Origin of the sequence: Natronomonas sp. (assembly GCF_036625485.1) — an archaeon.
Classification (GTDB): domain Archaea; phylum Halobacteriota; class Halobacteria; order Halobacteriales; family Haloarculaceae; genus Natronomonas.
In genome coordinates this window covers 1-44,619 of record NZ_JAZKTR010000004.1, presented here as the reverse complement: position 1 = coordinate 44,619, position 44,619 = coordinate 1, and the positions used below count along the sequence as shown (strand labels likewise).

Annotated in this window: 49 protein-coding genes; 29 read left to right on the top strand and 20 right to left on the bottom strand. The window is 66.3% G+C overall.

Annotation, left to right across the window (positions count from 1 at the left end; translation table 11 throughout):
* The 3 genes from V5A53_RS01145 to V5A53_RS01135 form a co-directional block, all read left to right on the top strand.
* The coding region (locus tag V5A53_RS01145; protein ID WP_332311720.1) for an enoyl-CoA hydratase-related protein at nucleotides 1–1,148 on the top strand (1,148 nt) is incomplete at its 5' end.
* A 6-nt stretch (nucleotides 1,149–1,154) separates the two neighbouring features.
* Complete coding sequence (locus V5A53_RS01140; RefSeq protein ID WP_332311719.1) at nucleotides 1,155–1,595, top strand: PaaI family thioesterase; 441 nt, start codon at nucleotides 1,155–1,157, stop codon at nucleotides 1,593–1,595.
* Complete coding sequence (locus V5A53_RS01135; protein WP_332311718.1) at nucleotides 1,592–2,056, top strand: MaoC family dehydratase; 465 nt, start codon at nucleotides 1,592–1,594, stop codon at nucleotides 2,054–2,056. Before V5A53_RS01140 ends, V5A53_RS01135 begins: the two co-directional genes overlap by 4 nt.
* A 15-nt stretch (nucleotides 2,057–2,071) precedes the next feature.
* On the opposite strand, the gene V5A53_RS01130 is transcribed toward V5A53_RS01135, so the two are convergent.
* Nucleotides 2,072–3,001: a ribokinase gene (locus tag V5A53_RS01130; RefSeq protein ID WP_332311717.1), complete on the bottom strand. Its 930-nt coding sequence runs from the start codon at nucleotides 2,999–3,001 to the stop codon at nucleotides 2,072–2,074.
* Nucleotides 3,002–3,300: 299 nt separating this feature from the next.
* Nucleotides 3,301–3,888 (bottom strand): sulfite oxidase-like oxidoreductase, encoded by a 588-nt coding sequence (locus tag V5A53_RS01125; RefSeq protein WP_332311716.1) that lies wholly within the window; start codon nucleotides 3,886–3,888, stop codon nucleotides 3,301–3,303.
* A 180-nt stretch (nucleotides 3,889–4,068) separates the two neighbouring features.
* On the opposite strand from V5A53_RS01125, the gene V5A53_RS01120 reads away from it, so the two are divergent.
* The 7 genes from V5A53_RS01120 (at nucleotide 4,069) to V5A53_RS01090 (ending at nucleotide 11,478) form a co-directional block, all read left to right on the top strand.
* Nucleotides 4,069–4,281 (top strand): ribbon-helix-helix domain-containing protein, encoded by a 213-nt coding sequence (locus V5A53_RS01120; RefSeq protein WP_332311715.1) that lies wholly within the window; start codon nucleotides 4,069–4,071, stop codon nucleotides 4,279–4,281.
* 128 nt (nucleotides 4,282–4,409) lie between these two features.
* Entirely contained in the window at nucleotides 4,410–4,688 is a 279-nt protein-coding gene (locus V5A53_RS01115; protein ID WP_332311714.1) for a UPF0058 family protein, read from the top strand.
* Between the two features lie 68 nt (nucleotides 4,689–4,756).
* On the top strand, nucleotides 4,757–6,094 hold the full coding sequence (locus V5A53_RS01110) for an isochorismate synthase (protein ID WP_332311713.1): 1,338 nt from the start codon (nucleotides 4,757–4,759) through the stop codon (nucleotides 6,092–6,094).
* A 1-nt stretch (nucleotide 6,095) separates the two neighbouring features.
* On the top strand, nucleotides 6,096–7,859 hold the full coding sequence (gene menD, locus V5A53_RS01105) for a 2-succinyl-5-enolpyruvyl-6-hydroxy-3-cyclohexene-1-carboxylic-acid synthase (protein WP_332311712.1): 1,764 nt from the start codon (nucleotides 6,096–6,098) through the stop codon (nucleotides 7,857–7,859).
* Between the two features lie 51 nt (nucleotides 7,860–7,910).
* On the top strand, nucleotides 7,911–8,804 hold the full coding sequence (locus tag V5A53_RS01100) for a 1,4-dihydroxy-2-naphthoyl-CoA synthase (RefSeq protein WP_332311711.1): 894 nt from the start codon (nucleotides 7,911–7,913) through the stop codon (nucleotides 8,802–8,804).
* Between the two features lie 542 nt (nucleotides 8,805–9,346).
* Entirely contained in the window at nucleotides 9,347–10,042 is a 696-nt protein-coding gene (locus tag V5A53_RS01095) for a hypothetical protein (RefSeq protein WP_332311710.1), read from the top strand.
* 104 nt (nucleotides 10,043–10,146) lie between these two features.
* A complete protein-coding gene (locus V5A53_RS01090) occupies nucleotides 10,147–11,478 on the top strand; it encodes an erythromycin esterase family protein (RefSeq protein WP_332311709.1) in 1,332 nt (443 codons plus the stop codon).
* Nucleotides 11,479–11,481: 3 nt separating this feature from the next.
* On the opposite strand, the gene V5A53_RS01085 is transcribed toward V5A53_RS01090, so the two are convergent.
* Nucleotides 11,482–12,102, bottom strand: coding sequence for a phosphoribosyltransferase (locus tag V5A53_RS01085; protein WP_332311708.1), 621 nt, complete (start codon nucleotides 12,100–12,102; stop codon nucleotides 11,482–11,484).
* 83 nt (nucleotides 12,103–12,185) lie between these two features.
* On the opposite strand from V5A53_RS01085, the gene V5A53_RS01080 reads away from it, so the two are divergent.
* The 5 genes from V5A53_RS01080 to V5A53_RS01060 are packed head-to-tail and all read left to right on the top strand — an operon-like array spanning nucleotide 12,186 to nucleotide 16,814.
* Nucleotides 12,186–13,127, top strand: coding sequence for a 1,4-dihydroxy-2-naphthoate polyprenyltransferase (locus V5A53_RS01080; protein ID WP_332311707.1), 942 nt, complete (start codon nucleotides 12,186–12,188; stop codon nucleotides 13,125–13,127).
* Nucleotides 13,124–14,128, top strand: a complete 1,005-nt coding sequence (locus V5A53_RS01075; RefSeq protein WP_332311706.1) for a mandelate racemase/muconate lactonizing enzyme family protein — start codon at nucleotides 13,124–13,126, stop codon at nucleotides 14,126–14,128. The genes V5A53_RS01080 and V5A53_RS01075 overlap by 4 nt, the downstream gene beginning before the upstream one ends.
* 16 nt (nucleotides 14,129–14,144) lie before the next feature.
* Complete coding sequence (menE, locus tag V5A53_RS01070) at nucleotides 14,145–15,665, top strand: o-succinylbenzoate--CoA ligase (protein WP_332311705.1); 1,521 nt, start codon at nucleotides 14,145–14,147, stop codon at nucleotides 15,663–15,665.
* A 25-nt stretch (nucleotides 15,666–15,690) separates the two neighbouring features.
* A complete protein-coding gene (locus V5A53_RS01065) occupies nucleotides 15,691–16,437 on the top strand; it encodes an NRDE family protein (RefSeq protein WP_332311704.1) in 747 nt (248 codons plus the stop codon).
* 26 nt (nucleotides 16,438–16,463) lie between these two features.
* Entirely contained in the window at nucleotides 16,464–16,814 is a 351-nt protein-coding gene (locus tag V5A53_RS01060) for a helix-turn-helix transcriptional regulator (RefSeq protein WP_442928658.1), read from the top strand.
* Nucleotides 16,815–16,979: 165 nt separating this feature from the next.
* Here the strand turns inward: V5A53_RS01060 and V5A53_RS01055 are convergent, their stop codons facing one another.
* Nucleotides 16,980–17,417 (bottom strand): universal stress protein, encoded by a 438-nt coding sequence (locus V5A53_RS01055; RefSeq protein WP_332311703.1) that lies wholly within the window; start codon nucleotides 17,415–17,417, stop codon nucleotides 16,980–16,982.
* Nucleotides 17,418–17,613: 196 nt separating this feature from the next.
* On the opposite strand from V5A53_RS01055, the gene V5A53_RS01050 reads away from it, so the two are divergent.
* Nucleotides 17,614–19,863: a DUF7527 domain-containing protein gene (locus V5A53_RS01050; RefSeq protein WP_332311702.1), complete on the top strand. Its 2,250-nt coding sequence runs from the start codon at nucleotides 17,614–17,616 to the stop codon at nucleotides 19,861–19,863.
* 67 nt (nucleotides 19,864–19,930) lie between these two features.
* Here the strand turns inward: V5A53_RS01050 and V5A53_RS01045 are convergent, their stop codons facing one another.
* The gene (locus tag V5A53_RS01045; RefSeq protein ID WP_332311701.1) at nucleotides 19,931–20,236 is read right to left on the bottom strand and encodes a hypothetical protein; all 306 of its coding nucleotides are present in this window, start codon (nucleotides 20,234–20,236) and stop codon (nucleotides 19,931–19,933) included.
* A 257-nt stretch (nucleotides 20,237–20,493) separates the two neighbouring features.
* Here V5A53_RS01045 and V5A53_RS01040 point away from each other — a divergent pair, with 257 nt between their 5' ends.
* Nucleotides 20,494–21,870, top strand: coding sequence for an adenylosuccinate synthase (locus tag V5A53_RS01040; RefSeq protein ID WP_332311700.1), 1,377 nt, complete (start codon nucleotides 20,494–20,496; stop codon nucleotides 21,868–21,870).
* A gap of 1 nt (nucleotide 21,871) precedes the next feature.
* Here the strand turns inward: V5A53_RS01040 and V5A53_RS01035 are convergent, their stop codons facing one another.
* The 6 genes from V5A53_RS01035 to V5A53_RS01010 all read right to left on the bottom strand — a co-directional run bounded on the left by V5A53_RS01035 (nucleotide 21,872) and on the right by V5A53_RS01010 (nucleotide 27,574).
* Nucleotides 21,872–22,321 (bottom strand): SRPBCC domain-containing protein, encoded by a 450-nt coding sequence (locus tag V5A53_RS01035; RefSeq protein ID WP_332311699.1) that lies wholly within the window; start codon nucleotides 22,319–22,321, stop codon nucleotides 21,872–21,874.
* Between the two features lie 41 nt (nucleotides 22,322–22,362).
* Nucleotides 22,363–23,949 (bottom strand): succinic semialdehyde dehydrogenase, encoded by a 1,587-nt coding sequence (locus V5A53_RS01030; protein ID WP_332311698.1) that lies wholly within the window; start codon nucleotides 23,947–23,949, stop codon nucleotides 22,363–22,365.
* Between the two features lie 128 nt (nucleotides 23,950–24,077).
* Nucleotides 24,078–25,034 (bottom strand): transcription initiation factor IIB, encoded by a 957-nt coding sequence (locus V5A53_RS01025; protein WP_332311697.1) that lies wholly within the window; start codon nucleotides 25,032–25,034, stop codon nucleotides 24,078–24,080.
* 274 nt (nucleotides 25,035–25,308) lie between these two features.
* Nucleotides 25,309–25,473 carry a hypothetical protein gene (locus V5A53_RS01020; RefSeq protein ID WP_332311696.1) on the bottom strand — a complete coding sequence of 55 codons (165 nt, stop codon included), beginning with the start codon at nucleotides 25,471–25,473 and terminating at the stop codon, nucleotides 25,309–25,311.
* 106 nt (nucleotides 25,474–25,579) lie between these two features.
* Nucleotides 25,580–25,843, bottom strand: coding sequence for a hypothetical protein (locus V5A53_RS01015; RefSeq protein ID WP_332311695.1), 264 nt, complete (start codon nucleotides 25,841–25,843; stop codon nucleotides 25,580–25,582).
* A 537-nt stretch (nucleotides 25,844–26,380) separates the two neighbouring features.
* A complete protein-coding gene (locus V5A53_RS01010) occupies nucleotides 26,381–27,574 on the bottom strand; it encodes an alpha-hydroxy-acid oxidizing protein (protein WP_332311694.1) in 1,194 nt (397 codons plus the stop codon).
* Between the two features lie 128 nt (nucleotides 27,575–27,702).
* Here V5A53_RS01010 and V5A53_RS01005 point away from each other — a divergent pair, with 128 nt between their 5' ends.
* Nucleotides 27,703–28,587 (top strand): 3-hydroxyacyl-CoA dehydrogenase family protein, encoded by an 885-nt coding sequence (locus V5A53_RS01005; protein WP_332311693.1) that lies wholly within the window; start codon nucleotides 27,703–27,705, stop codon nucleotides 28,585–28,587.
* Nucleotides 28,588–28,593: 6 nt separating this feature from the next.
* Here the strand turns inward: V5A53_RS01005 and V5A53_RS01000 are convergent, their stop codons facing one another.
* Nucleotides 28,594–28,986, bottom strand: a complete 393-nt coding sequence (locus tag V5A53_RS01000) for an NUDIX hydrolase (RefSeq protein ID WP_332311692.1) — start codon at nucleotides 28,984–28,986, stop codon at nucleotides 28,594–28,596.
* Nucleotides 28,987–29,101: 115 nt separating this feature from the next.
* Here V5A53_RS01000 and V5A53_RS00995 point away from each other — a divergent pair, with 115 nt between their 5' ends.
* Nucleotides 29,102–29,569 carry a pyruvoyl-dependent arginine decarboxylase gene (locus tag V5A53_RS00995; RefSeq protein WP_332311691.1) on the top strand — a complete coding sequence of 156 codons (468 nt, stop codon included), beginning with the start codon at nucleotides 29,102–29,104 and terminating at the stop codon, nucleotides 29,567–29,569.
* Between the two features lie 6 nt (nucleotides 29,570–29,575).
* Here V5A53_RS00995 and V5A53_RS00990 read toward each other — a convergent pair whose 3' ends face one another.
* Nucleotides 29,576–30,367: a creatininase family protein gene (locus V5A53_RS00990; RefSeq protein WP_332311690.1), complete on the bottom strand. Its 792-nt coding sequence runs from the start codon at nucleotides 30,365–30,367 to the stop codon at nucleotides 29,576–29,578.
* A gap of 60 nt (nucleotides 30,368–30,427) precedes the next feature.
* The gene (locus tag V5A53_RS00985; RefSeq protein WP_332311689.1) at nucleotides 30,428–31,981 is read right to left on the bottom strand and encodes an ABC1 kinase family protein; all 1,554 of its coding nucleotides are present in this window, start codon (nucleotides 31,979–31,981) and stop codon (nucleotides 30,428–30,430) included.
* Nucleotides 31,982–32,176: 195 nt separating this feature from the next.
* Here V5A53_RS00985 and V5A53_RS00980 point away from each other — a divergent pair, with 195 nt between their 5' ends.
* Entirely contained in the window at nucleotides 32,177–32,341 is a 165-nt protein-coding gene (locus tag V5A53_RS00980) for a DUF7550 family protein (protein WP_332311688.1), read from the top strand.
* 6 nt (nucleotides 32,342–32,347) lie between these two features.
* Here V5A53_RS00980 and V5A53_RS00975 read toward each other — a convergent pair whose 3' ends face one another.
* Both V5A53_RS00975 and V5A53_RS00970 read right to left on the bottom strand, forming a co-directional pair.
* A complete protein-coding gene (locus V5A53_RS00975) occupies nucleotides 32,348–33,241 on the bottom strand; it encodes an SDR family NAD(P)-dependent oxidoreductase (RefSeq protein WP_332311687.1) in 894 nt (297 codons plus the stop codon).
* 100 nt (nucleotides 33,242–33,341) lie between these two features.
* Complete coding sequence (locus tag V5A53_RS00970; RefSeq protein ID WP_332311686.1) at nucleotides 33,342–34,202, bottom strand: DMT family transporter; 861 nt, start codon at nucleotides 34,200–34,202, stop codon at nucleotides 33,342–33,344.
* 33 nt (nucleotides 34,203–34,235) lie between these two features.
* Between V5A53_RS00970 and V5A53_RS00965 the strand changes: the two genes are divergently transcribed.
* Entirely contained in the window at nucleotides 34,236–35,201 is a 966-nt protein-coding gene (locus tag V5A53_RS00965) for a DMT family transporter (RefSeq protein WP_332311685.1), read from the top strand.
* Between the two features lie 22 nt (nucleotides 35,202–35,223).
* Here V5A53_RS00965 and V5A53_RS00960 read toward each other — a convergent pair whose 3' ends face one another.
* On the bottom strand, nucleotides 35,224–35,640 hold the full coding sequence (locus V5A53_RS00960) for a GIY-YIG nuclease family protein (protein ID WP_332311684.1): 417 nt from the start codon (nucleotides 35,638–35,640) through the stop codon (nucleotides 35,224–35,226).
* An 87-nt stretch (nucleotides 35,641–35,727) separates the two neighbouring features.
* On the opposite strand from V5A53_RS00960, the gene V5A53_RS00955 reads away from it, so the two are divergent.
* Both V5A53_RS00955 and V5A53_RS00950 read left to right on the top strand, forming a co-directional pair.
* Nucleotides 35,728–35,922 carry a methytransferase partner Trm112 gene (locus V5A53_RS00955; protein WP_332311683.1) on the top strand — a complete coding sequence of 65 codons (195 nt, stop codon included), beginning with the start codon at nucleotides 35,728–35,730 and terminating at the stop codon, nucleotides 35,920–35,922.
* Between the two features lie 77 nt (nucleotides 35,923–35,999).
* Entirely contained in the window at nucleotides 36,000–36,563 is a 564-nt protein-coding gene (locus V5A53_RS00950; RefSeq protein WP_332311682.1) for a DUF7524 family protein, read from the top strand.
* Nucleotides 36,564–36,571: 8 nt separating this feature from the next.
* On the opposite strand, the gene V5A53_RS00945 is transcribed toward V5A53_RS00950, so the two are convergent.
* Both V5A53_RS00945 and V5A53_RS00940 read right to left on the bottom strand, forming a co-directional pair.
* Complete coding sequence (locus tag V5A53_RS00945) at nucleotides 36,572–37,657, bottom strand: DR2241 family protein (protein ID WP_332311681.1); 1,086 nt, start codon at nucleotides 37,655–37,657, stop codon at nucleotides 36,572–36,574.
* Between the two features lie 2 nt (nucleotides 37,658–37,659).
* Nucleotides 37,660–38,556, bottom strand: a complete 897-nt coding sequence (locus tag V5A53_RS00940) for a CbiX/SirB N-terminal domain-containing protein (protein ID WP_332311680.1) — start codon at nucleotides 38,554–38,556, stop codon at nucleotides 37,660–37,662.
* 160 nt (nucleotides 38,557–38,716) lie between these two features.
* Between V5A53_RS00940 and V5A53_RS00935 the strand changes: the two genes are divergently transcribed.
* The 6 genes from V5A53_RS00935 (at nucleotide 38,717) to V5A53_RS00910 (ending at nucleotide 43,301) form a co-directional block, all read left to right on the top strand.
* Entirely contained in the window at nucleotides 38,717–39,208 is a 492-nt protein-coding gene (locus V5A53_RS00935; RefSeq protein WP_332311679.1) for a 50S ribosomal protein L11, read from the top strand.
* A 138-nt stretch (nucleotides 39,209–39,346) separates the two neighbouring features.
* Nucleotides 39,347–39,799 carry a thiol-disulfide oxidoreductase DCC family protein gene (locus V5A53_RS00930; protein WP_332311678.1) on the top strand — a complete coding sequence of 151 codons (453 nt, stop codon included), beginning with the start codon at nucleotides 39,347–39,349 and terminating at the stop codon, nucleotides 39,797–39,799.
* Nucleotides 39,800–39,924: 125 nt separating this feature from the next.
* Nucleotides 39,925–40,563: a 50S ribosomal protein L1 gene (locus V5A53_RS00925; protein ID WP_332311677.1), complete on the top strand. Its 639-nt coding sequence runs from the start codon at nucleotides 39,925–39,927 to the stop codon at nucleotides 40,561–40,563.
* A complete protein-coding gene (locus V5A53_RS00920; RefSeq protein ID WP_332311676.1) occupies nucleotides 40,560–41,618 on the top strand; it encodes a 50S ribosomal protein L10 in 1,059 nt (352 codons plus the stop codon). The genes V5A53_RS00925 and V5A53_RS00920 overlap by 4 nt, the downstream gene beginning before the upstream one ends.
* A 6-nt stretch (nucleotides 41,619–41,624) precedes the next feature.
* Nucleotides 41,625–41,969: a 50S ribosomal protein P1 gene (gene rpl12p, locus V5A53_RS00915; protein WP_332311675.1), complete on the top strand. Its 345-nt coding sequence runs from the start codon at nucleotides 41,625–41,627 to the stop codon at nucleotides 41,967–41,969.
* 108 nt (nucleotides 41,970–42,077) lie between these two features.
* The gene (locus V5A53_RS00910) at nucleotides 42,078–43,301 is read left to right on the top strand and encodes a tripartite tricarboxylate transporter permease (protein ID WP_332311674.1); all 1,224 of its coding nucleotides are present in this window, start codon (nucleotides 42,078–42,080) and stop codon (nucleotides 43,299–43,301) included.
* Here V5A53_RS00910 and V5A53_RS00905 read toward each other — a convergent pair.
* Nucleotides 43,298–43,924 (bottom strand): DUF6517 family protein, encoded by a 627-nt coding sequence (locus tag V5A53_RS00905; RefSeq protein ID WP_332311673.1) that lies wholly within the window; start codon nucleotides 43,922–43,924, stop codon nucleotides 43,298–43,300. The genes V5A53_RS00910 and V5A53_RS00905 overlap by 4 nt on opposite strands.
* Nucleotides 43,925–44,619: the final 695 nt, after the last annotated feature.

Here is a 44,619-nt window from a genome sequence, read left to right as displayed (position 1 = left end):
AGAAGACCGGCAAGGGCTACTACGACTACGAGGACGGCGACGGCGCCGACTACGGTCCCGACGACGTCTCCGAGGACTTCGATTGGCTCCGCATCGAGGCTCGCATCATCAACGAGGCCGCCAAACTCATCGGCAACGACGTCGCGACGCCCGACGCCATCGACACCGGCCTCCGTCTCGGTGCCGGCTTCCCCGAAGGCCCCTGCCGCCGCGCCGACAAGATCGGCCTCGACGAGGTGCTGGACAAACTCGAGACCCTCTACGAGGAGACGGGCGCCGACCGCTACGAACCCGCCGACTACCTCGAAGAACTCGTCGCCGACGGCAGGACCGGCGAGGATGCCGGTGCCGGCTTCTACGAGTACGGCGAGGACAGCGAACGCGATTACACGACCATCAACGTCGACCTGAACGACGACGGCCTGCTCGAGGTCGAACTCGACCGACAGGCCCGCATGAACGCGCTGAACCAGGACATGATGGACGAGATCGTCCACGTCCTCGACACCGCCGACCTCGACGAGGTCCGGGCGGTCACCTTCGAGGGCGCGGGCGACCGCGCGTTCTCCGCCGGCGCGGACATCACCGGCTTCTCCGGTATCGACCCCCACGAGGTCGAGGTCACGCCCGTCTTCCAGACGGTCAACGACTTCCCGCGACCCACCCTCGCGAAGATCGACGGCTTCTGTCTCGGCGGCGGCCACGAACTCGCGCTGGCCTGCGACCTCCGTATCGCCACCGAGGACTCGGAGTTCGGCTTCCCCGAGATCAACCTCGGCCTCCTGCCGGGCGGCGGCGGCACCCAGCGCGCCATCCGCATGATCTCCGAGGCCCGCGCCAAGGAACTCGTCTTCCGGGGCAACCGCATCGACGCCGAAACCGCCGAGGAGTGGGGCCTTATCAACCGCGCCGTCCCCGCCGAGGAGTTCGACGACACCGTCGAGGAGTTCCTCGACGACCTCGTCTACGGCGCGCCCATCGCCCTGCGGAAGGCGAAGATGGTCATGAACAAGGGCCGCGACCAGGACATCGACGCCGGCCTCGAACTCGAATCGCAGGCCTTCGGCCTCCTGCTGTCGACCGACGACATGATGGAAGGCGCCGCCGCGTTCATGGAGGACCGCGAACCCGAGTTCGAAGGGGAGTGAGCCACGATGAGTGAAGGTGCCGCCGACGGCGGAAACGACGTGCTGGACCGGGAGCTCCGCGAGCACGGCCTGTTCAAATGGCTGAATCTCGACGTCGAGATCGTCGAACCCGGCCACGTCGTCTTCGAGTTGCCCTTCGACGACAAGTTCGCCAACATCGCCTCGGGGACGGTCCACGGCGGCGTCACCGCCACCGTCATCGACACCGCTTCCGGCTTCGCGCTCCGGTCGACCTTCGAGCATCCGGACGAGGCGATGCTGACGACGACGGACCTCAACGTCCGCTACGTCCGGCCGGCCCGCAACGACCTGCGTGTCGAGGCCGAAGTCATCCGCGCGGGCGGCTCGATGGGCTTTACCGAAAGCGAAGTGACCACCGTCCACGATGGCGAGGAGAAGGTCGTCGCTACCGGCGGCACCAGTTACCGACTATTCAGAGACCAATGAGCGACACCAACACCGACGAACCCAGCGTCTTCCACGAGATCGAGGAAGGCGACACCGACCGAACGCAGGGCCGAACCATCTCCGAGGCGGACGTGATGAACTTCGCGGGCGTCTCCGGGGACTTCAACCACCTGCACACCGACGAAGAGCGGATGAGCGACTCGCCGTTCGGCGAGCGCATCGCCCACGGCATGCTCGTCCTCTCGGCGGCGACTGGCCTGCTGTGGCAGAACCGCACGCCTGAAGAACGGGAGGCCGTCGTCGCCTTCTACGGCATGGACAACCTCCGGTTCCGCCAGCCGGTCCTCATCGGCGACACCATCCACGTCGAAACGGAGGTCGTCGAGACACGCGAGAAGGAAGACGGCCCCGGCAACGGCACCGTCAAGAACGCCGTCGAGATCGTCAACCAGCGCGACGAGACGGTCATCTCCTGTGAGATGATCTCGCTGTTGAAATAGACCGTCCTTCCTCTTTTAATCGTCGAGATACGAGTCGATAGTCGAACGTGAGGGAAGCGACGGGACGGCGCCGCGTTCCGCGCAGGCGGCCGCGCCCGCGGCCACCCCTCGCTCGGCGGCCGCGATGAGGTCGGTACCATCGCCGCGAGCGACCGCGAAGGCGCCGTTGAACGCGTCGCCGGCGCCCGTCGTGTCGACTACCTCGGTTTCGATGGGCGGAACCGCGACCGTCTGGTCGTCGGTCACCACGAGCGCGCCGTCGGCACCGAGTGTCACGACGACGGCCTCGGGACCGCGGTCCAGCACGGTTCTGGCGGCCTCTTCCTCCTCGATATCGGCGTCCGGGGCGTGGCCGGCCAGCACCCGAACCTCGCTTTCGTTCGGCGTCGCCACGTCGACGGCGGCTACGAGTTCGTCGGGCAGTTCCTGCGCAGGCGCGGGGTCGAGGACGACCTCCGTACCGGCTGCCTCGCCGACCGTGGCGGCGGCCTGAACGGACTCGATGGGTGTTTCGAGTTGGGTGACCAGCACGTCTGCGCCCTCGATTGCCGCTCGCTTCTCGCGGACCGAGGCGCCGTCGAGTTCGTGGTTCGCACCCGGTGCGACTGCGATGGCGTTCTCGCCGCTCTCCTCGATGTGGATGAGCGCCGCACCGGTCGGAGCGTCGACGGACAGCACGCCCGAGTCGTCGATGTCCTCCTCGGCCCACAACTCCCGTGCGGATTCGCCGAATCGATCGTCACCGACCGCTCCTATAAAAGCGACCTCGCCGTCGTCCCGTGCGGCCGCGATGGCCTGATTCGACCCTTTCCCGCCGGCGTTCTGCACGAAACCTTCGCCCATCACCGTCTCGCCCGGAACCGGAAGGTCGGGCACCGTCACCGACATGTCGTGGTTGTACGACCCGACGACCGCGATAACGGCGTCCGGTTCATCACCCGTCATACGTGAACTGGCGTCCGGCGCGACGAAAAGCGTGGGGGCGAATGGAGCGTTGGCTAGTTGCACAATAAATAGTAGTAGCATCCGCGAGGGCGGGTTCGGAGAACCCGCCCGAAGCGGTTCACCGCGCGACCGAAGGGAGCGCGGGACCAAGGCCCGACCGGTTGCGAGACTCTGAACGAAGTGAGGAGTCTCGTTATGCCGAACGGCGAACGAAGTGAGCCGTGAGGCGAGGGAGGGCCGCCGTGTCTTTTTCATGAAAGTTTTTGCCGGCGCGGCGAAGCCGCGCCGTGCAAAAAGTTTCAGGCGTAGCGCTTCTCTTCCCATGGGTTCGCGGTGTTCGAGTAGCCGCGTTTCTCCCAGTAGCCGCGTTCGGGTTCCGTGAGGAACTCGACGCCGGAGACCCATTTGGCGCCCTTGTATGCGTATTTGTGGGGGACGACGACCCGAAGGGGGCCGCCGTGTTCGGAGGGAAGCGGATCGCCGTCGAGCGCCCACGTGAAGAGGACCTCCTCGCGCATGCAGTCCTCGAGGGGGAGGTTGGTGGTGTAGCCGTCGTGGGCATGGAACATGACGTGGACGGCGTCGTCGGTCACGCCGGCGCGTTCCGCGAGAGTGGGAAAGGAGACGCCGCGAAAGCGGCAGTCGAAGCGTGACCAGCCGGTCACACAGTGGAAGTCCTGATTCTGGCTCTCCGTCGGCAGGTCTTTGAACTCCTCGAAGGAGAGCGCGAGTTCCTCGTCGACGGCGCCCCAGACGTCGAAGGTCCAGTCGTTCGGTATCGAGGGCGTTTCACCCTTCGAGAGGACGGGAAAGCGGCTGGTCTCCCGCTGGCCGGGCGGGAGGCGCTTGCCGTCGAACTCCCGATGGAGGTCCGTAACGTCCTTCATGGGTCCCGATTTGCGTCGAAAACAGGTAGGCCTATCGTTCGGGAACGAACGTATCCCCCAGAAATAAGGTCAGTGAACGGTTCACAAAAGATAGTTTTCGTCACCGGGGGTTGAATTTGCTCGCGGCAAAAAAACCCCGTCAACCTTAAATACCCTATCCCCGAAGCTTGCAACGTTCCGATGCCGAAGGTACAACTGACTATCCCGGAGCATCTGGAGATGCAGATCGCCCAGCTCGTAGAGAAGGGTGAATTCGTAAACCGGGAGGAAGCAATCGAAGAGTTACTCTCGACCGGCCTTCGCGCCTACAAGACGAGCGGTCCGATGGAGGACGAAGACCCCGGTCTCGAAGAAGACGGTATGATGGGCCACGACGACGAGTACGTCTTCTAACCCGTTTTTCCGGCTTGTGGCGCCCGTAGCGGCTGCGCTGTCGCCCGTACTGGCGAGGTCGGCTCGTGTGGCGGTGTGTGCCTCGTTCCCGCGAAAGCGTTAAACGCCGTCTTCCAGTACCCACGAATATGCACAAAGACGAGCTTTTGGAACTGCACGCCAAGATGGTTTCGATCATGGAGCACTTCGATGACATGGACAGCGTCGATAACTCGATTTTCGAACCCTACCAGGGCCTCGACGTGACCCCGGACGACGTCCACAAATCCAAGAGCGAACACAAACACGCCGTTTTCGTCCTCGGAAACGCCCTGGCGAACGTGATGAGCGAAGACGAGTTCTCGGACGCCGGTCGTATCGGCAAGCGGATGCAGGAACTGGCCGACGACGCCGAATCGAAGCTTTAGGCTGTCCTTTCTGGCGAGCCCGTCCCTGAACGGGTAACCTAAAACGGTGGGGTTCCAAGAGAGTGGTAATGGAACCGTTGCGGAGCGAGGAGGCCGCCCCGTCCTCGGCGGGGCTTGTCAGTCGGTCGATGCGACTTCCCGCGGCACCACAGCCGAAGGCTGCGCTTTCGGCGGCCGACGCCCCCCGGAGATTCTGGGCGGCCCCCGACGAGGCGACGGTCGTCGGTAGCGGGACCGCGGCGACGATAACCGCCGACGGTCCCGACCGCTTCCGGGCGGTCCGGGAGTCGGCGTCGGAACTGTTCGCCGTCGGCGACGTTCACGCCGGGGCGCTGGCGGCCCGACCCCGTTTCTTCGGCGGCTTCGCGTTTCACGACGAACACAGCGGCGACGACCCGTGGGCGGGCTACCCCGGCGCGGAGTTCGTCCTGCCGCGGGTCCAGGTCACCTACACCGACGACGGGCCGTGGCTCACGGTCAACGCGGTCGACGCCGACCCCAAGGCCGTCGAGGACCGACTCGAAACCGCCGAGGCGGAACTGACCTCGCTTCCGACGAACGACGAGTACACCGACCCACCGGGCGTTCGTGCCCGCGAGCGGACCACGTCGATGGCCGAGTGGCGCGAAAGCGTCACCGCCGCCACCGACCGCATCGAGGCCGGCGAACTCCGGAAGGTCGTCCTCGCACAGGCGCTGGAGACGACACTCGAACGGCCGCTCTCGCTGCCGGACGTGGTGGCCCGACTCGGCGAGACGTATCCGGACTGTTTCCGGTTTCTCTTCGAACCTGCAGATGGGAGCGCCGGCTTCTTCGGGGCGACGCCCGAGCAGTTGGTCGGTCTTCGTGGGCGGACCGTCGAAACCGGCGCGCTCGCGGGGACGACCGGCCGCGGTGACACCCCCGAGGAAGACGAGTGGCTCGCCGAGGAACTGCTGGCCGACGACAAGAACGTCCACGAACACGAACTCGTCGCCGACGCCATCCGCGAGCAGTTGGCCCCCTACGCCGCGGCCATCCAGGCCGGTCAGCGCCGGATTCGCCGGCTGGCGACCGTCCAACACATCGAGACGCCGATCACGGCCGAACTGGCGGACGACGAACACGTCCTGACGCTGGTGGAGGCGCTCCATCCGACGCCCGCCGTCGGCGGCCTGCCGCCCAACGAGGCCCTCCGGACGATTCGGGATACCGAACCCTTCGAGCGCGGTTGGTATGCCGCTCCCGTCGGCTGGTTCGACGCGGCCGGCTACGGCTCCTTTTCGGTCGCCATCCGGTCGGCGATCGCCCGGGACGATGTGGCGACGCTCTTCGCGGGGGTCGGCATCGTCGCCGATTCGGACCCCGATCGGGAGTGGGACGAGGTACAACTCAAATACCGGCCGATACTGGACGAACTGGAGTGAGATGGCCCGGAACGTCAACAGCCTCTGGGCCGAGGTCATCGCCGACGAACTGGTGAAAGCCGGCATCGAGACGGCCGTGCTCGCACCGGGGAGCCGTTCGACGCCGCTGACGGTCGCCTTCGCCGAACACCCCGATATCGAGGCGCTGTCGCTACTCGACGAGCGCTCGGCAGCCTTCTTCGCGCTCGGGCGCGCGAAGCGAACGGGTCGTCCCGTTCCCCTCATCTGTACCTCCGGCACCGCGCTGGCGAACTTCCATCCCGCGGTCGTCGAGGCGGGTCAGGCCCGCGTGCCGATGTTGCTGTTGACGGCCGACCGGCCGCCGGAACTGCACGACAGCGGCGCCAACCAGACCATCGACCAGCAGGACCTCTATGGGGATGCCGTCCGCGACTATCGAACGCTCCCCGAACCCGAGGCCGCCGACCGGAAACTCCGTTCGCTGCGGACGACGCTCTGTCGGGCCGTCGGAACAGCGACCGGCACCGAACCCGGACCGGTTCATCTGAACGTCCCGCTCCGAAAGCCGCTGGAGCCGGACGCCCGCGCGGCTGACCTCTCGGAAGCGGTTCCCGATGCGACCGTTCCCGATGGGTTCGCTGACGAGCATCCGATCGCTGTCGAGGGCCGTAACGGCCCCTTCGTCGACGTCACGGAGGGCCGTGCTGGGCTCTCGAAGAGCGACCGGCGAACGGTTGCCGACGCCATCGAGGGCGCCGCTTCGGGACTCATCGTCTGTGGCCCTGCGAACCGGCCGGCGCCGGCCCGGGACGCACTGTTGGGCCTCGCACGCGAAACGGGCTTTCCGGTGCTCGCCGACCCGCTTTCGGGACAGCGATTCGGCGCACATCTCGGGATGACCGAGACGCCGATCTGCGGCGGCTACGATTCGTACATCAGCGCCATCGAGGAGACACCCGACATCGTCCTCCGGTTCGGGGCTTCGCCGACGTCGAAACCGCTGCGACACTACCTCCGGGATTCCGGCGCCCGGCAGTTCGTCGTCGACCCGGCCGGTGGCTGGCGCGAGGCGACGTTCACCGCGACGGACCTCGTCGTCGCCGACGAAACGAGGCTGGCGACGGAACTGGCCAGTGCCGTGCGCCGTGACGCAGGCGGCTACGCCGAGCGGTTCTCGGAAGCCGAGGCCGACTACTGGGAGCTGGTCGAGGGGGACGAACCCGAGGAGGGCGCTGTCCTCTCGGACAGCATCGAACTGGCGCCGGACCCGACGACGATCTTCGTCTCGAATTCGATGCCCGTGCGTGACCTCGACCGGTTCGCCCGGCCGCGGGCGGCGAACCTGACGGTGCTCGGGAACCGCGGCGCTTCGGGCATCGACGGCATCACCTCTTCGGCCCTCGGTGCTGGCTCTGGGACCGACGACCCGCTCGTAGCCGTGTTAGGTGACCTCGCGTACTACCACGACATGAACGGCCTGCTGGCGGTCTCGCGCTGTGACGTCGATGCGACGGTCGTCTGTATCAACAACGATGGGGGTGGCATCTTCCGCCTGCTGCCCATCGAGGAACACGACGCCTTCGAGGAGTGGTTCCGGACGCCGCACGGACTGGATTTCGAGGGGTCGGCCGACGTCTATGATATCGATTTCGCGCGTACGCGAAATCGCGAGGGCTTTCGCGACCTGTATACGGAGTCGGTCGGGAGCGACGGCACGCAGGTCATCGAAGTCGTCACCGACAGCGAGCGGAGCCACGAGGCGCGCGCGGCGCTCCAGGAGCGCGTCCTCGCGGCGTTGTCCTGACGGTTCGCCGCAGTCGGGTGGGTTTTTGCTATCGGCGCTCCCGGTTTCGGTATGGTCTCAGACCTCTTCGACCCCGACCGCTGGGAGCCGATAACCGACGATTTCGAGGACATCACCTACCACCGCGGGACGGACGTCAACGCCGTGCGTATCGCCTTCGACCGCCCGGAGGTGCGCAACGCCTTCCGGCCGGAGACGGTCGACGAACTCTACACCGCATTGGACCACGCCAAACGGCAGACCGATATCGGCTGTGTCCTCCTGACGGGCAACGGGCCATCGCCGAAGGACGACGGGTGGGCGTTCTGTTCGGGTGGCGACCAGCGGATTCGCGGGGAGGCGGGCTACGAGTACGAGGACGGGGAGGGCGACGAGGCGGAACGGCAGGACGCCCCCCGACTGCACATCCTGGAGGTCCAGCGACTGATCCGCCACATCCCGAAGCCGGTCATCGCCGTCGTGCCGGGGTGGGCCGTCGGCGGCGGCCACTCCCTGCACGTCGTCTGTGACATGACGCTGGCCTCCGAGGAGCACGCCAAGTTCCTCCAGACGGACCCCGACGTGGCCTCCTTCGACGCCGGCTTCGGGTCGGCGTATCTCGCCCAGCAGGTCGGCCACAAGAAGGCCCGCGAGGTGTTCTTCCTCGGTAAGACGTACTCCGCGGAGGAGGCCGTCGATATGGGGATGGCCAACGAGGCGGTCCCTCACGAGGAACTGGAGGAGGTCGCTCTGGAGTGGGCCGACGAGATCCTCTCGAAGTCGCCGATGGCGATCCGGATGCTCAAATACGCCTTCAACATGGACACTGACGGCCTCATCGGCCAGCAGGTCTTCGCGGGTGAGGCGACGCGACTCGGCTACATGACCGACGAGGCCCGCGAGGGCCGGCAGGCGTTCAACGAGAACCGAAAGCCGAACTTCGAGAAGTACGACTGGTACTACTGACAGGGTGTTATAGGACGATTCACGCGGTTTTGACTTCGTTCTGCTTCGATGAATCAGTCGTTTGGTGAACGTGCGTATCGAGTGGTTGACTCATTTCTTATAAACTGAAACGAACGACACCTTCGTCCGGGAAGTGCATCCGCCGAGTGGGGCCTTCGAAGAAGGCACTTGAGGCGGTTCCCGCTGGCGAGGGCCGAAGGCCCGAGCCAGCGTAGCGACGAGTGACTACCGCGCTCGACCGGAGGGAGAGCGCGACAGGAACGAGTCGCGCATATTTTCCCCATGTTTTTGCCGGGCCGGCCACAGGCCGGCCCGGGCAAAAAGTGGCTTAAACCAGGCGGCAATTGCTGGCAGCATCCCTTCGGAGATCGGTCTCGTATATTCACGTGTCAGCGCCGGCACCGCGTCGCGCTGTCTACCGGGTGGGTGACCTCCATCCACCACCATTGGTCCACATTTCTGAGACTCTCAATGTATCTCAATGGTTTTGAATGGTTTTCAGAGACAAGTTTATATGTGCTGGGGGCGTAGTTGTAAATACAATGAGCGAGAACACCAACCCCGTCGAAACAGTATTCGAATTGCAACGCAGCACCCTCGAGCAGACCCACAGCGCCGTCGAGCGCGGCGTCGAGATCCAAAAGCAGGTCAACTCCACGTTCCTCGACACCATCGAGCCCGCCCGCGACGTCTCCGACCGCGGCAACGACCTGCTGCGGACGACCGTCGACAGCTACCTCGACGCCGTCGAGTCGGCCGTCCCGGCCGAGCAGGACGTCTTCGGTGACCTCCGCGACAGCATCGACGAACAGCTCGACACGCTCGAGGAGAGCCAGGCGGACGCCCTCGACACGCTCGAGGAGAACCTCCGTGACGGCAACGATTCCGTCGAGGAGTTCCTCGAGGACTTCCTCGACCAGCTCGACGAGCAGGTCAACGCGATTCTCGACGCCAACGAGGATCTCGAAGACCAGACCATCGACGCCCTCGAAGGGCTCGACGAGCAGATCCAGGACCTTCAGGACCAGCTCGAAGAGCAGGGCGAGGACTTCCAGCAGCAGGTCGAAGACCAACTCGACACCATCTCCGAGCAGTTCGAGGAGCAGGCCGAAAGCGTCTCCGAGCAGGTCGAAGACGTGACCGAGCAGGTCGAGGACGTCTCCGAGCAGGTCCAGGACGCCGCCGACGACGTCGCCAGCCAGGTCGAGGACGCCGCCGACGAGGCGACCTCCGCTTAAATCGGCACCTCACCGTCGTATCCCATATTTTTCTTTCGACGCAACGCCCGAGAGCGGCCGCGCCGTCGGAAACGCTTTCCGAATGCTGTGCGAACCGTTTACGTATGCCAATCGAGGACCGTCGCGGCTGGGCCGAGCCGTTCGGTATCGAGCGTGCGGCCGCCGAAATCCGGGAGTACGGTCGGCGGCTTGATGGCCCCCACGACCTCGACCCGCTTATCGACCGACTGGCCGAGACCGACGTCGTTCTACTGGGCGAGGCCTCCCACGGCACCTCCGAGTTCTATCGCTGGCGCGCGACCATCTCGGCGGAGCTGATCCGCGACCACGGCTTCGATTTCGTCGCCGTCGAGGGCGATTGGCCCAGCTGCTTCGCGGTCAATCAGTTCGTCAGGAACGCGGCAGACGGTCCGGAAACCGTCCGCGAGGCTGTCGACGCCTTCGACCGCTGGCCCACGTGGATGTGGGCCAACTGGGAGGCCGTCGGGTTCTTCGAGTGGCTCGCCGTCCACAACGAGGAGGCGTCGCCGGCCGAACACGCCGGCTTCTACGGCCTCGACGTCTACAGCCTCCACGAGTCGATGGAAGCGGTCGTCGACTATCTCGAAGACGTCGACCCGATGGCCGCCGCCGAACACGCCCGACAGGCCTACCGCTGTTTCGAACCCTACGGCGAGGACGGCCAGGAGTACGCACAGGCGATGCGGATGGTGCCCGAGGACTGCGAGGACGACGTGGTGTCGGTCCTGACCGAGATGCTGGACCGGCGGCGGACCGAAGCCGATGGTGACGCACCTGAATCGGTGTTCGCCGCCGAGCAGAACGCCCACGTCGCCAAGAACGCCGAGGCTTACTACCGGGCGCTGGCGTCCTCCGAGAACTCCTGGAACGTCCGGGACGAACATATGGCCGACACCCTCGCCCGCCTTCGGGACTTCCACGACGGTGGCAAGGCCATCGTCTGGGCACACAACACCCACGTCGGCGACGCCCGCGCGACCGATATGCCGCGTCGCGACCGCCTGAACCTCGGCCAACTCGTCCGCGAGTCCGAGGCCGACTGCGAAATCGTCGGGTTCGGCACGCATCGCGGCGACGTCATCGCGGCCGACGAGTGGGGCGAGACGCCACGGGAGATGCGCGTGCCCGACGCCCAAGACGGCAGTTACGAGGATGCCTTTCACGCGGCTGACGGCGCCGACCGCCTGCTGTTTACCGACCGCATCGGGGCGGATGACGCGCTCGCGGAACCGCGCGGCAACCGGGCTATCGGCGTCGTCTACCGGCCCGCCTTGGAGTCGGGCAACTACGTCCCGACCGACCTTCGAGAACGCTACGACGCCTTCATCCACATCGATGAGACGGAGGCGCTACACGCCATCGAACGGCATCCCGAGCGCGAACGGGTGCCCGAACTCTACCCCTACGGCGTCTAGGCCTCAGTCTTCGAGATATTCCATCGCTTCCTCGTCGGTGACCTGTGAGAAGTCCCGATAGTGCCGTCCGACCGCGCCGAAGCGAGCAGGCTGTTCGACGGCGACGACCTCGTCGGCCTCGCGTGCGGCCTCGTCGAGGGAGTCCGGCGCTCCGACCGGCACCGCGAGGACGACGCGTTCGGCCCCGGCGGCCTTCGCCTTCCGGATGCAGGCGATGGCGGTCGCGCCGGTCGCAAGCCCATCGTCGACGATGACGACGTGCCTGCCGACGAGGTCCGGTTCCTCGCCTTCGCGGTAGGTCGCCTCTTTCTCGCGGGCGGTTTCGGCCGCTCGGTCGGCTTCCGCCTCGATATAGGCCTCGTCGACGCCGAGTTCGTCGATGATCGCCTCGTTGCGATAGAGGCTTCCGTCACTGGCGGCGGCGCCGATGGCGAGTTCGGGGTTGTTCGGAGCGCCGAGTTTCTTCGCCGCGACGATGTCGAGCGGCGCGTCGAGTCGGTCGGCGACGACGCGTCCGAGCGGGAGGCCACCGCGGGGGACCGCGAGGACGATATCGGCCCCGATTCCCCGGTCGACGAGTTCGTCCGCGAGTTGCTCGGCGGCCGTTGTCCGATTCTTGAACATACCTTGGATTTTCGCCCGACTGATAGATAAAACGCCGGGGCGGACCACCGGGCATTATACTGCGTCCGCCCCGAGTACGACCAATGACAGAGACGGTCTCACCGACGAAGGCGTGGCTGATGGCGGCCCGCCCACAGACCCTCCCTGCCGGCGCCGCCCCCGTCATCGTGGGTACCGGACTGGCCGTACACGAGGGCGTCTTCGCGCCGCTGCCGGCCGTCTTCGCCCTGGTCGGTGCGCTCCTGTTGCAGATCGGCACCAACTTCGCCAACGACTACTACGACGCCGTCCGCGGCGCCGACACCGAGGACCGCGAGGGCTTTACCCGCGTGACCGCCGGGGGCATCATCGACCCGGAACGGGTCAAGATGGCGATGTACGCGACATTCGGCCTCGCGATCGCCATCGGGTTCTATCTCGTCTACATCGGGGGTCTCCCCATCGTCGTCGTCGGCCTCGCCAGCGTCGCCGCCGGCATCACCTACACCGGCGGACCGCTTCCCTACGGCTATCGCGGCCTCGGGGACGTCTTCGTCTTCGTCTTCTTCGGCCTCGTCGCCGTCGCGGGCACCTACTACGTGCAGGCGGTCACCTACGTTGCCGACCCGCTGCCGCTCGGCGTCCCGGCGGGGACCGTGCCGGTCGCCGCCCTCGTCGCCGCGCTGCCGGCAGCCGGCCTCTCGACGGCCATCCTCGTCGTGAACAATATCCGAGATAAGGAGACCGACGCGGCCGCGGGTAAACGGACGCTCGCGGTCATCCTCGGCTATCGACTCAGCCGTATCGAGTGGACGGCGCTGGTCGGCATGGCCTACGTCGTGCCCGTCGTCTTCTGGCTGGACGGCTTCACGCCTGCGGTCCTGGTGCCGCTCGTGACCGCCCCTCTTGCTGCCCGCATCGGCCGCACCGTCTGGACGAAGACGGAGGGCGAGGCCCTGAACCCCGCCCTGGAGCAGACCGGGAAACTCCTCTTCGCCCACTCGCTTCTGTTCGCCATCGGACTGGCCGCGCCCGCGTTCGTATGAGAATCGAACCGTTCTCCCTGTCGCTGTCGACGCCGCTCGATACCGCCGCCGGCACCATCGACGAGCGACGTGGCTTCCTCGTCCGGCTCGATTCCGACGGTACGCCGGGTCTCGGCGAGGCGACACCGCTTCCGGGGTGGACCGAATCCCTCGACGACTGCGAGGCCACCATCCGTCGGGTCGACGACCCCGAGAGCACGCTCGACGACGACTCCCTCGCGGCCGCCCCTGCTGCCCGTCACGGGGTCTCGCTGGCGGTCCTCGATGCGCGCGCTCGGGCGGCCGGCGAACCACTCTATCGCCACCTCGGTGCGACGGCCAGCACCGAGGAGGTCCCAGTCAACGCGACGGTCGGGGATGGGGAGCCGAAAGCGACCGCCGAGGCGGCCGCCGACGCGGTCGCCGAGGGCTTCCCGGCGGTGAAACTCAAGGTCGGCGCCCGGTCGCTTTCGGCGGACATCGAGCGCCTCGAAGCCGTCCGACGGCGATGCCCGGACGTCGAACTTCGGGCCGACGCGAACGGGGCGTGGGACCACGAGACCGCCGAGCGCGCGCTGTCGGCCTTCGCCGACCACGACGTGGCCTTCGTCGAACAACCGCTGTCGGCCGGCGATCTGTCGGGCCACGCGGACCTCCGGGGTGGCCCGGTCGGTATCGCACTCGATGAAGGACTCCACGAACACGGCATCGACGCGGTGCTGGCTGCGGCGGCCGCCGACGTCATCATTATAAAACCGATGGCGCTGGGCGGCGTCGACCAGGCGGCCGACGTGGGCCGGCGCGCTATCGACGCTGGTCTCGATGTCGTCGTCACCACGACCATCGACGGTGCGGTCGCTCGCGCCGCCGCGGTCCACCTTGCGGCCGCCTTGCCGAGGGTTCGAGCCTGTGGATTGGCGACGAGAAGCCTTCTCGCGGAAGATATCCGGGAGAATGTCGCTCCGATCCGGTCGGGAGCCGCCGTCGTTCCACAAGGAAAAGGCAATATTCCCCCCTCGTGAAACGGGCTACGCTACGATGCGTGACTGGCTGGCGACCCGGGCGAGCGCGACGCCGAACGCGACGGCGATAGCCGCCGCTGGCGACGCCGAGGCGGCCGAGACGTACGCCGACCTCGACGAACGGGTCGAGGTGCTCTCCGGACGACTCGCCGCCCGCGGCGTCGGCGTCGACGATGCGCTGGTCGTCTGTGCCGAAACCCGGACGGAGTTCGTCGAACTCGCCCACGCGGCACAGCGTCTCGGTGCCGTGCTGGTGCCGGTCAACGCACGCCTTTCGGCCGACGAACTGTCGGTCCGCTTCGACCGCGTGAACCCGGAGGTCGTCGTCTGTGAGGCCGACACAGAGGCGGCGGTCACCGATGCGACCGACGCGACGGTACTCTCGGTGGACGAGCCGACGGGAAGTGCCGAGGCGTTGGCGAGCGTCCGGCCCGAACCCTTCGACCTCCCCGAGTGGGAACCGGACAACCCGCTGGTCGTCATGTTCACCTCGGGGACGACCGGCGACCCGAAGGGCGTCGTCCTGACGATGGGCAACGTGCTCGCGAGCGCGACGGCCTCGGCGTTCCGACTCGGCCTGCGGGATACCGACTGCTGGCACGTCTGCCTGCCGATGTACCACATGGGCGGGCTGGCGCCCGTCTATCGGTCGGCCCTCTACGGGACGACGATAGCCGTCCAGCAGGGCTTCGAGCCCCAAGAGACGCTGGCGGCGATGGACGACGCCGATGCGACCGCCGTCTCGCTGGTGCCGACGATGCTGGAGCGATTGCTCGATGCCGGTGCCGACGGCGATACTTCGCTTGCGCCGCTCGTCGACCTCCGGTTCGTCCTGCTCGGCGGTGCGGCCTGCCCGCCGGACCTGCTGGAACGCGCACAGAAGCAGAACGTTCCGGTCGCGCCCACCTACGGGATGACCGAGGCCGCCTCCCAGATAGCGACCGCGACGCCCGAGCAGGCTCGACAGACGCCCGACACCGTCGGCAACCCCGTCATGTTCGCCGAGGTGACCATCGTCGACGAGTCCGGCGCGATCTGTGAGACCGGCCAGACGGGCGAACTCGTCGTCTCCGGGCCGATGGTGACGCCGGGCTATCTCGACGAGACGGCGACCTTCGAGGCCTTCACGAACGGCGGCCTCCGAACCGGCGACCTCGGCCACCGCGACGAGGACGGCCAACTCTACGTCCACGCGCGGGTCGACGACACCATCATCACCGGCGGCGAGAACGTCGATCCGAGCGAGGTGGCCGACGCCGTCCGCTCCCATGCTGCCGTCGAAGACTGTGCGGTCGTCGGCCTGCCCGACGAGGAGTGGGGCGAACGCGTCGCCGCTCTCGTCGTCACGGACGGTGCCGAGGTCTCGGCCGACGACATCCGCGAGTTCTGTCGGGACCGACTCGCCGGCTACAAACTCCCCCGGACGGTCGCGTTCGCGGACGCGTTACCCCGGACCGCGTCGGGCACCGTCGACCGCGAGGCCGTCGAAGCGCGACTCCGTTCGGGTGCCGACGACGGTGGCTCGGACGAGGTTTAAATCGGCGCCGCTCCTACCTGCGTTCGTGTGTACCCTCATCGTTGCGTGGCGCGTCTTCGAGGATGCGCCGGTCTGTATCGCCGCCAACCGTGACGAGCAGTTCGGCCGGCCGGCCACGCCGCCAGCAGTTCGTGACGGCCCGCCTCGCGTGCTCGCACCGCGTGACGAGGAGGCCGGCGGCACGTGGATCGGCTACAACGAACACGGTCTCTTCGTCGGCGTCACCAACCGCTGGGAGGCCGGCGAGGGCGACCGCTCTCGCGGCCTCCTCGTGAACGACGCGCTCGAAGAGGCGACGGCGACGGACGCCCTCGCTCGCGTCGAGGCAGAACTCGACGCCCGCGAGTACGCACCGTTCCACCTCCTACTCGCTGACGCGGACGATTGCATCCTCGTCGCGAACCGCGGCGACGAAACCGGCGGTGGCTACCGGACCGATACCTTCGACCCCGGCGTCCACGTCGTCGTCAACGTCGGTACCGCCGACGACTGGTTCGTCCCTTCGGCACGGCCCGAGATCGGCAAACAGCAGGCGGCCAACGCCGAACGCCTCCGCGAGGAACTCCAGCCACGTGACGGCGAAACGGCCGCCGACTGGACGCGTCGGGCGGGGGAGTCTCTCAGCGACCACGACTCCGGCGTCTGCATCCACCGCGACGGCTTCGGCACGCGCTCGTCGTCGCTCATTCGACTCGGCGACGAGCAGTACTTCGCGTTCGCCGACGGCCCACCATGTGAGAATCCATACGAGCCTGTCGAAGAGATGATTTAAAAGGCTCGCAGCCCCACGTATCAATAATGAGCGCTTCTGAGGAAGAGGACCTCTCGGAGATCGAACGCGAAGGCCTCGAACTGATTCGCGAGAGCGGCGGCATTCATCAGAGCGACTTCTGGAAGGAACTGGACGTCGACTCCCGGAAGGGGAGTCGCATCATCGACAAACTGGCCGACCTCGACCTCGTCGACCGCGAGGATACCGTCTACGAGGGCCACAACACCTACTACATCACCCCCGTCCGCGACCCGAAGGACCTCGATTTCTCCCTGCTGATGGCCGGCGACATGCTCTCGCCGTTCGTCGGCGACGAGGAGATCGACCCCCAGAGCGACGCCTTCTCCCACTGGGTGATGAACCTGGCCTACCAGTAACCACTTTTCGTCGGCTTCACCGCTGTGTCGTACGGCCGCGACCGTCAGCGGCCCGTTCGACCCCTCCCGACTGCGGGTGTGACCCGGTTCCCGTCGCCCCGTGGAAATCCACCGAGGGATCGAGCGATGGTACCGCTCGGAGCCGCATCCGAAGGCGGGGCTCGCTCAGGCAGTAAACACCGGGATGTCGAGCGACCCGATGACGCGCTTGGTGACCGAGCCGGTGAGCGGCTTGTCGGGGTCCGAGTGTCCCCGCTTGCCCATCACGACCAGATCGATGTCGTTCTCGTCGACGTACTCGATGATGGCCTCGTGCGGGAGGTTCGACGTGACCTCGGTCACACAGGGGACCCCGGCTTCCCCGGCAAGTTCCTCGATCTCCTCGACGAAGGACTGGCCTTTCTTCTCCAGGCGACGTCGGGTTTCCCCGATGTCGCTTGGGACCGCAACGTAGCCGGCGCGACCTATGTCCATCGCATACAGCACGTGCAGTGTGGCATCGCGGTGCTGGGCGAAATTGATCGCCTGCCTGGCCGCGTTACGGGCAGCGTCGCTGCCGTCGGTCGGAACCAGGATGTCGTCGAACTCCTCTGGAGCGTCCATACCAAAACGTCTAGTCATAAGTAAATAAATCTGTTTTACGGTTCTCAGTGACTGAGAACATCACCTACGGAGGTCCCGTACTCACGTCTTCGTCGGCGTTGGCCGCCGGGATGAGCCGACGCGAAGCGCCGCTGATTTCGCTATTAAAAAAGGTTGGGGCGAAGCCTATATACCCGTCCTGTGGCTTTCGGCGTGTATGGACGCCCACACCGTGATGGAGAAGTGGGAGGGGTCGCCCTTCGACGGCGGGTTCGACGGGTTGCGTGACCTGCAGTCACGGGGATTCAGCGGTGCGGTCGAGGCCGGCGACAACCGGCTGTTCCTCCGTGATGGCGAACCGCTTGCGGTCGTATCGAACTTCGAAGAGGCCCCCCGAGAGGGAAGCATCGAGGCGTTCGACGGTGCTGCGGGCCGGGCACACGAGGCGGAGCATCCGGGGACGGTACCGCTGGCCGCGATGCTCGCGCTCGACGGGGAGGTCCGGGGCCGGTATTTCAGCGACGACACGCCGCTGTCGAAGGTCCACGAGACGCTGTCCGGCGGCGGCTTCACCGGCTACGTCGAACTCTCGGAGAACGTTCTTAGCGGCGATTACTACATCGTTTACAAGGACGGCGACGCGGACTACATCGGCTATATCAGCTCCAGCGGCCGGCTCATCACCGACGAGGAAGCCCAGGAGAAAGCCGAAGGCGAGATCGGGATCTACGAGGTCGTCGCCGTCTCCCTGTCGGATATCGGGATTCCGGCGGCGCCCGAACCCGATACCGGAACGGGAGCGGTCGGGGTCGCTTCCGAATCGCCACCACAGCCGGATACGACGACCGATGTCGGTACCGAGACGGTCGCCGATGCCGACCCTCGTTCGGAGGTGACGCCCGAACCGGAATCGGAACCGGAACCGGCGGCCGAACCAGCCACCCAGTCGGAGCCAGCGACCGAGTCGGATTCCACGGTCGAATCGGAACCGGAACCGGAGCCAGCAACCGAACCGGAACCGGAGCCTGCGGCGGAGCAGGACACGACGCCGACGACCGAATCTGCCACCGAGACGACCGACGAACGCGACGAATCGGTGGATTCGACCCCGGAGCCATCGGCTGCGGATGGGCCGTCCGCAGCCGCGGACGTCGCCGAAGCCGAAACGGAGGAATCGACGACCGAGCCGTCGGAGCCGACACCTGATACGGAGGAATCGACGACATCGGAGTCGGCGCCCGAAACGGAGGATACGGCTTCGACCGACTCCTCGTCGGCGTGGCAGTCGACGGCGACGACGCGAACGGCCCAGTCGACAGCCGAGTCGAGCGCCGACTCCGACGGCTCGGTCATGGACGACCTGACGACGCGGTCAGTTCCGTCTATCGACCCGGAGAACACGGGTCGTGGGGAGAACGGTGAGGCCGACACCGCCGCCCAGCGTGGTGCCGGCGGGGTGACACCGAGCGAGCCCGAACCGACCCAGACGCCGGACCGAACCCGAGAGCCGGAGCCGGCTTCCGCGTCCGAACCGGAGTCCACGGAACAATCGCGGCCGGACCCCGATGCGGAGTCGGAACCAGACGTCGACGTGGAGGCACGCATCGAGGAGGTCCGCCAGGAGTACGAATCGGAGTTGGAGTCGCTACGGGCTGAACTCGACTCTCTGCGAACCGAACGTGACCGGTTGCAGGAACGTGTCGAAACGCTGGAAGCCCAGGGGACGGCAGGCGCTGGGGGTGCCAGCGGCGTCAGCCTGACGCCGGACCGCGCGCTCGCGGGGACGAGCCTGTTCGTCCGCGACGAGGGCCCCGGCGGACCGACACTGGAGGACGCCCACGCGGGCAACGTCGAACCCGAGGAACTGGCGGAGAACCTTCGCATCGAGTATCACACCCAGTTCGAGGACGAAGGGGCGACCGTCGACGGCGAACCCTTCGAGTCGTTCCTCCGGTCGTCGCCGCTGTACGCCTTCACGGAGTGGGTGCTCACAGACCTGCTGTTCGAGATCCAGTCGACGCGCTCGGAGGGGGCGATGCGGCCGCTCTACGACGCCCTGCCCGATATCGACCGGGTGAGCTTCGGCGAGCCGGTCACCGTCGGCGAGGGCGAGGACCAGCGGGACATCGAGTTCGACGTCGTCGCCCGCGACCGGATGGGCGAACCGCTCGTGGTCGCCAACATGGACGAGAGCCGCGACCCGACCCGCGCGGCCTCGCTGGAACCGCTCATCGACGATGCCTCCGACGTGGGGATGGAAGCCGACCGGTTCGCGGGTGCCTTCGCCGTCACGTCCAGTTACTTCGAACCGGACGCGCTGGAGGCCGCTCGGGAGGCGACCAGTGGCAGCCTTCTCAGCCGAGAGAAGCATCGGAACTTCGTGAAACTCTCGCGCAACAACGGGTTCCACCTCTGTCTGGTGGAGTCCCGCGACGAATCGTTCCACATGACGATGCCGAAACTGTAGCGGCCCGTGCGCTTTTAGCGGGCGCTAACGGACGCTCTCGGCCGAAACGAGAAACGTAGAAAACCGTTCAGTTCTCGATTTCGGGGACTTCGTCGATCTTCATCCCTTCGAGCTTGTCGATGATCTCGTCGACCTTCGTGTCGAGTTCGGAGACGAATTCGACGGTGTCCTCGGTGGTGATTGCGCCCTGGCTGGAGGGTTCGATGAGGTTCTCCTCTTCGAGAACGCGCAGCGAGTAGCGAACCTTGTGGTGGGGGTAGCCCGTCTCGTTGGACATCTTGACGATGCCGATAGGCTCGTTCTCGATGACCATCCGCAGCACCTGCAGATGGCGCTCCAGCATGTCTACTTCCTTCTCAAGCCGATCTATCATGGCATTTGTTAACTTGTGTTTGCAGGGTTTAAAAGTTGCTGTCCGTTCGGGCCCCGAAACCGATACATCGGGGGTATCGTACCGTATTTTCGGAGGTGGCGTTTATAGGCCTTGTGACGCCGGCTCATATGGCAGCCGTTCAGAGCGGCGCTGGCGGTCGAATCGACCAAAAGCGGGCCGCCGCGCGCGAGACGTCGGCAGCAGCGAGGCTGGCCATACCGTAATCGGTTTACCACCTTGGGCGAAACGTCGTCCCGATGACCGTAACCATCGTCGGTTCGCAGCTCGGCGACGAGGGCAAAGGGGGTATCGTCGACGTCTACGGCGATATCGCCGATGTCGTCGTTCGCTACCAGGGCGGCGACAACGCCGGCCACACCGTCGTCCACGAAGGCGACGAGTACAAGCTCTCCCTCGTCCCGTCGGGCGCCGTCCGAGACAAGATCGGCGTCCTCGGCAACGGCTGTGTCGTCAACCCACGCACGCTATTCGACGAGATCGACACCCTCCGCGACCGCGGCCTCGACCCCGACGTTCGGGTCGCCGAGCGCGCGCACGCCATTCTCCCGTATCACCGCGTTATCGACAACCTCGAAGAGGACATCAAATCCGACGACGACCTTGCCGCCGGTACGACCGGCCGTGGCATCGGCCCGACCTACGAGGACAAGGCCGGCCGCCGCGGCGTCCGAATCGGCGACCTGCTGGATCCCGAGACGCTCCGCTCCCGCCTCGAATACGTCGTTCCGCAGAAACGCGCGCTCCTCGAAGAGGTCTACGATATCTCCATCGAGGACCACGAGGACATCGACGCCGATACCTTCGATATCGACGCCCTCTTCGAACAGTACCGCGACTTCGGTGACCGCCTCGACAGCGAGGGCATGACCGTCAACTGCGGGGAGTTCCTCGCCGAGCGCCTCGACGCGGGCGAGGAACTCATGTTCGAGGGCGCACAGGGCACCTCCATCGACATCGACCACGGCGTCTACCCCTACGTCACCTCCTCGAACCCCACCGCCGGCGGGGCGACCGTCGGCACCGGCCTCGGCCCGACCGTCATCGGCGACGGCGAGGTCGTCGGCATCGTCAAGGCCTACCTCTCCCGTGTCGGCACCGGTCCGCTCCCGACCGAACTCGGCTCCGTCGACGGCCAGACGCCCGACGACGGCGGCCGACCCGCCGAGGCCGACCTCGCCGAGTACATCCGCGACAAGGGCGGCGAGTACGGCACCGTTACCGGCCGTCCGCGCCGCGTCGGTTGGCTCGACATCCCGATGCTCCGGCATGCCGCCCGCGCGAACGGCTTCACCGGCCTCGCGGTCAACCACATCGACGTGCTCGCCGGCCTCGACGAAGTGAAGGTCGGCCACTCCTACACGCTCGACGGCGAGGAGGTCTTTACGATGCCCCCGACCACCGAGAAGTGGGGCGACTGTGAGGCCAACCTCCGCTCCTTCGAGGGCTGGGATGACGTCGACTGGAACGCCGTCGCCGAGGAGGGCTACGAGGCGATTCCCGAGAACGCTCGCGAGTATCTGGATTACATCGCCGAGGAACTCGACACGCCCGTCTACGCCGTCGGTGTCGGTCCCGGCCGCGAACAGACCATCGTCGTCGAAGACCTGACGTAAGCTACGCGGCTTCGTCGACTTTCGCTTCTCCCGTTTCGACCCGCGCTTTCAGCGCCGCGTTCATCTCCTCGAATCCCCGTCGAATCGCGTCCTTGTCGAGGATGAGCGGCACGAGGACGCCCCCGAAGGTTTCCCGATGGACGAAGCGAACGCCCTCGGCGCGGTCCTCGATGACGAACTCGTGGCGGCCGTCGAAGACGTTGGGCACCAGCAGGCTTCCCTTCCACGCGAGGCGGCGGTTCGGCTCGACGGCCTTGACGCGCGGTTTGAACGTCATACCTCGCTTTCCCGGCGGCTCGATGCGGATGGTCAGTTGCCGTTCGGGTTCGATGTCGCCCTCCAGTCGCGTGATGAACGGATTCCAGTCCGGATAGGCAGCCCCGTCGGTCAGGACGGTCCACACCGCCTCGGCGGTGGCGTCGATCTCGATGTCGGTTTCGATGGTCTGCACGGGGGTAGTAGGCGCGAAACGGAGAAATAGGTATCTGCGGATCAGCGCATACCGGGAATCTGACGCTGAATCTTCAGCGCCTTGTTCATGATCTTCGCGTAGAGCCAATGCGGCACGCCCGGAGGGTTCGTCATCCCGAGGTGCTTCTGGACGGCGACCGTCTGGGGCTCGGTATACTTCATGAAGCCCGTCTTGGCGTGGCGGCGGCCGATACCGGAGTTCTTCATGCCACCCATCGGCGCGTCCAGCGAGACCCACGCGGCGGCGTAGGCTTCGTTGACGTTGACCGTCCCGGTCTCGATCTGTTTGGCCATCCGCTTGCCGCGGTCGGTGTCTTCGGTCCAAATCGAGGCGTTGAGGCCGTACTCGGTGTCGTTGGCGCGGCGGATGACCTCGGCCTCGTCGCTCCATTTATAGATCGAGACGACGGGGCCGAACGTCTCCTCGGCACAGAGGGCCATCGACTCGTCGACGTCGGTCAGGACGGTGGGTTCGTAGAAGTACGGGCCGAGGTCGGGGCGGGCGGTGCCGCCGGTGAGGACGGTCGCGCCCTCGGCTTTTGCTTCCTCGACGTGTTCGGTGACCTTGTCGAACTGGTCTTGGGAGATGAGACTGCCCACGTCGACGTCGTGGCCGTATCCCGCGCCGATGTGGAGGTCCTCGATCTCGCTGACGAAGGCCTCGACGAACTGGCCGTAGACGTCCTCGTGGACGTAGAGCCGTTCCAGCGAGATACAGAGTTGGCCGGCGTTGGTGAAACAGCCGCGGATGAGTCCCTCGACCGCGCGGTCGATGTCGGCGTCCTCACAGACGATGCCGGGGTTCTTGCCACCCAGTTCCAGCGACACGTCTGTGAGGTGCTCGCCGGCCTGGCTGGCGACGATGCGTCCGGTCTTGCTGGAGCCGGTAAAACAGACGTAATCGGAGTTCGCGACGAGCGGTTCGCCGAGGTCGGGGCCGAAGCCGGTGACGACCTGGAAGACGTCGCGGGGGACGCCGGCCTTCCGGAGGAGTTCGACGGCCTTCAGCGCGGTGTAGGAGGTCTGTTCGGCGGGTTTGAGAACGACGCTGTTGCCGGCCAGAATGGCGGGCAGGGCGTCCGAGACCGCAAGCGAGAGGGGGTAGTTCCACGGCGAGATGATGCCGATGGTCCCCCTCGGGTGGTGGTGAACCGTCGTTTCGGTGAGGCCCGGAATCGCGGCGTCCCGTTTTTCGCTTTCGAGGTACTCCTCGGCGCGGTAGGCGTAGTGACGGGCGGTGATCGCCACGTCGAGGATCTCCTCGTAGGCGTGGCGACGGGCCTTCCCGCTTTCCAGTTGGACGATATCGAGCAGTTCCTCGGCGTGGTCGAGCACGAGGTCGTGATACTCGATGATGACCTCGGCGCGTTCCTCGACGCTGCGTTCGGCCCATGCGGTCTGGCCCTGGTCGGCCCGCTCGAAGACGAGTTCGATGTCGTCGGCATCGCAGGCGGGCAGGCGGCCGATGGTGGAGCCGTCGAACGGCGCCTCGACGTCGAAACGCTCGTCGACGCCGCCCGCGGTGGTGACGTACGATTCGAGCCCTTCGAGTAGTTCGTGGTCGACGGAGCCGACGTCGGGCCCCGTTGCGGACTCGGAGACTGTCATGGGCAGGTGTTGGCTCTACGGCGTGTTAACCGTACGGGAACGGGTGACAACGAGAGGATCGTTTCAGCCGATACCGTCCGGTAGCGGGCGAACGAGCCGAAAAAGGTCGGGAATCACGGGAACGCCGATCAGTGGATGCCGAGCGCTTCGATCTGCTCTTGATAGCGGTTACGGATGGTGACCTCGGTCACCTGCGCGACTTCGGCGACCTCGCGCTGGGTCTTCTTCTCGTTGCAGAGCAGGGAAGCGGCGTAGATGGCCGCGGCGGCGTAGCCGGTCGGGGACTTGCCCGAGAGCATGCCCTTCTCGGCGGTGACCTCGATGATCTCGCGGGTCTTCTGTTCGACCTCCTCGCTGAGGCCGAGCTCCGAGCAGAAGCGCGGCACGTACTGGACGGGGTCGACGGGTTCGAGCCCGAGGGAAAGTTCCTGTGCGATATACCGGTAGGTCCGGCCGATCTCCTTCTGTTCGACGCGGGCGACCTCCGCGACTTCGTCGAGGCTCCGCGGGATGCCTTCCTGTCGGCAGGCGGCATACAGCGCGGCGGTGGCAACGCCCTCGATGGAGCGGCCGCGGATGAGGTCCTCGTCGAGTGCCCGTCGATAGATGACGGAGGCGACCTCGCGTACCGAGCGCGGGACGCCGAGTGCCGAGGACATCCGGTCGATCTCGCTGAGTGCGAACTGTAGGTTACGCTCGCCGGCGTCCTTGGTTCGGATCCGCTCCTGCCACTTACGGAGTCGGTGCATCTGGGAGCGTTTCTCCGAAGAAATCGAGCGGCCGTAGGCGTCCTTGTCCTTCCAGTCGATCTGGGTGGTCAGTCCCTTGTCGTGCATCGTCTGGGTCGTCGGCGCGCCGACCCGGGACTTCGATTGTCGCTCGGAGTGGTTGAACGCACGCCATTCCGGACCGCGGTCGATGTTCTCCTCCTCGATGACGAGTCCGCAGTCCTCGCAGACGAGTTCACCCCCGCCGTCAGCGCTTCTGACGAGTGAATCCGATTCGCACTCCGGACAGCCAGTTTCTTCCTCGTTTTCTGTCTCGTCCTCGCTGGTGCGCTCACGCTGGCGGGTGGGCCCTGGCATTATGCTTATATGGTTTGCCTACTCCACATATAAAGGCTTTGCACTAAACGCTTGTTGCCCCAAAAAAGTGGGGAAATATTCCCGTCGAACGGCACCGAACCACACGCTTCCGGAAATTGCTGCTCCTATTCGGGGCCGGCGGGGGGTCGACGGGTCGACGCGACCGCGTAATCCGCCTCGCGCGCGGTCCGGTGACACGGGACGCCACTGATGACAGACAGCCAGCATTTATATTGGTGTTACTGGCGAGAAACGCGTGAAGACCGCCGCCCGGTCAGGATTCGCGGACGGCAACGAGACAGACCGCACCGGCGAACAGGCCCGAGACGACCAAGAAGGGCGACAACGCCGCCAACAGCAGGAGGACGCAGGCAGCGTTGAGCGCCAACAGGGCCGACATGGCGGGCAGTTCGCGGGAGCGGTCGAAACCGTACTGCATGGAGGGCCGAAGTGCCGATTGCATTCGAATCACGGGGCAATGCCCCAGAGTTCCGGCGGGGATCGAACCCGCGAGGCCCCGACTGGCCCGGAACCGTCCGACGGTATCACTCGACGTTCACATCGAGGACGCCGAAGCCGTCCTGCAGCTGGGCTTCGGGTGCGTCGGTCTCGGCGGCGAATCCGACGGTCGCACGAGCGTCGACGTAGAGGTCGAGAGCGTCGGGTCGGACACCCTCCAGATCGTGTACGTCGACGTGTTCGACACCATCGACGTCCGCGAGCAGGTCGCGGACGCCGCCCTCTACGTCGCCGGCCGCGCCCCGGGGGACGCGGACCGACAGCCGTGCTCTGTAGGTTGCTGCGAGCATAGGTCCCCGGCGGGAGTCGAACCCGCCCCGCGCGATGGCGGGACCGGCGGCTAACGGGGATGGATGTCTCTCCTCGATTCGCGCAGTAGCGAGGGTCGGAGCGCAGCGAGACCCTCGGCTCCCGAGTATCGACGGCGCAGAAGGCGGGGTCCGCACCCGCAGCACGGGCTCTGCCTCGTAGTCGGCAGGAGAAAGCCCGCCGCGCCGCCGAACCGGGTTATGCGGCGCGAATCGCGAGTGCGAACGGAGCGTTAGACCATCCGTCCGCACCCGGCACGCGCCGCTTGGCAGCGACGGCGTACACGAGAGTGCGAACGTAACTGGTCATGGGGTATCGCTCCGAGTTATTTCACCGTGTTACCGGGTTCGTATTAGTAGTTTCCCCGGGGTGAGAGGCCCTAACACGGTTGTTTCCGCCACTTTCGTGGTCGGAACTGTACATCGGTCAACGGATCTGTTCTACGCTTCTCCTTGGATGGTTTATACGTTCTGCGGGGTCTGCCACCTGAAATAGCTCTTTCAGCGAGCGCGCGCGGCTTACGGCCCTTCCCGCAGGTCGTCCGCGCGGATGACCGCCTCGCGGTCGACGTCGGTCACGTCGTCGTAGCCGATGAGGCCCAGCGTGAGGTCGAGGTCGGCGAGGAAGTTCTTCACGACGGCCTCGACGCCGTCCTGCCCGTCGATGGCGAGGCCGTAGGCGTAGGGCCGGCCCAGTTGGACGGCGTCGGCCCCGAGTGCCAGCGCGATGAGGGCGTCGGCGCCGCGGCGGATGCCCGAATCGAAGAGGACGGGGACGTCCTCGTCGTCGAGCGCTTCGACGACGTGCGGGAGCGCGTCGATGGCCGGGACCGCGTTGTCGACCTGCCGGCCACCGTGGTTCGAGACGATGACGCCCTCGGCGCCGCGGTCGACACATTCGACGGCGTCCTGTGGGTGGAGGACACCTTTGACGACGACGGGGATGTCCGCGAATTCACAGAGCCATTCGAGGTCATCGAACGTGAGCGAGGCGTCGCCGAAGATGTCGATGAACGTGCGGATGGCCGGCAGTTCGTTCTCTTCGGGCGGCGCGTCACAGAGGTCGCGGAACGCCCCGTCGGCGAAGTAGTTCGCCACGCCCTCGCCGTCGAGGAAGGGGAGGTAGGCGTCGCTGATGTCCCGCTCGCGCCACCCGAGGATGTTGTTGTCCAGCGTCACGACCAGCGCCTCGTAGCCGGCCTCCTCGGCGCGGCGGACGAAGCTCTTGGCGACGTCGTCGTTCGAGGACCAGTACAACTGGAACCAGCCCGGGGTCTCGCCCAGTTCGTCGGCCATGTCCTCCATCGTATGGGAGGCGGCCGACGACGCCACGAGGGGCACGTCGAGGTCGGCCGCTGCCCGCGCCGTCCCGAGTTCGCCCTCCTCGTGGATGATGGACTGGACGCCGATGGGCGCCAGGAGGACGGGCACCGAAAAGTCGGTGCCGAACAGTTCGACGGAGAGGTCCCGGTCGGAGAAGTCCCGGAGCATCCGGGGCCACAGGCGCCACCCTGCGAAGGCATCGCGGTTGTGGCCGATGGTTCGCTCGCCGCCGGCCCCGCCCGCCACGTAGCCGTAGGCCTTCTCGTCCATGACTTCGAGGGCGGCTTCCTCCAGTTCCTCGAACGAAGGTGGGACGTCCGGTGTGATGTCGGCCATCCCCTCCATGAAGATCTCGACCTGTCGGTCCGACCCGCGGTTGGACTCGCTCATGGCCCTCCCGTAGGCCGGCGGTCCTATATAATTTCAGACGGCGGAAGGCGGAGTCTGCCGTCGCCGTCGACGCGCCGTCGCCCGACGAGATGAGAACCTTCTCGGTGATGGCGGCCGCCGCTCGGCGTATGCAGGTAACCGTCATCGGCGCTGGCAGCATGGGCCACGGCATCGCACAGGTCTCGGCGATGGCCGGCCACGACGTCCGATTGAACGACGTGGACGAAGACCGCATCGCGGCGGGCATCGAGGGCATCGAGGACGACCTGGCGGGCGGCGTCGAGCGCGGCAAGGTAACCGAAGACGAGCGGGACGCGACACTGGACCGCATCGAGGCCGCGCCGGACCTCGATGCCGCCGTCTCGGATGCGGACCTCGTCGTCGAGGCAGTCCCCGAGGACATGGACCTCAAGAAGAACGTCTTCACAGACGTTGAGGCGGCCGCTCCCGAAGACGCAATCATCGGGTCGAACACCTCCTCGCTGTCGGTGACCGAACTCGCGAGCGCCCTCGAACGGCCGGAGCGTGTGGTCGGCCTTCACTTCTTCAATCCGCCGCACATCATGGACCTCGTCGAGATCGTCATCGCCGAGCAGACGAGCGAGGCCGTCGAGGAAACGGCGGTCGAGTACGTCGAAGGCCTCGGCAAGGAGGCCGTCGTCGTCCGGGACAGCGCTGGATTCGCCTCCTCGCGACTCGGCGTCGCGCTCGGCCTCGAAGCCATCCGGATGGTCGAAAGTGGCGTCGCCAGCGTCGAGGACATCGACACCGCGATGGAAGAGGGATACAGCCACCCGATGGGCCCGCTGAAACTCACCGACCTCGTCGGCCTCGACGTCCGCCTCGACATCGCCGAGTACCTCCGCGAGGAGTTGGGCGAGCGGTTCCGGCCGCCCCAGACGCTTCGCAAGAAGGTCCGGGCCGGCAACCTCGGCAAGAAATCCGGCGAGGGCTTCTACGTCTGGGAGGACGGCGAGGCCGTCCGGCCGGCCGACCGAGAGCCCGAGAACTGACCGTGCCTACGACAGGGCGTCCAGAACGATTCGCTCGTGGTCGAAGCCCATCTCCGGGAGTTCCTCCGGCGGGAACGTCGCCACCGTCTCGGCCTCCTCCCGTGGTTCGGGGTCGGCGGACGGGTCGGCCGGCATGCATCTGAAGGCCATGCTCACGTTGTCCCGGGGGTCCCGGCCCGGTTCGTCGTAGAGGCCGACTTCGCCGACGACGCGGACGTCGAGGCCGGCCTCTTCGGCCGTCTCACGGACGCAGGCCTCGCGCGCGGTCTCGTCCGGTTCGACCAGCCCGCCCGGAAGCACCCACGTTCCTTCGTAGGGTTCGTGGTCGCGTTTCAGGAGGAGTATCTCGCCGTCGATGACGACGACGGCGTCGGCTGCGAGCGCGCGAACCGAGGGCATGGACGAAGATTCGGTCGGCGGGGATTTGAGTTCTCGGGGCGGCCCTCCGCGGTCGTTGAGAAAGTCAGTACGCTTCTCGCAAGTGACTTATCCGTCGACTAGGTAGGCCGCGACAATGGAAATCGATCTCGTCTGGGGTGTCGGTGAGGGCCAGACCTCCCTTGGGTCGTTCGACCGGGCTCTCAGCGAAGCCAACATCCACAACTACAATCTCGTTTCCCTCTCCTCGGTCATCCCCGAGGACGCGGCCGTCGTCGAACGCGGCGCCCTCGAACCGGGACGATGGGACGTCGGCGACGTGCTTGCGGTCGTCATGGCCCGACAGACGGGCACCGAACCCGGAGAGAAGGTCGCCGCGGGCCTCGGCTGGCTGACCGCCGAGGAAGGTGGCGTCTTCATGGAGCATTCCGGCGGGACGCGCGAGGAGTGCGAACACGAGTTGTTGCGAAACCTCGAAGACGCGCGGGAGACCCGCGATTGGAACTGGACGGCCGAACCGCGGACGAAGATCGTCGAGGCGACCACCGAGGAGGTCACGTCGGTCCTCACCGCCGCAGTCTATCGGCCGCTGTCGCTGGAATAGCGGTTTTCAGGTCTCGCGGTCGGTGACGTCGACCCGATCTTTCGGCATCAGGCTCTCGAACGGTTGGTCCGCGAGCCACTCACAGAGGGCGACGAGTTGCTCGGTCGCGGCCTCGAACAACTCCTCGCCTTTCTCCGGTGTCGCGTCGGTCTGGTCGCCGAAGACGCCGTTCTCGCTGTTGTCGATGGCGTCGTAGAACGTGCGGGCACCGAACTGTCGGCCCGTGGTCCTGTCGAAATCCAGCACGCCGCCGTCGCGGGCCTCGGCCAGTCGGTCCTCGTGGACCAGCCGTTCGGCCAGATGCATCACCATCGCCGTCTCCTTCGGGCCGCCGTGGGGGCCGTTGTGCTCGAAGAGGTCGTCGACGAGGTCGGGGATGGACTCGTCCCACATCCACTCGATGGCGTAGGCGGTCCGGTCCTCGCGGACGCGGCGGCCGACCTCTCGGAGGTGGTCGACGTTGCCGCCGTGGGCGTTGACGAAGACCACGCGGTCCAGCCCCTGATAGGCGAGGCTCTCGACGAGCGACTCCATGTAATCGCGGAAGGCCGGCGGGTCGACCGACAGCGTGCCGGGGAACTGCTGGTGGTGGGGACTGACACCGATCTTGACGGTTGGGGTACAGACCACGTCGGCCCGGCTTGCGGCCTCGTGGGCCAATCCCTGCGCGATGACGTGGTCGGTCGCAAGCGGGAGGTGCGGGCCGTGCTGTTCGGTCGAGCCGACGGGAACGAGCGCCAGCGATGCGTCGTCGAGTCGTTCGCCAGCCTCGGGCCACGCGACGTCTGCCAGATACATGTCTCGGGTATGTGGCGGGACGGTCAAGAAGCCCCACGACTCCTCGGTCCGCGAGTCGAATCATCGGTGCCGCAGGAACAGCAGCAAAAACACGGCCGCGCCGATGAGCCCGACGAGTTCGTAGGGGCGCTCGTGGAACGTCAGGAGCGCGCTCGCGACGACGAGCGCGCCCGCGAGGATCGCATAGCTGAGCGCATACCACGGCGAGGGGTCGGGGCGTTCGGTCTTGATACGGAGTTCGCCGCGTTCGAGGCGGTCGAACAGCCGATCGGTCCGGGCCGGCAACCGCGCGAGAACCGGCGCGGAGGCTCGCAGGTCGTTTCGAACCTCCGTGGCCAATTTCTGCAGTTCCTCGCGGAAGAGGCCGTGTTCGACGAGGAACGACCGGATGAAGGCGACGAAGTCGAACTCGGGGTCGAGTTGTCGACAGACGCCCTCGGTGACCGTTCCGACGCGAAGCAGGAGCATCACGTTCGGCGGAATCCGAAACGGGAAATCGTGGAGCATCGTGAAAAGCTCCGTAATGATGTCACGCCAGTCGATGTTGGAGCGGCCTTCGAGGTTCTCCATCGCGAGTTCGAGCACGCGCCGGACCTCGCCGCGGTCGGCCTCCGGCGCCAGCACGTCCAGCGCGATGAGTGCGTCGATGAGGCCGTCGGTGTCACGCCGCGCCAGCGAGCGATAGAGGTCGATGATGCGCTGTTGGGTCTCCGGCGTGAGTTGCTCGCTCATGCCGTAATCGTAGATGAGCAGCGTGCCGTCGTCCATCACCGAGAGATTGCCGGGGTGTGGATCGGCGTGGAAGACGCCGTGTTCCAGCCCCATCGAGAGGTAGATGTCGGCGATACGTTCGGCCATCTCCTCGGGGTCGACGCCGGCCTCCCGCAGCGCCTCGGTGTCGGTGACGCGTTCGCCTTCCGCGTACTCCATGACGAGGACGCGTTCGGTCGTCCGCTCCTCGTCGACGTCGGGAATGTAGACCCGCTCGTCGTCGGCGAAGTTCTCACCGATGAGACGCATCATGCGGGCCTCTCGCTCGAAGTCGAGTTCGTCGAAGATGATGCGCTCGAAGTCGTCGGCGATGTTCCGGATCGAGTACTCCTGTCGTTCCTCGGCGATGAGCCCGACGAACGGCACCAGTTTACGGATGATGCGCAGGTCGCGGGCGATTCGGGGTTTCAGTCCCGGCCGCCGGACCTTCAGGGCGACCTCCTCGCCCTCGATGTCGGCCGTGTAGACGTAGGCCAGCGACCCGCCGGCGATGGGCGTGAGGCTTCCGGGGTCGACCGCATCGCCGAGTTCCTCCTCGACGACGACCGCGGGGTCCTGTCCGCTGTCTTCGGGGACCTCGTCCTGCAGGGTCGACAGCGCCTCGGCGTAGATGGGCGGCACGATGTCGGGCCGCGTCGACAGCACCTGTCCGGCCTTGATGAAGGCGGCTCCGAGCTGGAGGAGCGTCTCGACGAGGTGCTCGGCGCGTTCCTCGTGGACTCCCTCGGGCACCTGGCGGGCGCTACCGAACAGGAGGAACCGGCGCTGGTCGCGAGCGAAGGCGACGGCGAAGGGCAACAGCCGAACGGCGACCTGCAGGAACCGTCGATAGAACCCTCTCATCTCGCTGCCTCCGTGACGGCGGCACGACGCGTCATGGGGCCGGCTTGACGGCCCGCCGTCAAATACCTGCCCTTGACTTCCTCCCACGGCTGAAGCCGTGGGCTTCCGCTCGCACCGTGTCATCGGCGGGGCGTCCGGGCCTGCCGGTCGCTCGGGAACGATAGGACAAAGTAGCCGCCTGTCGCAACGTCGGGTATGGCTGACCACGACGACCACGAACACCACCCTCACGATTCGGCGGAAGACGAGCGGACGACCGCACCGCAGAGCGATTACTCGGGCCGCGACGTCGCCATCGGCGCCGTCGTCGCCCTCGTCGGCCTCCTCGTGATCTTCGGTATCCCGTTCCTGCTGGCCTGAGGTCTTTTAATACCCGCTATTCAACCGCCGCGTCTCGTAGCCCTCCGTGAGTTCCTCCCAGCGGTCGGCGAGTTCGTCGCCCGACCAGCCGTCAGCGGCATCCGTCGAGAGGCTTCGCTCGCGTTCGGGGTCCGAGACGACCGAGACGCTATCGCCAGCGACGGCGAGGGTACAGCCCGTGATACCCTCCGCCGCCTCGCTGGCGAGGAAGACGGGTACGCCGGTGGTGTGCTGGGGGCCCATATCTTCCTCGTCCATGCCGGCCATACCGGGCAGGTCCTCGGTCATCCTAGTCAGCGCGGTCGGCCACATGGCATTGACGCGGACGTCGTACTGGTCGAGTTCGAGGGCACCGGTGCGCATCAACCCGAGGATGCCGGCCTTCGCCGCCGAGTAGTTGGCCTGTCCGATGTTGCCGACCGAGACGCCGCTGGAGACGCAGATAAAGGAGCGCTCGCGGTCGAAGCCGTCCTCGGCCTTGTGCCGCTGGCGCCAGTGAGCGGCGGCGTTGCGAAGCAGGGAGAAATGCCCCTTCAGGTGGACGTCGATGACGCTGTCCCACTGGGCTTCGTCCATCTTGAACAACATGCCGTCCCGGAGGATGCCCGCGAAGTTGACCACCGCGTGGACGGCGCCGTATTCGTCGACGGTGTCCTCGATGAGTTGTTCCGTGTACTCGAGGTCGGTCACGTCGCCGAAATGGGCCATCGCCTCACCGCCCGAGTCCTCGATTCTGTCGACAGTCTCCTCGGCCGGTTGTTCGTCGGCCCCCTCGCCGGAGACGTCGACGCCGAGGTCGTTGACCACGACTGCCGCGCCTTCGTCGGCCAGCGCCGCCGCCGTTTCCTCGCCGATGCCGCCGCCGCCACCGCAGACGATACAGACCGTGTCGTCGAGCATGCTTCGGGGTTCGCCCCCATTCCGTTATAAGTTGGTGCCGTCTACGGGCGGTGGCTTTAGCTGTCACTGCCGCAACGGTCCCCTGAGTCCTCTACGACGCCTACCGTCGCGGAACCAGTACGACCCCGAGAAGCACGAGCGTCCCGCCGCCGACAACGACGGCGGAGACGGGTTCGGCGAGGAAGGCCGCACCCAACGCGACGGTGATGACGGGTTCGACGGTGCTGATGATCGCGGCGGGGCCGGCGCCGATACGCGACAGGCCGGCGAAGAAGGTGAATATCGGAACGGCGGTGGCGAAGACGGCGATGGCGAGGATGGTCCCCCACGCGACGGTCCCGGAGGGCATCGCCAGCGAGTCGGTCCCGAGGCCGATGACGAGGAAGGTTACGGCGGCGGCGGGCATGACGTGGGCGGTCAGAATCGGGGCGGCCACATCCTCCAGCGTCGTCCGGCTGGCGGTGATGTAACTGGCGTAGACCAGCGCCGCCAGCAGGACGATGCCGACGCCGCGGGGGTCGGCGGCCGCCGGGTCGGCGCCGGTGATGAGGGCGATGCCGGAGAGAGTGACCGCCAGCGCGGCGATGCTCCGTCGACCGATGGGTTCGTCCAGGAACACGGCGGCCAACACGAGGACGAAGACGGGGTAGGTATAGAGGATGATGCCGACGAGACCGGCGGTCATGAACTCGAGGCCGAGGAAGTAGAGGCCGGACATGGCGGCGTAGCCGAAGGCGCCGAGGGCGATACCGGCGAGCAGGTTCCGGCCGTGGAGGGGTTCCAGACGGCCGCGGACGCCGAGGATGGCCCACACCAGCACCGTCGCCAGCGAGAAGCGGAAGAAGAGGACGGTCGGAATCGAGAGGCCGGCGTCGCCGGCGACGGTGCCGAATATGCCGAGCGTGCCGAAGCCCGCGGCTGAACAGAGCACCAACAGCGCGCCGACGCGGGCGTCGTCCATGCGCGAGGCTCCGCCCGCGCGGGGAAAGCGGTTATGGAACCCGCCGACGGCGTCGCCCCAGACGGTTGCGGAACCGACTTATTCCAGTCGCTGCTGGGTCCGGGTGTGTTGGCCCGTCTCGAAGCCCGGACGCCGCCGCTTCTCGCGCTGGCGGTCGCCATCGTCGCCGTCTCGACGAGTGCGATCCTCGCCCGCTGGAGCGCCGCCGACGCCGTCGTCCTCGCGTTCTATCGGGTCCTGTTGACGACGCTTCTGATTGCGCCGTTCGTCTTCACCCGGTATCGGGGCGAGTTCGATGCCTTCGGACCGCGAGACCTGCTTATCGCCGGATTGACGGGCGCGGCGCTGGCGGTTCACTTCTCGGCGTACTTCGAGAGCCTCGAATGGACGAGCGTCGCCGCCAGCGTCACGCTGGTCCAGTCACAGCCGGTCTTCGTCGCCCTGGGCGCCGCGCTGTTTTTAAGTGAGCGTATCGGCCTCCGGAAGGCCGCCGGCATCTCTGTCGCCATCGTCGGCATCGTCGCCATGTCGGCCAGCGAGTTCGTCTCCGGGGCCGCCATCGCCGGCTCGCAGCCGCTGTTCGGCAACGCCCTGGCTGTCCTCGGCGCGCTCATGGCGGCCATCTACGTGCTGGTTGGGCGGTCGCTCCGCCAGCGGGTCGCCCTCGTTCCCTACGTGATGGTGGTCTACTCCGCGTGCGCGCTCACGTTGCTCGTCGTCGCCCTGTTTCAGGACCTCCAGTTGACCGGGTATCCGACCCGCGAGTGGCTCATCTTCCTCGGAATGGCCGTCGGGCCGGGCATCTTCGGCCATACGGTCATCAACTGGGCGCTCGAACACGTCGAATCCTCGGTCGTCAGCGTCTCCCTGCTCGGCGAACCCGTGGGTGCGACGCTGCTCGGCGTGGCGTTGCTCGCGGAGGTGCCGGGCGTGGCGACCGTCGCCGGCGGCGCGGTCGTGCTGTTCGGAATCTACATCACGTCGACCGCACGCGCGTGACTCCCCGCCGGCACGGACTCGCTCATTCCGGCCGGGCCTGCCGGTGTGCTTCCGCGACCGCCGACTGTAGGTCGGCGCCCGTCTCGGCATACGCGAGGTGACTCCCACACGTACAGTCGGAGGCCCCAAAGCCGTCGACGGGGCCGTCGGGAAGCGCGCTCGCGACGGCACATTCGACGTCATCGTCGGGCGTCCGCACGTCGCCGCGGATCCGGCTGTCGGGGTGGCCCAGCAGGTAGTCGATATGCCAGTGGCGCGTGTCCCGTTCGCCGGCGGCGAGTTCGTAGTGGCGGTCGACGCGGCCGAACCCGCCGGTCCCGAAGGCACTGCCGGTGTAGGCGAACCAGCCTGCAGGAAACTGCTGGTCGCCGAGGGCGCCGACGGTGATGGTCGTCGCCTCGGGCACCTCGACGAGCAGGGTGTACGTGCCGCCGGTCACGTCCCTTCGTTCGGCGGGGAGAGCCAAAACTCCCCCGAAGCGGTCGGACCCGCCATACTTTTGGCCCGGCCCGCCGGAGACCCGTGTATGAAGGAGTCGCTCATGGATATCCTGTGCTGTCCGCTCGACAAAAGCGACCTCGAACTGGAGGTCATCCGCGAGGACGACGACGAGATCCTGGAGGGCCGACTGGTCTGTACCGAATGCGGCGAGGAATACCCGATCGAGGACGGCATTCCGAACCTGCTACCGCCGGACATGCGTGACGAAGCGGCGGCCTGACCGAGTTCGATTTCCCGTCTCGGCCGTGAGTCGGCCTAGCAGTAGCCTTTTTTAGGCCACCGCGCGAGTCGACGCCCGTGACCGAAACGCTCGCTGTCGATGTCAACCGGACGGGGCTGCACACGCTCGAAGCGCCGACCACCTTCGAGGCGAACGGCCCCTTCGCCATCGCGTTGACGAACCACGGCGAGCCGACGCACGTCCACGTCCACCTCGACGACCACCTCTCGGACATCGCGCGTATCGAGGCCTCGAACCACTACGTCGAAACCGACGAGACCCGACACGTCGAGGTCAAAACGCGGGACCGAACGGAGTGGCCGTCGGATCTGGTCCGCGGGAAACTGAAGGTCGTCACCGCCCACGGCCAGGAGACCCACTACGTCGACATCGAGTTCGACCGAACGCCGGAGAAGGAACCCGTCGAGGTCGACCCGGACCTCTCGAAGCCACGACAACAGGAAGACACGGAGGTCTCGCCCGCGATGCGTGCCCTGCCGGTCGGCGTGCTCGGCGCCGTCGCACTCCTCCTCGCCATCGGCGCGCTCTTTGCCGCCGACGGCATCAACTTCGTTCTCGGCGCTTTCGCCGTCATCGCCGGCGTCGCCTGTGCGGTCGCCGCGAACTATCTGCTGGTCTGACGGCGTCTCTATTCGTCGTCGGTCGGGACGCCACAGAGGTTGCCGTCCTCGTCGAACCGCTTGGCCCGCAGGAAGCGCGTCCGATAGCGGTTGGCGCCGTCGTAGACGTCGGCCTCCCGGACCTCGTCGGCCTCGCCGTCGGCGACGGTGTCGATGATGGCCTCGATCTGTTCTTTCTCGCTCGGCGTGAGTTCGAACTCGTAGGTCCGGGTCTCCTCGCCTTCGAGTTTGGTCCACTGTCGCGCGGCCGCGATGACGAGCGAACAGGGCTCCCGACACGGGAACTCGCCGTCGCCCCCGTCGACCTCGAGGTCGGTCTCGGCGTCGTAGCCCCACTCGCGGCGCTTCAGACACTGGGAATCGTCACAGCAGGCCTCGGCGACCCAGTTGACGTGCTCGTGGCCCTCGCCGCGGTCCCACGTCTGGATGACGCCGTAGATGCCGGACTGCCGTTCCATCGTCGGCACCCAGTGGGAGACGTCGAGTTCGCCCTGTCGTTCCAGATGCCAGTTGGCGATGGTCACCGGGTAGATGACGTCGACTGCGCGGCCGAGCGCGCGGCCGTCCAGATCGACGAAGGCCCACCCGGTCGGCAGCGTCGGCGCCGTCTTCAGCGGGCGATAGCGGCCCCGGTCGTCGTGCTTGACGAGTTCGCGGGCGTCGAGCGGGTCGGTGTGGACCGCCAGCGAATCGAGGTCGGCGTCGGCGTCTTCCTCGTTGCGGACGGTGTAGACGCGCGTTCCGTCGTCGCCGAGCGAGATCTCGATGTGGAGTTGCCCCCACGATTCGGTGAGGCCGCCGTCGGCCATCGATTCGTATCGTTTCGTGACGGATCGCTCGTCGGCGCCCTCCAGCCACCGGAGGAAGTCCTGCTCGGGCTCGGGCCGGCCCACTTGCGTCCAGAAGTACCAGTTCGAGACCAGCCACGGGTTCTCGGTGGCGACCTCACGGAGGCCGTCCTCGTCGAGGCCCTCGTAGGGCTCGCCGGGCGTTTCGAAGGTGTAGCTCCCCTCATCGTGGGTGACGCGCAGTCCGTCGTAGTCGATGCCCTCGTCGGCGGCCTCGACGAGCGCGTCCAGTTGCGTGTCGTTCACGGTCAGTCCCCCGCGCTCGCGCTGGCGTCGGTATCGGTGCCCGCCACGCGCGTGCGGCGTCGAACCTCCTCGATGGCGTCGCCGACGTCGGCGCCGGCGTCGGCCGCCCGTTCGAGGACGACGTCGGCCATCAGCGCCTCCGTCCCGACGGCGCCGGCATACCATATGCGGTGGCCGTCGACCTCGGCAGGGGTGTCCCAGCCCTTCCGGTAGTCGTCGGTCAGGCCCATGTCCTCGGGGATGTCCTCCTGTGTGTGGTAGCCGTCGGCGACGAACAGCGGGACGACGACGATGTCCTCGACCTCGAAGAAGTCGGTCACGTCGTCGATCTCGGGGTCCTCGTCCATGAACAGCGCTTTCACCTCGTCGAAGCGGCCGCTCTCGGCGACGCGTTCGGCGTGGTACTCGATGGCCTTCGCGGAGTTCTCGTTGCGCTCGGTGCCGTGGCCGACGACGGCGAGGCCGAACCCGTCTCCGACGTCGGGGTCGCCGGTGACCGTCTCGGCGCGGCGGACGATGACGTCGGTCATCGCGTCGTGGGTGCCGACCGGGCCACAGTAGTGAACCGTCTTGTCGACGTCGTCGGCCTCCAGCGTCGCGTGGGTCGCGCTCGTGCCGTCGGAGTCCCACTCCTCGACGTCCCAGTCGTCGAGGCGGAGTTCCCGGGGGATGACCTCCTCGGTGAAGTACCCCTCCGAGATGAAAAGCGGGACGACGTACACTTCGTCGCTTTCGAGGGTCCGCAACACCTCGCGGAACGACGGTTCCTCCTTCCAGAACGCGGTCGCGACCTCGTCGAAGACGCCGGACTCCCGGATGGTGTCGGCGTGTTCGTAGGTCGGCGTACTCGCGTCCGGGTTCAGATGCGACCCGTGGGCGACGATGACGAGCGCCTGCATGCTCCGAATCTAGGGCACTGCGGGCTTATGACCTTCGGGACCCGTCTTGCCTTGCTGGATTCTCGCCGCTGATTACGACGCTTGTCGACGGCCATGACCCGGACTCCCACGCCGAGCGGAATCGACAACCCTTAAAACCGCCGCGACACTCCTGTCGTGTATGGCTGGAACTATCGAAGTGCTCGTCCCCGGTGGGCAGGCCAACCCCGGGCCGCCGCTCGGCCCCGAACTCGGCCCGACGCCCGTGGACGTGCAGGCGGTTGTCAACGAGATCAACGACCAGACGGAAGCGTTCGACGGCACCGAAGTCCCCGTGACCGTTACCTACGAGGACGACGGCTCCTTCGAGATCGAGGTCGGTGTCCCGCCGACCGCGGCTCTCATCAAGGACGAACTCGACTTCGAGACGGGCTCCGGCGTCCCGCAGGAGGACTTCGTCGCCGACATGTCCGTCGAGCAGCTCAAGAAGATCGCCGAGCAGAAGCTCCCCGACCTGCTCGCCTACGACGCCCGCGGCGCCTCCAAAGAGGTCGCCGGCACGTGCGTCTCCCTCGGTGTCACCATCGAAGGCGAGGACGCTCGCACCTACAAGCAGCGGCTCGAAGACGGCGAGTACGACGACACCTTTGCCGAGGCTGAAGCGGCAGCGTAAGCCGAGGCAAAGGCTCGAAAAACGAGCGAAGCGAGTTTTTCGGTGCGTTCGAGCAAGCCGAAGCCGCAGCGTAAACCGGTTCGGTCTTGGGAGGGTTTTCTCGCGTTCTTTTTACTTCTCGCAGACGTAGCAACGGGTGTGTCAAACGCCGAGTCGGTCGACACCGATGTCGATATTCCCACCGACAAGCCGATACTGCTGTTCGACGGCAAGTGCAACCTCTGTAACGGCTTCGTCCAGTGGGTCATCGACCGGGACCCGGAGGCCCGCTTTCGGTTCGCCGCGCTCCAATCCGAGGCTGGCCAGCAGTTGCTGGAACGCCACGACTTGCCGACCGAGAGCTTCGAGACGTTCGTCCTCGTCGAGGGTGACGACTATTACACGAGATCGACCGCAGCGCTCCGGATGCTCAAGCGGCTGGGGTTCCCCTACTCGCTCCTCTATCCCTTCGTCGTCGTTCCACGTCCGATTCGCGATGTAGTCTACGAGTTCGTGGCGGCCAACCGCTACGATTGGTTCGGCCAGCGGGACCGCTGTATGGTGCCGCCGCCGGATATCGAAGACCGCTTTCTCGACGGCGACGTGCGGTGAAAACCGGCCTTCGGCACCGCGGGTTCGACGGCCTTAAGTGCGTCATCCTCGTCGCTTCGAACGAGACAGGCGCAGCCTGTTTCACACCGTAGTAGCCCTTGTGGCTGCAACTACGGAGGTGAACGATGGCAAATTCGATAGAGGACGCAGTAGATCGCGCACTCGAGGACGCCCCTGAGCGGAACTTCCGCGAAACGGTCGACCTCGCGATCAACTTGCGCGACATAGACCTAGACGACCCCAACAACCGTGTAGACGAGAGTATCGTCCTACCAGCGGGTACGGGCCAGGACACGCGTATCGTCGTGTTCGCCGAAGGTGAAACGGCCCTCCGGGCCGAAGAGGTTGCTGACGATGTACTCGACAGCGACGACCTCGAAGACCTCGGCGACGACGATGACGCGGCGAAAGACCTCGCTGAAGAGACGGACTTCTTCATCGCGGAAGAGAGCATGATGCAGGACATCGGTCGCTACCTCGGTACCGTGCTCGGTCCCCGAGGGAAGATGCCGACTCCGTTGGACCCCGACGACGACGTCGTCGAGACGGTCAACCGCATGAAGAACACCGTTCAGGTCCGTTCCCGTGACCGACGTACGTTCCACACGCGCGTCGGCGCCGAGGACATGGACGCCGAGGATATCTCCGACAACATCGACGTCATTCTGCGTCGTCTGTTCACGGACCTCGAGAAGGGCCCGCAGAACATCGACGCAGTCTACGTGAAGACGACGATGGGGCCGGCCGTGGAGGTGCCCGCATGAGCGCCGAAGCCGATTCCGAACGCAAAACCGAGACGATTCCGCAGTGGAAGCGCGAGGAAGTCGACGATATCGTCGAGTTCGTCGAGCGATACGACTCGATCGGCGTCGTCGACATCGCCGGCATCCCGAGCCGCCAGCTGCAGGACATGCGCCGTGACCTGCACGGCACCGCAGCCCTGCGCGTCTCGCGGAACACGCTGGTCGTTCGCGCCCTCGAAGAGGTCGACGACGGCCTCGAAGACCTGACCGAACACGTCGCCGGACAGGTCGGACTCATCGGCACGAACGACAACCCCTTCGGGCTCTACCAGCAGCTCGAGGAATCCAAGACCCCCGCGCCCATCGGCGCCGGTGAGGTCGCGCCCAACGACATCGTCATCCCCGAGGGTGACACGGGCGTCGACCCGGGTCCGTTCGTCGGCGACCTGCAGGCCGTCGGTGCGAACGCTCGCATCGAAGAGGGCTCCATCCAGGTGATGGAGGACTCGAAGGTTCTGGACGCTGGCGAAGAGGTCTCCCAGGACCTCGCGAACGTCCTCAGCGAACTCGGCATCGAGCCGAAAGAGGTCGGTCTCGACCTGCGTGGCGTGTTCTCCGACGGCGTGCTGTTCGCGCCCGAGGAACTCGCCATCGACGTCGAGGAGTACCGCGCGGACGTCGAGTCCGCCGCGGCCGCAGCCCGGAACCTCGCGGTCAACTCCGAGTACCCGACCGCACGGACGGTCCCCACGCTGCTCGCGAAGGCAGCGGGCGAGGCCAAGTCCGTCGGTCTCTCGGCGGCCGTCGAGAGCCCGGACCTCGCGGACGACCTCGTCTCCACGGCCGACGCGCAGGTTCGCGCGCTGGCCGCCCAGATCGACGACGAGGAGGCGCTCCCCGAGGAACTCCGCGGCGTCGAGGCTCCCGCGGCTGAGGCAGACGCCTCCGCCGAGGCGGCCGACGAGGACGAAGACGAATCGAGCGACGAAGAAGAAGCGGAAGCCGAAGGCGAGGCCGACGACACCGACGAGGAAGAAGGTGACGGCGGCGACGCTCTCGGCGACATGTTCGGGTGATACACAATGGAATACGTTTACGCTGCACTTATCCTGCACGAGACTGGCGAAGAGATCAACGAAGACAAGCTGACGGACGTCCTCGAGGCGGCCGGTGTCGACGTCGAGGAATCCCGCGTCAAGGCGCTCGTCGCCGCGCTGGAAGACGTTGACGTCGAAGAGGCCATCGAGACGGCCGCGGCCGCACCCGCGGGCGGCGCCGCTGCTGGCGGCGCTGCCGCTGGTGGTGCCGAGGAAGAAGCCGAAGCCGAAGAGGCCGAGGAAGAAGCCGAAGAAGAAGCGGAAGCCGAAGAAGAGGAAGACGGCGACGACGAGGACGGCGGCGAAGGCCTCGGCGAACTGTTCGGCTAAACTGGCCAACAGCAACCTTCTCTATTTATCGACCGGAGAGCGGCAGCGCCGTGGCTCGCCCATAGCGGAGCGTGGGTTTAAATACCAACAGGCGGCCAACCCGTCGCGATGGAGGTGGCCGTCGCGCCCCGTAGCACGCTGATAGCGCTGGCGTTCGTAGCCGGCGGTATCGCCCTCGGGACGGCCAGCGGCCTGATACCGGGGCTCCACGCGAACAACATGGCGCTGTTGTTGGCAGGCATCGCTCCGTCGGTCCCGGGGCCGCCGCTCTCGGTGGGGATGGCGATGCTGGCGGCCGGGGTCGTACACACGTTCCTCGAGATCGTGCCGACGCTGGCGCTCGGCGTGCCCGACCCGGCGATGGCGGTTGCGGCACTGCCGGGCCATCGGCTCGTGCTCGAAGGGCGGGGCCGGGAAGCACTCCGGTTGTCGGCGCTGGGTAGTGGCATCGCCGTGCTGCTCGCCGCGCCGCTTGCGATACCGGTCACGCGGGCGATGGTGGCGGTGTGGCCGCTCGTCCGCGCGAACCTGTCGGTCGTCCTGCTGGCCGTCGTCGGTATCCTCGTCCTTACCGAACGAAGCCTCGCTTCGATGGCCATCGGCGTGTTCGCGTTCGTGACGAGCGCGATGCTCGGCATCGCGACGCTGGATCTCTCGCCAGAAGCACCGCTTGCGGCCGGTGGCGTGTTAGCGCCGCTTTTCGCGGGCCTGTTCGGTGCGCCCGTCCTCATCGACGCCATCGGCGGGGAGGGCGTCCCGCCACAGGACGATCCGGCCGTCGCCCTGTCGAAAGGCGGGCTCGCTGGCCTCTCGGGGCTTGGCACCGTCGCCGGAGCCGTCGTCGGCTACGTGCCCGCCGTCTCCAGTGCCGTCGCGGCGACGCTTTCCCTGCTCGCGGTGCCGGGACGGTACGGCGCGCGAGGATTCGTCGTGACTACCTCGGGCGTCAACACGGCGAATACCATCTTCGCCCTCTTCGCGCTGGTCGCGCTCGGCGCCCCACGGACGGGGGTACTTGTCGCCATCGACGAGGCGGAGGTGCCGCTGTCGATGCCGCATCTGCTCACGGCAGTCGCCCTCTCGGCTGTGGTCGGGTTCGTGCTCGTACTCGCCCTCGGGGACCGTTATCTACTGGCCGTCGGTCGGTTGGATCCGACGCGTCTGTCGGTCGTCGTTCTCGTGGGACTCGGCGCGGTCGGGTATCTGTTCGCGGGTCCCGTCGGTGTGGGCTGTTACGTTGCAGCGACGATAATCGGGTTGGTGCCGGCGCGATTCCGCGCCCGTCGAGCGCACCTGATGGGGGTGTTGATCGGGCCGATACTGGTCGGCTAACGTCTGGCCGGGTGCTGGATGCCGGCGAGCAGGGTGTCGATTCGGGAGTCTTCGTCGATCTCTCGTGGGTGGACGCCGGCACAGATGATGAAGTCGCCCTCGCTCTGGATGCGGCAGATGTGGATGTTTATATCGACGCTTTCGCCGTTCGTCTGGGCCTCGGCGTCGTATTTCGAGACGGTGGTTTCGGTGTCGCCGACGGCCGTGGTCCGGTCGCCGACGCTCTCGACGTTCTGGACGTTGTCGTACTGCTGTTGGACCCGTTCGGCGAGTTCGTCGTTGTCCATGTCGGCGACGGGGTTCATCGCCTGGCCGGCGATGTCGACTTCCGGCGTTGCGACGGCGGTAAAGCGGGCGAGTTCCCCACTGAGGCCGAGCCCGATATCGACCGTGCGGGAGTATTCAGCGAGGACGTTGATGACACGGACCTTTCGACCCGCCGGCAGTTCCCGCTCGACGGTGCTCTCTGTGACCTCGACTTCCTCGTAGCCGGCCTCGGAGCGGGCCTCCTCGGAGACGGTCGCCGTCTGGGCTTCGAACTCGGCTTCGCCATCGACGACGAGACTGGTACAGCCAGCGAACAACGCCATCGGAACACCTGCCAGCAGCGCGCGACGTTTCATGTGGCTGAATATTAATCGGGGGCCCATAAGTTAGGTGGCCATCGGTTCGGTCAGCCGAGTGGCGGCGCTCGTTGCCACACTTAATATGCCGGTATTATCCCGCGTCAAGGTTTAGCACGATGGTTTCCAGTCGAGTAAAAACAACCGCGCGCGAGCTCGACGGCGCGGTCACGCTCCCGCTCGATGCTGCCTGCGGCGTTCGGTCCAAAGGCGGCAAAAAGCGCTGGCAACGGACCGATGCCGACCCCCAAGACGTCTGCGTCGCGTTCTCGGTTCCGGCGGGCACGAGCCACGAAGTAACCAGCGAATGCTTCTCGATGCGCCGGCCGGTAGGTAGTAATTAACCACCCGAATGCGGTCGATTTTCGTTTTCTTTCAACAGCGTCGTTAATAGCTTATTACCACCAATTTATATACCGTGAAGTACACGGCCAGATATGGAAGATTCGCTGGAGGTTCGCAAATGAGTTCACAGCGCGGCTCAGAGGCAACGTTACAGAGCCTGATCGGTGAACTGAACGGTAGGCAGTCGGAATCGTCGGGAGACCCGGCGGTGCGAACCGAAGCGGTCGTTCGTGACGCATCCACCGACCTCTCCGACGACGGAACGCTGACTATCGACGACGGTCTCGTAAAGGAGTCCCTCCCGGAACTACTCATGCTACTCGTCGGCCTTCGGGACGGCGACACCCATG

Bases quoted from the DNA above. Each gene is read 5' to 3' on its own strand.
- V5A53_RS01125 (WP_332311716.1), bottom strand. From the start codon at position 3,888: ATGAAGGACGTTACGGACCTCCATCGGGAGTTCGACGGCAAGCGCCTC.
- V5A53_RS01120 (WP_332311715.1), top strand. From the start codon at position 4,069: ATGCCGAAGGTACAACTGACTATCCCGGAGCATCTGGAGATGCAGATC.
- V5A53_RS00910 (WP_332311674.1), top strand. From the start codon at position 42,078: ATGGAGGTGGCCGTCGCGCCCCGTAGCACGCTGATAGCGCTGGCGTTC.
- V5A53_RS00905 (WP_332311673.1), bottom strand. From the start codon at position 43,924: ATGAAACGTCGCGCGCTGCTGGCAGGTGTTCCGATGGCGTTGTTCGCT.
- V5A53_RS01060 (WP_442928658.1), top strand. From the start codon at position 16,464: ATGAGCGCTTCTGAGGAAGAGGACCTCTCGGAGATCGAACGCGAAGGC.
- V5A53_RS01055 (WP_332311703.1), bottom strand. From the start codon at position 17,417: ATGGACGCTCCAGAGGAGTTCGACGACATCCTGGTTCCGACCGACGGC.
- V5A53_RS01075 (WP_332311706.1), top strand. From the start codon at position 13,124: ATGAGAATCGAACCGTTCTCCCTGTCGCTGTCGACGCCGCTCGATACC.
- V5A53_RS01015 (WP_332311695.1), bottom strand. From the start codon at position 25,843: ATGCTCGCAGCAACCTACAGAGCACGGCTGTCGGTCCGCGTCCCCCGG.
- V5A53_RS01005 (WP_332311693.1), top strand. From the start codon at position 27,703: ATGCAGGTAACCGTCATCGGCGCTGGCAGCATGGGCCACGGCATCGCA.
- menE (WP_332311705.1), top strand. From the start codon at position 14,145: ATGCGTGACTGGCTGGCGACCCGGGCGAGCGCGACGCCGAACGCGACG.
- V5A53_RS01030 (WP_332311698.1), bottom strand. From the start codon at position 23,949: ATGACAGTCTCCGAGTCCGCAACGGGGCCCGACGTCGGCTCCGTCGAC.
- V5A53_RS01080 (WP_332311707.1), top strand. From the start codon at position 12,186: ATGACAGAGACGGTCTCACCGACGAAGGCGTGGCTGATGGCGGCCCGC.
- V5A53_RS01085 (WP_332311708.1), bottom strand. From the start codon at position 12,102: ATGTTCAAGAATCGGACAACGGCCGCCGAGCAACTCGCGGACGAACTC.
- V5A53_RS00970 (WP_332311686.1), bottom strand. From the start codon at position 34,202: ATGGACGACGCCCGCGTCGGCGCGCTGTTGGTGCTCTGTTCAGCCGCG.
- V5A53_RS00940 (WP_332311680.1), bottom strand. From the start codon at position 38,556: ATGCAGGCGCTCGTCATCGTCGCCCACGGGTCGCATCTGAACCCGGAC.
- V5A53_RS00965 (WP_332311685.1), top strand. From the start codon at position 34,236: ATGGAACCCGCCGACGGCGTCGCCCCAGACGGTTGCGGAACCGACTTA.
- V5A53_RS00995 (WP_332311691.1), top strand. From the start codon at position 29,102: ATGGAAATCGATCTCGTCTGGGGTGTCGGTGAGGGCCAGACCTCCCTT.
- V5A53_RS01020 (WP_332311696.1), bottom strand. From the start codon at position 25,473: ATGCAGTACGGTTTCGACCGCTCCCGCGAACTGCCCGCCATGTCGGCC.
- V5A53_RS00920 (WP_332311676.1), top strand. From the start codon at position 40,560: ATGAGCGCCGAAGCCGATTCCGAACGCAAAACCGAGACGATTCCGCAG.
- V5A53_RS01090 (WP_332311709.1), top strand. From the start codon at position 10,147: ATGCCAATCGAGGACCGTCGCGGCTGGGCCGAGCCGTTCGGTATCGAG.
- V5A53_RS00935 (WP_332311679.1), top strand. From the start codon at position 38,717: ATGGCTGGAACTATCGAAGTGCTCGTCCCCGGTGGGCAGGCCAACCCC.
- V5A53_RS00980 (WP_332311688.1), top strand. From the start codon at position 32,177: ATGGCTGACCACGACGACCACGAACACCACCCTCACGATTCGGCGGAA.
- V5A53_RS01110 (WP_332311713.1), top strand. From the start codon at position 4,757: ATGGAACCGTTGCGGAGCGAGGAGGCCGCCCCGTCCTCGGCGGGGCTT.
- V5A53_RS01025 (WP_332311697.1), bottom strand. From the start codon at position 25,034: ATGCCAGGGCCCACCCGCCAGCGTGAGCGCACCAGCGAGGACGAGACA.
- V5A53_RS01000 (WP_332311692.1), bottom strand. From the start codon at position 28,986: ATGCCCTCGGTTCGCGCGCTCGCAGCCGACGCCGTCGTCGTCATCGAC.
- V5A53_RS01100 (WP_332311711.1), top strand. From the start codon at position 7,911: ATGGTCTCAGACCTCTTCGACCCCGACCGCTGGGAGCCGATAACCGAC.
- V5A53_RS01040 (WP_332311700.1), top strand. From the start codon at position 20,494: ATGACCGTAACCATCGTCGGTTCGCAGCTCGGCGACGAGGGCAAAGGG.
- V5A53_RS01050 (WP_332311702.1), top strand. From the start codon at position 17,614: ATGGACGCCCACACCGTGATGGAGAAGTGGGAGGGGTCGCCCTTCGAC.
- rpl12p (WP_332311675.1), top strand. From the start codon at position 41,625: ATGGAATACGTTTACGCTGCACTTATCCTGCACGAGACTGGCGAAGAG.
- V5A53_RS00925 (WP_332311677.1), top strand. From the start codon at position 39,925: ATGGCAAATTCGATAGAGGACGCAGTAGATCGCGCACTCGAGGACGCC.
- V5A53_RS00990 (WP_332311690.1), bottom strand. From the start codon at position 30,367: ATGTATCTGGCAGACGTCGCGTGGCCCGAGGCTGGCGAACGACTCGAC.
- V5A53_RS00955 (WP_332311683.1), top strand. From the start codon at position 35,728: ATGAAGGAGTCGCTCATGGATATCCTGTGCTGTCCGCTCGACAAAAGC.
- V5A53_RS01095 (WP_332311710.1), top strand. From the start codon at position 9,347: ATGAGCGAGAACACCAACCCCGTCGAAACAGTATTCGAATTGCAACGC.
- V5A53_RS01130 (WP_332311717.1), bottom strand. From the start codon at position 3,001: ATGACGGGTGATGAACCGGACGCCGTTATCGCGGTCGTCGGGTCGTAC.
- V5A53_RS00975 (WP_332311687.1), bottom strand. From the start codon at position 33,241: ATGCTCGACGACACGGTCTGTATCGTCTGCGGTGGCGGCGGCGGCATC.
- V5A53_RS01115 (WP_332311714.1), top strand. From the start codon at position 4,410: ATGCACAAAGACGAGCTTTTGGAACTGCACGCCAAGATGGTTTCGATC.
- V5A53_RS01045 (WP_332311701.1), bottom strand. From the start codon at position 20,236: ATGATAGATCGGCTTGAGAAGGAAGTAGACATGCTGGAGCGCCATCTG.
- V5A53_RS01135 (WP_332311718.1), top strand. From the start codon at position 1,592: ATGAGCGACACCAACACCGACGAACCCAGCGTCTTCCACGAGATCGAG.
- V5A53_RS01010 (WP_332311694.1), bottom strand. From the start codon at position 27,574: ATGAGCGAGTCCAACCGCGGGTCGGACCGACAGGTCGAGATCTTCATG.
- V5A53_RS01140 (WP_332311719.1), top strand. From the start codon at position 1,155: ATGAGTGAAGGTGCCGCCGACGGCGGAAACGACGTGCTGGACCGGGAG.
- V5A53_RS00985 (WP_332311689.1), bottom strand. From the start codon at position 31,981: ATGAGAGGGTTCTATCGACGGTTCCTGCAGGTCGCCGTTCGGCTGTTG.
- menD (WP_332311712.1), top strand. From the start codon at position 6,096: ATGGCCCGGAACGTCAACAGCCTCTGGGCCGAGGTCATCGCCGACGAA.